Here is a 55,861-nt window from a genome sequence, read left to right as displayed (position 1 = left end):
CGCCCCGGTCCCGCACCTCCTCGCGCGCGGCGAGCGCGAACAGATACGGAACGCAGGCGAGCGTCGAGTCGTACACGTCTCCCTGGTGGTGCACGGCGCCGTACATCCCGTCGAGCGCGATCTCCCGCTCGGCCGGGTCCGCGGAGGCCAGCCCCCGCAGCAGTCCGGGCACGTCCTCCGCACTGCCGTACGCATGCCGCATCGAAGCCCAGTCGACCTCGTCGATCCCCGTGAACACGCTGCCCTCCCCAGGCGTAGTGCCAAGTGATCCCGAGTCTGCACCACGGCACTGACAACGCAGCGGAATCACGGGGTGACGGTCTGTCGGCCATGCCGACATCGGCCAAGGGCAGTGCCTCCTCAGCCGGTGCCCGGCAACGCCCGCCCCAGGATGGCCCCCACGTCCGCCGAATCCGGCAATGTCCCGAAGGCGTGCCCCCAGTCGCCGCCGAGCCGGGTCGCGCAGAACGCGTCGGCGATCGCGGGCGGGGCGTGCCGGACCAGGAGGGAGGCCTGGAGCGTGAGCGCCATGTGCTCGACCAGGCGCCGCGCCCCGGCCTCAGAGCCGTCGCGCAACAGGCCCTTCAGACGGTTCACCGCGGCGTCCAGCCGGGCGTCCGCCCCCTGCGCCAGGGCCAGTTCACCGAACAGTGCCTCGGCGGTCCCCGGCTCCCGCGTCAACGCCCGCAGCACGTCGAGGGCGTTGACGTTCCCCGAGCCCTCCCAGATCGACAGCAGGGGAGCCTCGCGGTAGTGGCGGGGCATGCCGGAGTCCTCGACGTAGCCGTTGCCGCCGAGGCACTCCAGGGCCTCCGCGGTGAAGGCCGGACCCCGCTTGGTGACCCAGTACTTGCCGGCCGCGGTGGCGATCCGCCGGAACGCCTGCTCACCGGCGTCCCCGCGCACCGCCCGGTCGGCCGCACCCGCCAGCCGCAGGGTCAGGGTCGTGGCCGCCTCCGACTCCAGGGCGAGATCGGCGAGCACGTTGCGCATCAGCGGCTGGTCGACCAGCCGGGCCCCGAACGCGCTGCGGTGCCGGGCGTGGTGCCCCGCCTCGACGAGCGTCTTGCGCATCAGCGTGGCCGACATCATCACGCAGTCGAGGCGGGTGCAGTTGACCATGTCGATGATGGTCTTCACCCCCCGCCCCGCGGGTCCGACCAGCCACGCCACGGTCCCGTCGAACTCCGGCTCGGAGGAGGCGTTCGACCGGTTGCCGAGCTTGTCCTTCAGCCGCTGGATGCGGAAGGTGTTGCGGCTGCCGTCGGGCAGGACGCGCGGCACCAGGAAACAGGACAGCCCGCCTTTGTCCCCGCTGGGCGCTGCCTGCGCCAGCACCAGGAACACGTCGCACATCGGCGCCGACGTGAACCACTTGTGCCCGCGCAGGGTGTACACGCCCGGCTCCGAGGTCGGCGCGGCCACCGTCGTGTTCGTCCGGACGTCGGAACCGCCCTGTTTCTCGGTCATCCCCATGCCCGCCAGCAGCCCGCGCTTCTCGGTGGGCACCCGCAGTCCCGGCTCGTACTCCCGGCCGGTCAGCAGTGGTTCGTAGGCCTTCGCGAGGTCCGGCTGGTGGCGCAGCGCGGGGACGGCGGCGTACGTCATCGAAGTCGGACAGCCGTGCCCGGCGTCGGTGTGCCCCCACGCCAATCCGCCCGCCGTGCGCGCCACATGGGCGCCGGACCGGTCGTCGGCCCAGGGGGCGCCGGCCAGTCCCTCGGCGACCGCGGTCCGCATCAGGTGGTGCCAGCTCGGATGGAACTCGACCTCGTCGACGCGATGCCCGTACCGGTCGTGCGTCCGCAGTTCCGGCTCGTGACGGTTGGCGAGATCGGCCCACTCCTGCGCCTCCGCGCTGCCCGCGACCCGGCCGATCCGCCGTACGTCCTCCTCGGCCCAGCCGGCGCCCTCCCGGCGCAGCCCCTCCAGCAGGGCCGCGTCCTCCGCCGCGTCGTACGGGGCCAGGGGAGGGGGCTGATTGGTGACGTCGTGCGTCGCGCTGCCCTCGTGCGCCAGTGAGAAGACCATGGGACGAGTGTTGCACTACCGCTACGGCTGTAGCAATGCTGTAATACGCAATACAGTACGTGACCATGCGGACGAACCAGGCTGAGCAGCCCGACCAGCTCGAACTGCGTCCCCTGTCCGCGCGCTCGGTGGTCCTGAGCCTGCTGCTGGGCGCGCATCCGCCCGAGCTGCCGGTGAAGGAGCTGGTCCGCCGGGTGGAGCCCTTCGGTGTCGGCGGCTCCACCGCGCGGGCCGCGCTCAGCCGCATGGTCGCGGCCGGCGACCTGCGCCGCACCGACACCGTCCACCGCCTGAGCGACCGGCTCCTGGAGCGTCAACGGCGCCAGGACGACGCCGTGCATCCCCGCACGCGCGCGTGGGACGGCGACTGGGAGATGTTCGTGATCACGGCGACGGGCCGTGGCCCCGCCGAACGGGCCGATCTGCGCACCAGGCTGGCCGCGCTGCGGCTGGCCGAGCTCCGGGAGGGCGTCTGGCTGCGCCCCGCCAATGTGAGCCGCCCGTGGCCGGACGACCTCGCCCAGGTGGGGGAGCGGTGCGCGGCCCGGCCCGACCGCCCCGCGGCCGAACTGGCGGCGGCCCTCTGGCCGTTGGACGCCTGGGCGGCGAAGGGCCGGGCCCTGCTCGCCCACACCGCGCGCGTGGACGGCCCCGCCGACCGCTTCACCGCCTTCGCGGCGGTCGTCCGCCATCTGCTCGCGGACCCGGTCCTGCCCGCCGAGCTCCTGCCCGCCGACTGGCCGGGAACCGCTCTGCGCACCGCGTACGCCGATTACCGGCGCGAACTCGGGACCCGGTGAGCCGCGCATGATGCGGCGGCCGTACGAAGCGCCGTGCGGGGACGCTTCGGACGGCCGCCTTCACCGTGGGGGCACGGGCTGACGTGACTACTTGTACGTGATGTCCGAGGACGCGTACTTGCAGTAAGTCCCGTCAGGACCCGAACCGTTGGTGGTCGGCTCCTTGCCCGTGTTGTTGCCGATGTACTTCTGGCAGGGGATGATCTTCTTGCTGGAGTCCCCGACGATGGTGATGCCCCGCAGGGTCGCGCTGTCGCCGTAGTTGGTGTTGATGCCGACGAGCTTGCTGCCCTTGTAGGTCGCCTCGACGGTGTTGAGGTTGATCGTCCGCTTGTACTGCGTCGAGCAGTTGCCGCACGAGCGGACGAACGTACCGAAGTTCTTGACCGCGAAGTTGGAGACGTTGAGCGTCCCGGCGCCGTTGAACTGGAACACCTTGTCGCTGGCTTCCTTCGCGCCGCCACCGGAGATGGTGTAGACGTTCGACGACGAGGAGCCCTTGAACGTCGCCGCGTCCTCGCCGACGTCCTCCCACCAGACGTTCTGCAGCGTGCAGCTGCCCTCGCAGTGGATGCCGTCCGCCGCGGGCGCGCCGATGATGACGTTCTTGAGGACGGTGCCGGCGGCCAGCTTCAGGATCGGGCCCTGGTCCTCGTCCTGGTTGTCGCTGCCGAGGTCCCCGGTGCCGTAGAGGCGCTGCATCCCGTAGTCCTTGGTGCCGGACAGCGAGATGGTGGAGCCGACCGCCTTGCTGCTGGTGGGGGTGGGCCAGGTGGCGGCGCTCGCCGTCGGCGTGTTGATTGCCATGATCATGCCAACCGAAAGACCGAGTGCTGCCGCGGCGCCGGTCAGGGCGCGCCGGTGTGTGCGGGGAGGTGGCGAAGAAGTCATGTCCCGATTCCTTCTGTGCGGGGCGTTGGTCGTAGATCACGTACATGAATGATGTGTGTGATGGCGAACAAGGCGCGCGTATTCATGCGGCTCTCCCGAGGGGAGTCGCGCCCGTTCGGTCACCCTGCTGAACGGAACGTAGAGGGTAAGCGCTTTCTGGTCAACGCCTCGCGCGGAACGTTTCTGTGGCGTGGGAGCGCTTCCATCGCGGCCATGTGCATGCCACCATGCCTGGTGCTCCCCTCAGCGATGCCCCCACGAGCCGTCATCACGAAGGGACCCGACGTGTCCGCCACTGCCGGCACCATCGCGAGGAGACCGCTGCGCGCGGTCCTTGTCGCGCTCCACGGAATGCTGGTGGCGTTGCTCGCCGCCGCGCTCCTCACCGCACCCCCGGCCGCCGCCGGGGAGGCCGCCCCGACCGCGACCCTCACCGAGGTCACCAACTTCGGCACGAACCCCAGCAACCTTCAGATGTACCTGTACGTCCCCCAGACCGTCACCGCGCATCCGGCAATCCTGGTGGCCGTCCACTACTGCACCGGCTCGGGCCCGGCGATGTACTCCGGCACCGAGTACGCCTCGCTCGCCGACAAGTACGGCTTCATCGTCGTGTACCCGTCCGTCACCCGCTCCAGCAAGTGCTTCGACGTCTCCTCACCGCAGGCCCTCAGGCGCGGCGGCGGCAGCGACCCGGTCGGCATCAAGTCGATGGTCGACTGGACGGTCGGCCACTACGACGCCGACACCAGCCGCGTCTTCGCCACCGGCATCTCCTCCGGCGCGATGATGACCAACGTCCTGCTCGGCGACTACCCGGACGTCTTCGCCGCCGGCGCCGCCTTCGCCGGCGTGCCGTTCGGCTGCTTCGCCACCAGCGACGGCTCCGAGTGGAACAGCGCCTGCGCGCAGGGCACGATCACCCACACCGCGCAGCAGTGGGGCGACATCGCCCGCGCCGCCTACCCCGGCTACACGGGCCCTCGCCCGCGGATGCAGCTGTGGCACGGCACCGCGGACGACACGCTGCGCTATCCCAACTTCGGGGAGGAGATCAAGCAGTGGACGAACGTGCAGGGGGTGAGCCAGACCCCCGCCGCCACCGACTCGCCCCAGTCCGGCTGGACCCGCACCCGCTACGGCGGCACCGGTGACCGGGCCCAGGTGGAGGCGATCAGCCTTCAGGGCGTCGGCCACAACGTGTACGCCTCGGGGATGGGCGCCCGCGTGCTCACCTTCTTCGGCCTCGACAGCGGCGGCAGCACGCCTCCGCCCCCGGCCGGCGCCTGCAAGGTGACCGTGACCACCAACGCCTGGAGCAGCGGCCTGACCGCGTCCGTGACGATCACCAACACCGGCACGAGCACGGTCAACGGTTGGCAGCTCGCCTTCACGCTGCCCGGCGGGCAGACGATCACCAGCGGCTGGAACGCGACGTACGCGCCGAGTTCCGGCGCGGTGACCGCGACGAACGCCTCGTACAACGCGACGCTCGCCCCGGGCGCGAGCGTCGGCATCGGCTACCAGGCGACCCACACCGGGAACAGCGCGGCACCGGGCGCCTTCAGTCTCAACGGCAAGGCCTGCACGGTCGGTTGACGTACTCCGGCCGCAGGTGCCGTCAGTACGGCAGCAGTCGTCCCGACGGTGTCCTGCGGTCGATCGTCTCGTCCCGGCGGGGAACGGGCCTGCGGATGACACGGATACGGGTCTGGCCCTTCATGACGCCCTCCTCATGCCTGATACCAACAGCCTCGCTGTCGCGGGCGCCCGGCACATCGTGCCTGGGAAGGCATTACCCCTGACCTGGGGGGAGCAACCGCCGGGGCCGCCCTACTTCTTCGGGAGGACCGGGACGTACTCCCCAGGTCCCGGTCCTCCCGAAGCCGCGGGCCGCCGGCTCAGACCGACCGGTGGTACTGGTCCGGCACGTGCACTTCCCCGCCCAGCTCACGAGCGGCCTGCCGCGCCCAGGACGGGTTGCGCAGCAGCTCACGGCCCAGCAGCACGGCGTCCGCCTCGCCGTTGACCAGGATCTTCTCGGCCTGCTCGGGCTCGGTGATCAGGCCGACCGCGGCGACCGGCAGCGTGGTCTCGGCCTTGACGCGGGCCGCGAACGGCACCTGGTAGCCGGGGCCGATCGGCATCCGCACGCCGGAGGCGTTGCCGCCGGTGGAGACGTCGAGAAGGTCGATGCCGTGGGCCTTGAGATCGGCGGCGAACCGGACGGTGTCGTCCGGCGTCCACCCGCCCTCCTCCAGCCAGTCCGTCGCCGAGATCCGGAAGAACAGCGGCTTGTCCTGCGGCCACACCTCCCGTACGGCGTCGACGACTTCGAGCGCGAAGCGGGTGCGGTTCTCGTACGAGCCGCCGTAGGCGTCGGTGCGGTGGTTGGAGTGCGGGGAGAGGAAGTTGCCGATCAAGTAGCCGTGGGCGCCATGAATTTCGGCGATCTCGAAGCCGGCGGCGAGGGCGCGCCGGGCGGCATCCGCGAACTGGCCGACGATCTCCTGGATCTGAGCGGGCGTCAGCTCGGTCGGCACCGGGTGCTTGTCGTCGAACGCCACCGGGCTCGGCCCGAGCGGCTGCCAGCCGTGGCCCTCCGGACCGACCGGCGCGCCACCCTTCCAGGGCCGCTCGGTCGACGCCTTGCGGCCGGCGTGGGCGAGCTGGATGCCCGGGACCGTGCCCTGGCCCACCAGGAAGCGAGTGATCCGGCGGAAGGCCTCGACCTGGGTGTCGTTCCAGATCCCGAGGTCGTACGGCGAGATCCGGCCCTCGGGGCTCACGGCCGTGGCCTCGACGATGACCAGGCCCGTGCCGCCGGCCGCGCGCGCCCCGTAGTGGGCGAAGTGCCAGTCGTTGGGCGCCCCGATGTCCGGGCCCTCGGGTACCGCGGAGTACTGGCACATCGGCGGCATCCACACCCGGTTGGGGATCGTCAGGTCGCGCAGGGTGTAGGGCTCGAAGAGTGCGCTCACGGCGGGCTCCAATTCGTCACGGGACCAGCGGTCGACTCGTACGATAGGCATCGTAGTACGGTGGATGTCAAACTACGAAGGGTTTCGTACAATGGTCACGCCGAAGACTTCCTCAAGACTTCCCGAAGCCTTGCCGAAGGCTTCTCTGAGAGGTGGAGCCGCCGTGACCTCGCCCGCTGCCAGCAGCCGTGACCTGCCGCATCCGGCCCGCGACGAGATCCGGCTGGAGCCGATCCTGCACGCGCTCTCCGACCCGATGCGTCTCGCGATCGTGCGAGAGCTCGCCACCGTCTGTGGCGAGCTCACGTGTTCGCAGTTCGAGCTGCCCGTCACCAAGTCCACCACCACCCACCACTTCCGGGTGCTGCGCGAGGCGGGGGTGATCCGGCAGATCTACCGGGGCACGGCCAAGATGAACGGCCTGCGCAAGGACGACCTAGACGACCTCTTCCCGGGACTTCTGGACGCCCTGCTCGGCGCCGCCGACCGCCAGGCCGTCCGCCTCGGCTGAACCCGCCCTCGAGGGAAGGTGGTTGAAGAGCAGGTTCAGCACGATCGCCGTCAGACAGCCCGCGCTGATACCGCTGTTCATCACCGTCTGGAACCAGTCCGGGAACTTCTCGTAGACCGTGGGCACGCCGACCGGCAGCATGCCCATCGCCACCGAGACGGCCACCACCGTCAGGTTGTTGTTGCCCTTGAAATCGACGGTCGCGAGGGTCCTGAGGCCGCTGGCCGCCACCGTCCCGAACATCACCAGCCCCGCACCGCCGAGCACTGGCGCCGGTATCGCCGCGACCACGGCGCCCAGCTTGGGCAGCAGGCCGAGCAGCACGAGGATGCCGCCCGCCGCGGCGACCACCCAGCGGCTGCGGACGCGGGTCATGCCGACCAGGCCGACGTTCTGCGCGTAGGCCGTGTACGGGAAGGTGTTGAAGACGCCGCCGAGGACGGTCGACAGGCCGTCGGCGCGCAGACCGTCCGCCAGTGCGCGCGGCTCGACCCTGCGGTCCGTCATCTCGCCGACCGCGATCAGGTCACCGGTCGTCTCCGTCATCGTCACCAGCGCCACCACCAGCATCGACGCGATCGCCGAGGCCTCGAAGGTGGGCGCCCCGAAGTGGAACGGCGTGCTGATCCCGAGCCAGTCGGCGTCACCGACGCCGTCGAAGTCCGTGAACCCGAACGGCACGGCCACGGCGAGGCCCACCACGATGCCGATCAGCACCGCGATCCGGCTGAGGAAGGCGGGCGCGAACCGCTGCACACCCAGCACCACGAGGAGTACGAACAGGGCCAGACCCAGGTTCTTCGGCTCCCCGAAGTCCGCCGAACCGACCCCGCCCGCCGCCCAGTTGCCCGCGACCGGCAGCAGCGACAGGCCGATGATCAGGATCACGGTGCCGGTGACGAGCGGCGGGAAGAAGCGCAGGAGTCGGCCGAAGACCGGCGCGAGCAGCATGATCGCGAGACCCGCGACGATGACGGAACCGTAGATCGCGGGGAGGCCGCCGCCGGTCGTGCCGATGAGCACCATGGGGGAGACGGCGGCGAACGTGCAGCCCTGCATGATCGGCAGGCGTACGCCGAAGCGCCAGAAGCCGATGCACTGGATGAGGGTCGCGATACCGCACACCAGGAGGTCGGCGGTGATCAGATAGGCCAGATCCGCGGGCGACAGTTTCATCGCGCTGCCGACGATCAGGGGGACGGCGACGGCGCCCGCGTACATCGCGAGGACGTGTTGGAGGCCGAAGGCGAGGAGGTGGCGCGCCGGTGGGACTTCGTCGACAGGGTGCACGGGTGCGGTTTGCGTCATGGCCGAGAACCGTAGGCTCCTTGAACAGATTGTTGATTTCGGGGGTGTTGCGGATTCGTTGCTCAGTGCGGGTTGAGTGTGGTTGCTCGCGCCCACGCGGCGGAGCCGCATATTGATACAGCCCCACGCCCCTAAGAGCCTTGGCCGCGGGCGGCGGTCATGAGGGACTGCCAATCGGGGAGTTTCACAACCGTCCGGCCCAGCGACGCCCCCAACTCCGCCTCTGCCCGCTCGATCGACTGCCAGCCCGGCCACTCCACCGGCTCCGCCCCCTCGGCCCGCAACGCCTCCAGCGGATCCCCCCGCCTCTCCTCGCGTACGAGGATGTCGGCGTCCTCCAGCAGCGACGTCACCGTCTCCTTCGCGCACGGACGGTTCGTGCCGATGACTCCCGTGGGGCCCCGCTTGATCCAGCCGGCCACGTACTCACCCGGCGCCACCACGCCCTCGCGCAGGACGCGGCCGGCGAGATGGGGGACCGTGCCGTTCTGCTCGTCGAACGGCAGGCCCTCCAGGGGGACCCCGCGGTAGCCCACCGAGCGCAGCACCAACTGGGCCTCGATCTCCTCGTACTGGCCTGTTCCGGTGACGCCGCCGTGGCCGTCCGGTGCCGTTCGTTCGAAGCGCACCGCGGCCACCCGCCCCGCCTCGGCGAGGAGTTCGACGGGGCGAAGGAAGAACCGGAGGTGGATGCGGCGCGGAGTCTCGGTCGGCGGGGACTCGGCCCAGCCCCGCAGCACCTCCACGTTGCGGCGCTGGGCGGCGGGCAGGTCCGCTGGGTCCAGGTAGGCCGGGTCGAGGGCCAACTCATCGCGGCCGACCTCTACTTGCGTGTCCGGGAGTCCGGCCAGCTCGCGCAGCTCCTTGGTGGTGAAGCGGGCCTGGGAGGGGCCGCGGCGGCCGACCATGTGGACGTCCGTCACCCGGCTCGCCGTCAGTGCGGTGAGGGCCGGCTGGGGCATGTCCGTGGGGCTCAGTTCGGCGGCGCCGCGGGCCAGCATCCGGGTCACGTCGACGGCGACGTTCCCCACGCCGATCACGACCGCCGAGCGGGCCGCGCGGACGAAACCGTCGTCGACGGCGTCCGGATGGGCGCTGTACCAGGACACGAACTGGGTCGCCGAGAAGCTGCCCGGGAGGTCCTCGCCGGGGATGCCGAGGTGCCGGTCGGTCGCCGCGCCCACGCAGTACACGACGGCGTGGTACAGCTCCCGCAGCCGGGCGGTCGGCACTCCGGCGGTGCCGATCCTGACGCCGCCGAGGAAGCGGACCCGCTCGTGCTCCAGGACCGTGCGCAGGTTGTTCTGGAGGGACTTGATCTTCTCGTGGTCGGGGGCCACGCCGTAGCGGACGAGTCCGTACGGGCACGGCAGACGGTCCAGGACGTCCACGTACACGGCGGGGTCCAGCTGGACGAGGCTCTGGGCGGTGTAGCACCCGCTCGGCCCGGAGCCGACGACGGCGACACGAAGCACGGCGGTACTCCTTACCCGTGGGGATCAGAGCAGATCGCTGATGTCTCCAGCATCGCACCGCGGCTGCTGCGCTGACAGGGTGCTGTAGGCAGCCGAGGACGCGTGTCCGTTGGTATGGAAAGTGATCATGCGGTTACGTTGCGTGTGTGCTAGAAGCATCGTTTCTTAATCTTTCTGATCGTTGTCCGACGGACGGTGCCGTGTCCGTCTGGCCCGCGTGGGAAGTGCAGGAGGGTGAGGGCGCCACCTCGTGGTTCCATGTCCGGCTGGCGTTCACCGACGGCGCCCGGGTCGATCTGCTGGCCGTGGTGGCGGACGGCTGCGCCTCCCTGGAGGACGTGCGCGCCCAGCCGGCGCTCTCCCTCGACGACCTCGCGGTCCTCGCCGACTGGATCGAGGGCCCGCTCTTCGAGGCGTGCGGCCTCGGACCGGTGGCGGAGGAGGAGGGGGAGCCGGGCGTCGCGCGGCGGGCCCGGCCCGCGTGGCCGCGGGGTGTCGAGGGGCGGTGGCTCGTCGCGCAGGAGTACCGGGCGGCCCAGGAGGAGGGCGTCGACCCGGTGCTCGCGGTGATGTGCGCGACCGGGCACAGCCGCCGCAAGTCGCTCAGGATGATCGCGCAGGCGCGTGACGCGGGCTATCTGACGCCACGTCACGCGCGCCGCTGAGCAAGCCCGTCACAGCATGTCCCGCATCCGGGAGATCTCGCTCGTCTGCTGGGCGACCACGTCGTCGGCCATCTCCTCGATACGGATGTTGTTGCCCTGCCCCTTCACGTCCGTGGCCATGGTGAGCGCCCCTTCGTGATGCGTGATCATCAGGGTGAGGAAGAGCTGGTCGAAGGCCTTCCCCTTGGCCGCCTTCAGCTTCTTCAGCTGCGCCTCGGTGGCCATGCCCGGCATCGAGGCGTGGTCGTGCGCCCCGCCCTTCGGGTCCTTGCCGTACGACGTCAGCCAGCTCTCCATGGCCTCGATCTCCGGCCCCTGGGCCGCCGCGATGCGCTCGGCGAGCTTCTTTACCTTGGTGGATTCGGCGTGATCCGGGGCGAGTTCGGTCATCTCCAGGGCCTGGGTGTGGTGCACGATCATCATCCGCGCGTACGAGACGTCCGCCGAGTTGGGGGAGTCGTCCTCGGCGCGCTGGTCGGCGGCCTCCTCGGCGGACAGGGTGCGGTTCGCCTCGCCGGGCTCGCCGGGTGCGAGCACCGAAGGGCCGGTCGCCGCCGCCGACTTGGCATCCGAGTCGGAGTCGCAGGCCCCGAGGCCGAGCAGCACCAGAACGGTCACCGTGGCGAGGGACGCGCGGCGGATGAGCACAACGGCCTCCTGTGACAGGTGGGTTGGGTGGCACCTTGTGAGTGCCGTGACTGTCCTAGCACGCTTCCGCGGATTATCGAGCAGAAAACTTCATTGCGATTCTGTTGCCCCCTGTTGGTGTGTGCATGGTCAAGACCATACTTCGGTGGTGTGTGAACCGTTCCGAGGCGAACGGCACCAGGGAGGAAGCAGTGATCCTGAAAGATCCCCGAACCCGACACAGACGCCTGGGAGTTGTCGCCGCCGCGACCGGACTCCTCGCGGCCCTGCTGACAGCCGTCCCGGCCGCGGCCACGCCCGATCCCGGGGACGGCACGGCGGCTTCCGGCAAGGAGGTGTCGCAGAGCACCGAGGCGCAGGTGCGGTCGGCGATAGCCGACGGCGAGATACCCGGCCAGGACGAGGTCGTCCACTCCGACAACATCGAGCACCTGACCAACATCCCCAAGGACGCGCTGGCCGGCACCAATTCGGACCTCGCCTTCCAGGGCAGGTACGCCTTCGCCGGCAACTACGACGGGTTCCGCATCTTCGACATCAGCAACCCGAAGGCACCCAAGACGGTCGCCCAGGTGCTGTGCCCCGGCTCGCAGAACGACATCTCCGTCTCCGGCAACCTGCTGTTCCTGTCGACCGACTCCTCGCGCAGCGACAGCAGTTGCAACAGCACCACGCAGCCGGTGACCGAGAAGTCCTCCTGGGAGGGCATGAAGGTCTTCGACATCAGCGACAAGACCAACCCCAAGTACGTCGCCGCCGTCGAGACCGCCTGCGGCTCGCACACCCACACGCTGGTGCCCGAGCGCAAGAACGTCTACATCTACGTCTCCTCGTACTCGCCGAACGCCGCCTACCCCGACTGCCAGCCCCCGCACGACGGCATCTCGGTCATCAAGGTGCCGCGCAACGCCCCCGAGAAGGCGGCGGTCGTGGGCTTCCCGGTGCTGTTCCCGGGTGAGGGCCCGGACGGCGGCGGCAACCCGGGCTCGCCCACCAACCCGGGTGTCTCCAAGACCACCGGCTGCCACGACATCACGGTGCTGCCCTCGAAGGACCTCGCCGCGGGGGCGTGCATGGGTGACGGCATCCTGTTCTCCATCGCCGACCCGGAGCACCCGAAGGTCATCGACCAGGTGCAGGACAACGTGAACTTCGCGTTCTGGCACTCGGCGACCTTCAACCAGAAGGCCAACAAGGTCGTCTTCACCGACGAGTTGGGCGGCGGCGGTGCCGCCACCTGCAACGCGACGGTCGGCCCGAACCGGGGTGCCGACGGTATCTACGACATCGTCGGCAAGGGCGACAAGCGCAAGCTCGTCTTCCGCAGCTACTTCAAGATCCCGCGCCACCAGGCCGACACCGAGAACTGTGTGGCCCACAACGGCTCGCTGATCCCGGTCAAGGGCAAGGACATCATGGTCCAGGCCTGGTACCAGGGCGGTGTCTCCGTCTGGGAGTTCACCGACTCCTCGAAGCCCAAGGAGATCGGCTACTTCGAGCGTGGCCCGCTGACCACCGACACGCTCAGGGTCGGCGGTTCCTGGTCGGCGTACTACTACAACGGCTACATCTACTCGAACGACATCGCCAAGGGCTTCGACGTCCTGAAGCTGAGCGACCGACGGACCGACCCCGCCAAGTGGGTCCGGCTGAAGGAGCTCAACACCCAGACGCAGCCCGACTACTTCGACTGACCCTCAGGGTCGCACTCCGGTGCGGCCCCGGTCGCGAAGAACCGCGACAGATCCGTGTCGCCCGTCCCGCCGGACGCCGCCTCGGTGTCCGGCGGGACTCCCAACTCCCAGTCCAGCCGGTAGCGTTTGAACAGTTCGGCGCGCAGTACCGGCAGCGGCATCGGCACGCCCGGCACCAGCGCGGCGTAGACCGAGCCCATCAACAGGGCCCGCAGCATGGGGTAGTCGGCGTCGGGATCCTGCGAGCCGTTGCGTGCGACGGTGTCCCGCAGCAGCTCGGCCAGGCGCCGCTGTTCCGGACACGGCAGGAACCCCTCGGCCTGGAGCAGCCCCGCCATGTGCTGACGCATCAGCACCGGACGGTCCCGGGCCAGGCCCAGGATCGCGTCGATGGCCCGTGCCAGCCGCTCTCGGCCGTCCTCGGTGCGCGGCTCCCGCTCCAGCGCCTCCTCCAGCGTGCGGTTCATCAGCCGGTGCACGGCGGACTGCACCAGCTGGCGCTTGCCGGGGAAGTAGTACGACACCAGTCCCCGCGCGGAGCCGGCCCGGTCCGCGATGTCGCCGAGTGTCGTCGCCTCGTACCCGTGCTCGCTGACCACCTCGACCGCCGCCTGCAGCAGCCGCTCGCGGGATCGCCGCCGCAATTCTTCATTGACCGACGCGCTGCGCGGGGACATGCTGTAACTCCTGCGTTGACTGGTTGCCAGCCAACTATACTCAACGCGTTCGGATCGGCCGCTGAAACGGCTGGTCAGGGCTGCCGTCCGTCTCGGGCGACGCGGGGGATCGTCCGAGACGGACGGTTCCTCACACCCCAGTGGTGGCCTGAGGCTACTTACTGGCTCGCCGTTCAGCCGGACGCCGAGGTCTTTCCGCCCTCGTCCACCAGGTCCAGCACCGGCAGCAGCCCGTCCGGCCGCTCGGTCACCGGCAGGTGATCCACGAAGTGCACCGCGCACCCCAGAGCGGCGGCCCCGCCGTCGGCCCGCCGGTCGTCGCCGACCATGAGCGTGCGGCGGGGCTCGGCGCCGAGGTGGGCGCAGGCGGCGGCGAACAGCCGGGTGTCGGGCTTCTGGACGCCGTGCTCGTAGGACAGCGCGTAGGCGTCGATGTACGGGTCGAGTCCGTGCTCCCGGAACACCGGCCGCAGATCCCAGCCGATGTTGCTGACGACCCCGATGGCGATGCCGCGCTCGCGCAGTGCCCGCAGCACCTTGCCGGCGTCGGGGTAGGGCTGCCAGGCGGCCGGGGACATGTGGCGGTCGTAGAGCAGGTCGTGCAGCGCCGGGTCCGGCAGCGCCACCTGGCGCGACAGCCCGGTGTACACGGCACGGTGCAGTTCGGCGCTCTCGTCGCGCGTCGCCCACGCCCCGGCCATCTCCTCGGGCACCCGTACGGGGTTCGTGCCACCCGGCAGCGCCCCCGCCACCGCCAGTGCCCGCGCGGTCTCGACGACCTCCGGCTCGGGCAGCACGATCCCGGCCTCGGCGAGCGCGCCCCGCAGCCAGGACTCGGCGGACTCGATACGGAAGAGGGTCCCGGAGAAGTCGAACAGCACAGCGATCATGCGGAAATCCTACGAGCCGCACGGTGCCGCGCTCAGCGCCGGAACACCTGTGGGTGCGTCCCGCTCACGCCTGCCTCACGGCTGTCGACGCCCGTGCAGCAGTACCGCCACCGCCACCACCAGGCCCCCGAGCAGCCAGCCGCCGAGGACGTCCGTGGTCCAGTGGACGCCCAGCCAGATGCGGGTGAGGCCGACGCCCAGGACGGAGACGACGGAGAGGGTGAGGGCGGTGCGCCACAGGGCGCCGCCCACGCCGTGGTGGTGCAGGAGCCACAGCAGGAGGCCCAGGACGACCGTGGCCGTCATGGCGTGGCCGGAGGGGTACGCCGCGAAGTGGGCCGTGTCGACCGGGTCCGGCCAGACCGGGCGGGGGCGGTCCACGGCCGCCTTGAGGGACTGCTGGATCAGCGTGCCGACCGCGCACGTGACCGCCAGCCAGCCCGCCGTCCACCACGCCGACCGTCTCCACACCAGCCACACCACGACCACCGCGCACAGCAGTCGCATCGTCCACGGGTCCCACACCCAGTCCGTCAGGATGCGGAACGCGTGGGTCAGCCCGGATTCCTCGACCGCCCACCGGTGCGTCGTGTCGGCGATGTCCCCGTCGAAGCTCATCAGGGGGCGCCAGCGGACCGCGACGAGCGTGAGGAGCAGTACGGAGCAGACGCCCAGGACCCCGGCCGCGCGGACTGCCGTGCGGTGGTCCGGCGGGCTGGGCGGGGCGTCGACGGGCGGGGAGTGCATACAACGATCCTCGCCGACCACGGGGGCCGGAGGCCAATTCCGCCGGTCGTCCCGCGGATCAGGAGGTGGCGAGCCCTCCGCAGCGCACGCCGCTCAGCCGCCCCAGCCCAGCGCGCGCAACCCGGGTACGAACGCCACAAGGAGCGGCACCATCGGCACCAGCGCCGCCGTCGCCGTCAGGCCGAGGCGGCGGGTGGCCGGCAGCCGGTCCGGGGGCGTGAGGAGGCGGTGGACCCGCTGGGGGACATGGGCGTGCGGGGTCGGGCCGGGCCCGAACACGCCCCGGTCCTCGTTGAGTTCCACCAGCGCCAGCGCCGTGGTCAACCGGCCGAAGCGGCGGGACGCCATGTCGTCCGCGGCGAGTTCGACCAGCCGGTGCATCTCGTCGCGGAACGCGGCGAACACCGGCACCTGCGGAAACCCGCCCGCCAACGCCGACGAGCAGTGCAGCAGCCAGTCGTGCCGAGCCTGCGCGTGCCCCTCCTCATGGGCCAGCAGGGCATCGAGCTGACGGCCCTTCAGGCGCCGCAACGCGGCCGTGGTGACGACCAGTTGAGGTGCCGGACCCGACAGCCACCAGGCGTCCGGGCGCTCACCCTCAAGGACCACGAGACGACTGGTGCCGCTCTCCTCGCCGGGCAACAGCGGGGCCCGCACCAGGAGTTCGGCCCGGCGCAGCCGACGCCGCGCCCGCGCCCGGGCGACCTCACGCACCAGCATCGCCGCGCTCCACACCCCACCGAGCGCCAGCGCCACGGCCGTTGTCGCCGCCCAGGTGCCGCCCGCCCCGAGCGCGTAGGCCTCCACCACCGCGCGCGGCGCCGGCGCGAAGACGTGACCGCGTACCGCCTGCCAGGCCGCCGCCGCGCTCAGTGTCATCGACAGGGCGCAGCACAGGAGGACGGCCGCCACCGCGCACTGCCACACCCACAGCGCGACCACCGGTTCGCGGTCCGGCCAGTCGGACCGGGCGAGCAGCCGAGGGGCGACTACGGCGGTCAGGGCGCCGAGCAGCAACAGTGCCGCGGGGACCATCATGGGAGCACCCTATGAGCGGCCCGCCGCCCACCGGTACGGCATCCCGCGGCAAAGTGACGCAGGACACGGCAGTGGCCGCAGGAGTCCCGAGTCGTCAGAGCGTCGCCAGCATCGCCACCATCGCGATCCCCATCGACAACCGGCACGCCCGCGCCACTTCGGGCCGGTCGCCCCACGCGACGGTTCCGCCCCCGGCCGTGACGGGCACCAGCCGCACACCGGAGAGCAGCACATAGCCCATGAAGTAGAGGAGCAGGGCCCCCGTCAGCGCGGGAATCCCGGAGCCGCCGCCGTGATGTCCGGGCGACGCCGCCATCACGACCGCCATGTAGACCATCGCCGACGCCCCCACCAGGTGATGCAGATGGTGGGCACTGGTCCGCGCCGCCCACAGGGCCCGTATGGCGGCCGCACCGAACACCGTCGCGTACGCCGCCCAGGCCCAGGACGGCGGGGTGAACACCGCGGCCGGGACGGCCATCGCGGCCATGCCGAAGCCCATGAGCGCCTCGCCGCCCGCCGCGCGGCGCTGCTCCTCGACGTCGCTGCGCATCCGCAGCAGGCAGTAGGCCCCGGTCGCCGCACACAGCGCGACCAGCAGCCAGCCGGGCGAAGCCGGTCCGTGCACACGCGCCTCCCCGCTAGACGGTCGGACGGGGAGGGGATGCCCCTCCCATGCGGCGCGCACGCGAGCGCAAGGGTGTACACGGGGAGCATTCGGCGGAGCACGGCAGGTCAGCGATATCGTTTACAGGTAAAACACCTGTTAAGGTTGTCGATATGAGCAGTGCCCAGCCCGCCCCCGCCCCGTCACGCCTCCGGCGCCTCCCGCTGGCCGGCGTCCTCCGTCTCGGCCGCCCCTCGGACATCTGGTTCAAGCCCGCCCTGAGCGTGGTCGCCGCGGTCGCCCCGCCGAACCTCACCCTGCTCGCCCTCGGCCGCCTCGACCTGGCGATGTACACCATGGCCGGTTCCCTGTGCGCGCTGTACGCCCACAACCGCCCCTACGCCGCCCGGGCCCGCGCCCTGGCCTGGGTCGTGCTCGGCATGGTCGGCGGCCTCGCCGTCTCGCTCACCGCCGCCTCGCTCACCACCGACGCCGCCGTCCTGGTCGCCGTCGGCGCCCTGCTGGCCGCCGTGCAGAAGGTGCTGTGCGACGCGACCCGGGTCGGCCCGCCCGGCAACGTGGTCCTCACCTTCATCACCTCGGCCTCCCTGTTCGCCCCGCAGACCCTCGCCCAGGTCCCCGGCCACCTCGCCCTCGCCCTCGCGGCGGGCGCCTGGGCCTGGATCATCGGCATGGCCCCCGGACTGGTCCGGCCGCACGGCCCGGAGCGACGGGCCACCGCCCACGCCCTGAACGCCACGGCCGGCTACGTCGAGCAGGACGGCCCCCGGACCAGGGCCGCCGCGGCCGCCGCGATCCAGGCCGCCTGGCAGTCCCTGCTGTCCGCCGGCGCCCGCACCCCGACCCGCCGTGCCCTGGACCGGCTGGTCGTCCGCGCCGAGGTCGCCCTGGCGGCCCCCGCCGACACCGACCCGCGACGCCTGCGCGCCTGGGCTCGCGACCTGCGCGGCAACGGACCGGTCCCAGCCGTCGCGGACCACGGCGAACTCCTCGGCGTCGACGCCGAACTCGCCGTCCCCGCAACCCCGTTGTGGCGCAGGCTCGGCCCGCTGACCCCGCTCGCCGTGCGCACCGCCGTCGGCTGCGCCCTCGCCGGATACGCCTCCCTCGCGCTCGGCGTCGGCCGCCCGTACTGGGCCCTGGTCACCGCCGCCTCGCTCTACCAGGCCAACCTCACCCTCACCTGGAGCCGCGGCGTCCAGCGCGTCGTCGGCAACCTCGCCGGCGTCCTCCTCTTCGCCGCCGTCGTCCCGCTCGCCCACCTCGGCCCGGCCGCCCTCGTCCTGGTCTGCATCGCCTTCAACTTCGGCGCCGAAGCCCTCATCGGCCGCAACTACTGGCTCGGCAGCGTCTGCGTCACCCCGATGGCGCTGCTCATCACCGAGTTCGCCGGCTTCCAGGAGCCCGGGCGGCTGATCACCGAGCGGGTCGTGGACACCTTCGTCGGGGCCCTCGTCGGCTTCGGCGCCGCGATCGTCGTCACCAACCGCCGCGCGGGCAGCCGCGTCGAGCGGACGCTGACCGCCGTGGAGCGCGCCCGCGAACACGTCGCCCGCCTCCTGGCCGAGCCGCACCCGGACCCCCGCGCCCTGGAGTCCGCCCGCCGCGCCCTCGCCGCCCACCTCGTGGAGTTGCGGGCCGCCGCCGACGCCGCGGCCGGCGAGTGGTGGCAGGGCGCGCTGCCCCAGGAGCGGGTCGTGCACGCCGAGCAGGCCGGACACCGTACGCTCGCCGCGACGGTACGGCACCAGGAGGTGCGCCGGAACGCGACGACGGAGGGCATACGGCCATGACGGCACCGAACGGACGGCAGGCGGACGCGACCGGGGGCGACACCGTCTCCGCGGTCGTCCGGCAGTGGCAGGCCGTCCACCCCGGTCTCGACACCGGCCCCATGGAGATCATCGGCCGCGTCAACCGCTGCGCCGCCCTCCTCCAGCAGGCCGAGGACGCCCCGCTGCGCCGGGCCGGACTCAGCCGCCCGGAGTTCGACCTGCTCGGCGCGCTGCGCCGCACCGGGCACGAGCTGACCCCGGGCGACCTGGCCCGCGAGACCTTCTCCTCCGGTGCCGCGGTCACCAAGCGCCTCAAGCAGCTGACCGAGCGCGGCCTGGTCGAACGCCGCGGGGACACCCGGGACCGCCGCGTCGCCCACCTCCGCCTCACGGACGCGGGCCGGGAGATCGTCGACGGCATCCTGCCCGAGCAACTCGCCTACGAGACGGCCGTACTGTCCGTTCTCGACCCGCACCGCCAGGGCGAACTCGCCGGGCTGCTCGGCGAGTTGCTCGGGCAGTTGGAGGGCCGGCTGGGGGCGCTGCGTGCCTGATCCCGCCCCTCGTGTGTCCTGGCGCTCCTAGAGGACGTCCGTCGCCGTCCGGCGGTAGCCCGAGCGGCGGTCGTCGATGCTCTCCCAGCGGTCGCCGTAGATGTTGCGGAGGATGGTCGGTTCCCGTACGAAGTCGTGCGGGAAACCGAGGGACACCGCGCTCACCTCGTCGAGACGGGTGACCGCGTCGGCGTCGAGGCGGACGTCGACAGCGCCGAGGTTGTCGGCGAGCTGGTGCTCCTTGGTGGCCGCGATGATCGGCACGACGTTCCCGGGGCGCCCCAGCAGCCAGGCCAGCGCCACCTGGGCCGGGCTCCAGCCACCCTGCTCGGCGATGTCCAGGACCGCGGTGACGACGTCCTCCTGCTGCGCGTTCGGCTGGTCGTCGCCCCAGGCGTCGAGCCGGCCCGTCTCACCGCGCCGGTACTTGCCGGTGAGCTTGCCGGCCGCCAGCGGCGCCCACGCGAACACCGCCTGGCCGAACGCCCGGGCCTGCGGCAGCAGTTCGCGCTCGGGCGTGCGCTCCAGCAGGTTGTAGCGCAACTGCGAACCGGCGAACGAGGTCCAACCCCGCAGCTCGGCAAGCGTGTTGGCCTGCGCGATCTCCCAGGCCGGCCAGTCCGAGACGCCGACGTACAGCACCTTGCCGGTCCGTACGAGGTCGTCCAGCGCCCGCATCACCTCGTCGACCGGCGTGAAGTTGTCCCGCGCGTGCACCCACAGGACGTCCAGCCGATCGGTGCGCAGCCGCCGCAGGCTCGCCTCCAGCGACTGCACCAGGTTCTTGCGGTGGTTGCCGGCCGCGTTGACGTCTCCCTCGCGGGTGCCGCACGTGTACTTGCTCGCCAGCACGAACTCCTCGCGCCGGCCCGCCAGGAGCTCGCCGAGGATGCGCTCGGAGTCGCCGCCGGCGTAGATGTCCGCGGTGTCGAGGAAGTTGCCGCCCGCGTCGGCATAGGCGTCCAGCAGCTTGGCGCTGGTCTCCTTGTCGGAGCCGTAGGCGGGGTCGTCGCCCATGACCATGGTGCCGAGCGCGAGTTCGCTCACGCGCAGGCCGGTCTTGCCGAACAGTGTGTAGCGCACGATCAGTTCCCCTTCAGGCAGGTCGTCGTGCGTACGACGCTATGAGGTGGAGCGCGCTCCAACGCAAGCCGTGCGGCTCAGCCCTCCGCGCCCGGCAGATACACCCCGAACACCGCCCCGCCGGGATCCCGCAGCACCGCGATCCGGGGCCCGTCCGGCACGGAGGTGGGCTCCATGAGGACGGTGCCGCTCGCCTCGGTCGCGGTGGCGGCGGTGGCGTCGACGTTCTCGACCGCGAAGTACGGCAGCCAGTGCGGCGGCACCTCGGGCGGGAACTTGTCGTCCATCGTGACCATGCCGCCGAAGTCGGCGCCGTCGAGGCCCCACTGCGTGTAGTGCTCCGAGGCGTCGACGCTCCAGCCGAACACCGCGGTGTAGAAGTCCACGGCCCGCTCCGGCGCCCGGCACAACAGCTCCACCCAGCCCAGCGAACCGGGGGCGTTGAGCAGCCCGGCCCCCTCGAATCCCCGCGCCTGCCACAGATGGAAGCCGGCGCCCTGGGTGTCGGTAGCGGACGCGAAGCGCCCCATGCCGGGCACGTCGGCCGGCGGTGCCACCACCGACCCGCCGGCCGCCGTGACCTTGGCCAGGGTGGCGTCGAGATCGCCGACGGCGAAGGTCACGAACCACGAGCACGGCCGCCCCTCCGCGCCGAGCGGCACCATCCCCGCGACCGGGAGATCACCGACGTACGCGATGGTGTACCCGCCCATGTCCTCCCGCGCGTCCGTCTCCGTCCGCCAGCCGAAGAGGACGCCGTAGAACCGCTTGCCCGCCTCCAGATCCGGCGTTCCCACCTCGGCCCAGCAGGGCCCACCGGCCACCGGCTTGTCGAGCCTCATGCCGCCACGCCCCTTCCACCGACGCGAGCACCCCTCTGGCACGCTAGCCCCGGCCGTGCACGGTTGCCATTCGGCCGTCGCCCGGGCGACAGAAGGAACGCGTCAGTCGCGGCCGCGGCCCTCAGATGCCCGGGCGGAAGCGGATCGGGTGGTCCGCGGGCACCTCGACGAGGACGATCCTGATGCCGTCCGGGTCGGTGAGCCACATCTCGATCAGGCCCCACGGCTCCTTCACCGGCGGCCGCGCGATCTCGACGCCTTTCGCCACCAGCTCCTCGTGCGCCGCGGTCACGTCCTGGACCTGCATCCACAGGCGGACGGCCGGGGAGGGCGGGGTCTCGGAGCGACCGGAGAGTTCCAGGAAGCCGCCGCCGAGGAAGTAGACGGTGCCGCGTTCCGGTCCTGTGCCGAACTCGCGGTAGACGGCGAGGCCGAGCTGTTCGCCGTAGAAGGCCCGGGAACGTTCGGGGTCGACGGGGTGGATCAGGGTCCGGCCGCTCAGTACGTGCACCATGCGGCGGAGCCTAGTGCGGGCGTTACGCTCATCGGTGCCCGTGTCGTGCCCGAGAGTGGAGAAACGCCCCATGACCGCTGGACTCACCTTCCGCGATGCCACCGACGCCGACGTGGACGCGCTGGTCGCGCTGATCGAGTCGGCGTACCGCGGGGACTCCAGCCGGGCCGGATGGACCACCGAGGCGGACATCCTGGAGGGGCAGCGGACCGACCCGGAGGGCGTGCTCCAGGTCATCAAGTCGCCCGACAGCCGGCTGCTCACCGTCGAGCGCGAGGGCGAGGTCGTCGCCTGCTGCCAGCTGGAGCACCGCGGCGACCACGCCTACTTCGGCATGTTCGCGGTCAGCCCCCGGCTCCAGGGCGGCGGCCTCGGCAAGGTGATCATCGCGGAGGCGGAACGGGCGGCGCGGGAGACCTGGGGCGTCACGGAGATGCACATGACGGTGATCTCCGTACGGAACGACCTCATCGCCTGGTACGAGCGCCGGGGCTACCGCCGTACGGGCCGGATGACCCCGTTCCCGTACGGCGACGAGCGCTTCGGCATCCCCCAGCGCGACGACCTTCAGTTCGAGCTGCTGGTCAAGCCGCTCGCATAATCGTTACGCCGTGAAGCGGGCGGTGCGTTTGATCTCCGAGTAGTCGGAGGTCGCGCCGTCCAGTTGCAGGGCGCGTACGAGACGCAGGTGGTCCTGCGTGTTCACCACCCAGCCGATGATCCTGAGGTCCGCCTTGCGGGCGTGCTCGACGATCTCCAGGGTGATCCGGCGGATGTTGAGGCAGACGGTCGCGGCGCCGGCCTCCTGGGCGCGCTCCACGATGTCGGTGCCGTACCGGCTGCCGATCAGCGCGGTCCGTACGCCCGGCACCAGGCGGGAGATCTCGGCGATCGCCTCGTCGTGGAACGAGGACACCTCCACCCGGCCCACCAGGTCCCGCTTGAGCATGACCTCGGCCAGCGCCCGCGCTGCCGCGATGTCCTTGATCTCGGCCTGGAGCGGTGACCGCACCGCCTCCAGGACCTCCTCGAAGACGGGGACCTTCTCGCCGAGGCCCGCGTCGAGGGTGCGCAGCTCGGCGAGTGTCTTCTCGGCGATCGGACCGGTCCCGTCGGTCGTGCGGTCCACGTCCGTGTCGTGCATGACGACGAGGGCCCCGTCCTTGCTGAGGTGCAGGTCGAGTTCGATGGCGTCGAAGCCGGCCTGCTCGGCGGCGACGAAGGAACGGAGGGTGTTCTCGGGTTCGAGACCCATGACCCCGCGATGACCGATGGTAAGGAAGTTCAAGGTTCAACTCGCTTCCGTCGACGGCGGCTCGGCTTCCGCAGCCTAATGGCCTCGGCCGGTGATGAACCCCTGCGTACGCGGGGGATCGGCGTGGCACGAGGGGCAGGACTGGCCGGTACCGCCTCGGGCGGTCACCCTGGGGTGGGCGAGTCCTGCGAGCATTGACCGCTCATGTGCCCAAGAGGATCACGCATACCCATCGGGAGCGCCGTCATGGCATCCGGCAGGAAAAAGTTTCGTGACCATGGGGGCGGGCAGGATAATTTACGGGGCCCCCTCTTGCTGACAGGAACCGCATATGCATACGGTGTCCTGACGCGAGGTTCTCCCGTGGAGGATGGGACATGACGGAAATTCTTGTGCAGGCGGCTACGGAGGAGCAGGTTCCTCCCGCGACCAGGGTGGTGGATCACCCTGCGTGGCCCGTGCTCAAGGGTGCCGTGGAGCGGATCAGGCCCTGGCAGTCCAAGGACGGGTCGATCGACTTCGCGGCCGAGGGTGCCCCGGACCGCGCCACCGCCGAGGCGGCCGTACGCGAGGTCGCCGCGGCCGTCGAGGAGCTGTCCCCGCTGCTCCCGCACGACCGCGCCTACCACGAGGCCCTGGTGAAGGACCTGACGCGCTGGGCCGAGGGCGGCTTCGAGGTGCCGGACTTCCTCGACTCGCTGCTGGCCTTCCAGCCCGCCCAGGGCCGCGCGGACGGCCTTCAGCACCTGGTCGTCTTCCCGATGTACACGCAGAACGGCAACCCCGACCGCAACCTCGAAGCGGTCGTGCTGCGCATGGTGTGGCCGGAGTGGCTGGCCGAGCTGGAGCGCACCCGCTACGACAACCCGCTGTTCTGCGGCATCAAGTTCGAGGACTTCACGGCCGGCTACGACACCAACTCCGCCGTGCTCTTCCCCGAGACGATCGCCGTGCGCGAGGCGCCGGAACGATTCTCCTGGGGTGGCATCTTCTGTGACCGCGAGGCCGCCCGCTTCCGCGCCGTCACCGACGCCGCCGTCGGCATCCTGAGCCTCGACCTGCCCGAGGACATCGCCGCCATGGTCCACGACCAGAAGCGCTGCGAGGAGGCCTTCGTCCTGTGGGACATGGTCCACGACCGCACCCACAGCCACGGCGACCTGCCCTTCGACCCCTTCATGATCAAGCAGCGCCAGCCGTTCTGGATGTACGGCCTGGAGGAGCTGCGCTGCGACCTCACCGCCTTCAAGGAGGCCGTGAAGCTGGAGGCCGACGGCGTCCCGCAGGCCCGTGACGTGCAGTACGCGGTCCTGTTCGACCGCATGTTCCGCTTCCCGGTCACCGGCGAGCGGGTGCGCAACTACGACGGCCTCGGCGGCCAGCTGCTCTTCGCCTACCTGCACAAGCACGACGTCGTCCGCTGGACCGACAACAAGCTGCACATCGACTGGCAGCGCGCCCCGCAGGTCACCAACCAGCTGTGCGCCGAGATCGAGGACCTCTACCGGGCGGGCATCGACCGCCCGAAGCTCGTCCACTGGTTCGCCGCCTACGACCTGGTCTCGCAGTACCTCGCCCCGCACCCGGGCTCCCGCTGGGCCAAGGGCCCGGACGCCCTGGACCTGACCCAGCCGCCGCGCAAGCTCGTCGATGACGTGCTTCCGGACGAGTTTCCGCTGAGCATGTTCTATGAGGCCCTCTCCAAGAAGCTGAAGAACGTGATCGCCGGCACCAAGGGCATCCGTGCGGAGAGCGCCGAGCGGGTCGCCGCGTGAACGACCGCGGTACCGAGAACACTGCACGGCAAGCTCAGGAGGCGAAGAACATGGCGGGGAACGGAGCTCTCAGCGGTGCGGTGATCGCGGTGGCCGGCGCGGGTGGACCCGCGGGCCGCGCGACACTGCTGCGGCTCGCGGAGGCCGGGGCGACCGTCGTCGGCGCGGACAACGACCCCGAGCGGCTCGCGGAGGCGGTGAGCGCGGCCCGCGACGGCGGCGGCGGCGCCACCGTCACCGGGGAGCCGGTCGACCTGCTCGACCTGGACTCCACGCGGGAGTGGGCCAACGGAATCGAGAAGGAGTTCGGCCGGGTCGACGGCGTCGTCCACCTCGTCGGCGGCTGGCGCGGCAGCGAGACCTTCATCAAGACCAGCCTCGACGACTGGGACTTCCTGGAGCTGCTGCTCATCCGCACCGTCCAGCACACCTCCCTCGCCTTCTCCGAGGCGCTCCAGCGCAGCGACCGCGGCCGCTACGTCCTGATCAGCGCGGCGGGCGCGAGCAAGCCCACCGCGGGGAACGCCGCGTACGCCGCCGCCAAGGCCGCCGCCGAGGCGTGGACGCTCGCCATGGCAGACTTCTTCCGCAAGGCCGGGGCCGGCGAGGAGCTCACCTCCGCCGCCACGATCCTGGTGGTCAAGGCCCTGGTGCACGACGCGATGCGCGCCGAGCGACCCAACGCCAAGTTCGCGGGCTTCACGGACGTCAAGGATCTGGCCGGAGCCATCGCCGAGGTCTGGGACAAGCCCGCCGGAGAAGTGAACGGAAACCGTCTGTGGCTCACCGAGAAGCCGTGAACCCGCCGAAGACCGACGCCCGGCGCCATCACGACCCGGAGACCCGGGGCTTCGCCAGCGACAACTACGCGGGCGCCCACCCGGAGGTGCTCGCCGCCCTGGCCCTGGCCAACGGCGGGCACCAGGTCGCCTACGGCGAGGACGACTACACCGAGAACCTCCAGGCGATCATCCGCAGCCACTTCGGCCCCACGGCGGAGGCGTTCCCGGTCTTCAACGGCACCGGCGCCAACGTCGTGGCGCTCCAGGCGGTCACCGACCGGTGGGGCGCGGTGATCTGCGCGGAGAGCGCCCACATCAACGTGGACGAGGGCGGTGCGCCGGAGCGGATGGGCGGCCTGAAGCTGCTGACCGTTCCCACTCCCGACGGCAAGCTCACGCCCGAGCTGATCGACCGGCAGGCGTGGGGCTGGGAGGACGAGCACCGCGCGATGCCGCAGGTCGTCTCGATCACCCAGAGCACGGAGCTCGGCACGCTCTACACGCCGGACGAGATCCGCGCGATCTGCGACCACGCCCACGCGCACGGCATGAAGGTCCATCTCGACGGCTCCCGCATAGCCAACGCGGCCGCGTCTCTCGACGTCCCCATGCGGACGTTCACCAACGCGGTCGGCGTCGACATCCTCTCCCTCGGCGGGACGAAGAACGGCGCGCTGTTCGGCGAGGCGGTCGTGGTGATCAACCAGGACGCGGTCTCCCACATGAAGCATCTGCGCAAGCTGTCCATGCAGCTCGCCTCCAAGATGCGTTTCGTGTCGGTGCAGTTGGAGGCGCTGCTCGCCAAGGACCTGTGGCTGCGCAACGCCCGGCACGCCAACGAGATGGCCCAGCGCCTGGCCGAGGGCGTCCGCGCCGTGCACGGCGTCGAGATCCTCTACCCGGTCCAGGCCAACGGCGTCTTCGCCAAGCTCCCGCACGACGTGAGCCTCCGCCTCCAGAAGCGCTTCCGCTTCTACTTCTGGGACGAGAACGCGGGCGTCGTCCGCTGGATGTGCGCCTTCGACACGACCGAGGACGACGTGGACGCGTTCGTGGCGGCGCTCAAGGAGGAGATGGCGCACTAGGGCCTTCATCGAGAGCGCCCTCGCGTCCTGCATAGATATGCGATCACCTGGAAAAGAATTGACCCCGGGTGATCGCATTCCTATGCTCTGCGGGCATGGAGCTGATCCAGAACACCCCTGACCTGTCCGCATATCTCGCCGCCGACGAGGTCATCGACCATGACCACCCGTACGTACGGGACACGGCCGCGCGTCTCGCCCGGCAGGCCGAGGACTCGTATGCCTATGCGCGGCTGGCCTTCGAGTTCGTGCGCGACACGATCCCTCACTCCGACGACAGCGGCGACCTGCGCGTCACCTGGCGGGCCTCCGACGTGCTGGAGCAGGGCACCGGCATCTGCTACGCCAAGTCCCATGCGCTGGCGGCCCTGTTGCGGGCCGAGGACATCCCGACGGCCCTGTGCTACCAGCGGCTGGCGCACGACGACGGCAGTGGGCATGCCGTGCACGGGCTGGTCGCCGTGCGGTTCAACGGGGCCTGGCATCGGCAGGATCCGCGTGGAAACAAGCCGGGCGTGGACGCGCGGTTCTCCCTCGACGGTGAGCGGCTGGCGTGGGTGCCCGATCCCGAGTCCAATGAGGTGGACTATCCGGTCCTGTATGCTGAACCGCACCCGGCCGTCCTGAGGGTCCTCAAAGCCGCCCCCGACCGGCCCTACCTGTGGAAGACGCTCCCGACCGAACTCTGAGGCAGGCGATGACCTTCTCCCTCACCGTGTCCGACGAGGTCCGCGCCCTCGCGCCCGGCTTCACGCACGTCGCGATCGAGGCCCACGGCCTCGTCAACGGGCCGAGCACCGACGCCAGTTCGGCGCTCCTCGACGACGCGGCCCGCCGTCTCGCCGTACGTCTGGACGGGCGCGCCCCGCACGAGGACCCGCACATGGCGGCCTGGCGCGAGGTGTACACGGCGTTCGGGTCGAAGCCGTCACGGACCCGCAACTCGGCGGAGGCGCTCGCCAAGAGGGCGTTGGCGGACGGCGGACTGCCCCGGATCAACCTGCTCGTCGACCTCTACAACGCCATCAGCGTCGCCCACCTGATCCCGGTCGGCGGCGAGGACATCGACCGCATCCAGGGTGGGATGCGGCTCGTGCGGGCCGGTGGGGACGAGGAGTTCGTGACCGTCGCCGGCGGCGAGGAGGTCGTCGAGCACCCCGACGCCGGTGAGGTGGTGTGGTGCGACGAGCTGGGGGTGACCTGCCGCCGCTGGAACTGGCGCCAGGGACCGCGCACCCGGCTCACCGAGGCGACCGTCTCCGGCATCTTCCTGTTGGAGAGCCTCGCCCCGATGCCGATCGCCGAGGTCGAGCGGGCGGGCGCCGAACTCGCCGAGCTGCTGGAGAAGTTCAGCCCCGGAGCGCGCATCGAGGTGCACGCCGCCGACCCGGTGCGCGGCTGATCGGAGGCGGTCGTTAATCTCCCCGGTATGCACGACGGGGGAGCAGAAGAGAACAGCACCGGCAGCGACGAGCCGTCCACGGGGGCCCTCGCCCGGCTGAGGAAGCACTGGCTGCTCACCTCGGCCGTGGCACTGGCCCTGCTGGCGACCGCCACGACCGTACCGATCGTCCTCGCGGACTCCGGTGAGGACGCTCCGTGCCAGGAGATCCCGGCCTCGACCCGGGCCCTCGCGAAGAACCCGGCCGCCGCCACCCGCGCGCTCGACCCCGGTGAGGACCTGTCCCGGTACGACGCCGTGCGCGAGCTGCTGATCCACGAGAACCCGTGCGGCGACGGCGGCAAGGCGCTCGGGCAGGTCGTCGACGCCGCCACCCGCGCCACGGGCAAGGGCAAGCCGCACACGCTCGCCCAGGCCCGTGCCGCGTACGCCGTGGTCGCCGCGTTCGACGACGACGCCGTGCCCAGGGGAGCGGCACCCGGTGTGGCCCGTGTCCTCGCCGAGTACGTGGTCGACGCCAACCGCTTCCTGAGCCCCGACCGCGACGCGTACACCCCGGCGGTGGACGCCGTGGGCGCCGCTCCTGACGACACCGGCTGGACGACGTACGGCCGCTTCCTGGCCCCGCACGAGGCCCACGCCGACTTCGAGTGCACCGAGCCCTACTCCGACGTACGCGCGGACCCGGAGAGCCTGGTCGGCGAACTCGCCAAGGACCCCGAGGCGTTCGCGATCCTCTACGACGCCGAACGCGCCTACTTCGCCTACTACCTCGAACGCCTCACCGGCGACGGCGCCGACCCCGACTACCGGCCGGGCAAGGAGAAGGACGGCAGCCCGAAGCCGACCACCACCTGGGCCGACATCGACCTGGAACACCTCACCGACCGCATCGGCAGCCTCATGAACCACCGGGCGCGGTACGCCCGGGACGGCACGATCCCCGACCTCGCGGCCTTCGACGAGGCCGTACGGCGCCACACGCGCGGCGCGTACCAGGCGGCCACGCGTCAGGTGAGCAGCAGGCCGGTCATGGGGGACATCGCCGAGCGGCCGGTCTCCGGTCCGCTGAGCGGTGACCTGACGGACGGCCGCCACCAGCTGTTCACGGTCCTGGACGCCTGGGCGAAGGAGCGCCAGGTGCCGACGGAACGCGCGGCGCAGCTACGGCAGTTGATCGACGACCGGTACGTCAGGGCGCTCTGGCTGACCTCGTACTGAACGTGGACGGGGTCAGTCGCCCAGGCGCAGTTCCGTGCAGTCCCGCTGCTCGACCTGCGCCTCGGCGAAAGCCGCGAAGAGCTTGCGCTTCCCGGCCTCGTCGACGCCGGGAACGTCCTTGTCGGCGCTGAGCGCGAAGTTGGCGGCCTCGCCGTCGCAACGGGCGGTCGCCGTACGGGAGTCGGGATCGTGCCGTCGCTCCTCGGCGAGCAGACGGTTGCTCCAGTCGCCGTACCAGGCGGCGAACCACAGCCGGGGTTCCCACTCGCCGGAGTCGGCGTCGCGCGCGTACAGGTCGCAGCGCCCCGCCGGACCCGCGTCGTTCATGAGCACCGCCACCCGCCACTGCGCGGCCTTGAGCCCGCCGGCCTTGAGCGTCCACCCGCACGCCGTGTCCCCCGCGTCGGCCAGCGGCACCGTCTTCGGGTCCTCCTGCGGATCCACCGGCACGGCGTCCCCGCCGGGCGCCTTGAGCGGCTCGGCGCCACAACCGAGGCGGTCGGAGGCGGAGTTGGTGAGCGCGACCGCCGTCTCGTAGGCGGCAGGAGTGGCCCGGAGGGTGTCCCGGCCGAGCCAGGTGCGGACCAGCAGCTTGCGTTGCCGTCCCTCGTCGTCCTTGCCCAACTCCGGGCAGGGGAGGAGGAACTGGAGGGCGCCGTACTTGTCGATGTAGCCGGGCAGTCCGTCCGCCATGGGCCCCACGCGATCGAACCCGGACTCGGACAGGACCGTCATGAACTCCCGGTCCACGTCGTCCCGCCGGGTGTACGCCTCGGTCTCCAGCAGCCGGTCGTCCCGCACGTCGTCGCCGTCGAAGCCGAGGGAGCAGCCGTAGTCGCCCAGTTCCTCGTGGGTCGCGGACTCCGCGTCCTTGAAGTGGTCGCCGTCGCGCCCGAGTTCACGGACCGCGTCGACCGGCAACGCGCCGTCGCAGGCCGTGCGCAGCAGCCACCAGTCCTGCGCGTACGGGGTGGCGATCCAGCCGCCCACCCCCAGCACGACCGCGGCCGACACCGACACCTTGACCCAGCGCCGCATTCCTTGCCCCCGTAGCAGTCCACCCGTTTACGGGCGGGACCCTATCGGTCGGGCGACGGAGCCGGCGGCGCGGGTCGGTGATCTTGGGTGGTCAGCGGGCCTCGGCGGCCTTGACCTCTTCCGGCGTGGGCGCCGTGCCACCGAGGTGGGCCGGCATCCACCAGGTGTCGTCGGCGTCCTTCGGGCGGTGCGGGTAGGCGCGCTGGGCGGCCTCCAGGAGCTCCTGGACGCGCTCGCGCAGCTGACGGGTGATCGCGCCCGCGTACTTGTCCTTGGGCGCCTCGACCGGCTCGCCGACCCGGATCGTGATCGGGGTGTGGCTGCGCTTGAAGTTGCGCGGGTGGCCCTTGGTCCACAGCCGCTGCGTGCCCCACAGCGCCATCGGGATCAGCGGCACGCCCGCCTCCTGAGCCAGGCGCGCGGCACCGGACTTGAAGGTCTTGAGCGTGAACGACTGCGAGATCGTGGCCTCGGGGAAGACCCCGACGATCTCACCGGAGCGCAGCGACCGCAGCGCGTGCTGGTAGGCCTCCTCGCCGCTCTTGCGGTCCACGGGGATGTGCTTCATCCCGCGCATCAGCGGACCGGAGATCTTGTGCCGGAACACGGACTCCTTGGCCATGAAGCGCACGAGACGCTTCTGGGGCAGGGCCGCCAGCCCGTCGAAGATGAAGTCCAGGTAGCTGATGTGATTGCTCACCAGCACGGCGCCGCCAGAGCGCGGGATGTTCTCCGAACCCTTGCAGTCGATCTTCAGGTCCCACACCTTGAACAGCGTGCGGGCGAGGCCGACGACAGGTCGGTAGACAAGCTCTGCCATGGACGGGGTGGACCCTTCCTTCTCTGCCTGGGAAAGGGGGTTCCCGGCGGGAAAGTTACGACACCGTAGGTTTACGGCATCTCGCAGATCGTGCCCCAAGAACGGGCGGGGGGCCAGTCTTCGTGCCCGCGAACGGCGAGATCCTTGTCACGTCGGCGCCTTGATCCACCTCGTGCTTTTACGTCGCCTTTACTGCGCGCGTACGGTCACGCGCCGTACGAGCAGGTACATCTCGCACCCCAGGCAGTACCCGAACGCGGAGTTCAGGAAAGCGGCGGCGAGCGCGGCCCCGGTCGCCGCGAGTCCCAGCCAGGCCGGTCCGACGCCGTAGCCGACCAGACCGACGACCGCGAAGGCCAGGCCCACCGCCTGCGCGAACCGCGGCGGTTCGGGCGCCTCGAACTCGGTCGGCGCACCGATGCGGGGCCGCACGACCTTCCGGAACAGCCAGCCGTACGGCGAACGCGCCACCCCGCCCGCGGCGCCCAGCGCGAACGCCAGGGTCTGCCAGGCCAGGAGCCACACACTGCCGGTGATCAGCACGACCGCCAGTACTAGGGTCGTCACGGCCGCCCCGAAGCGCGGTCCCCTCACGTCGATGTCCATGAATCAAGCATTCCGCAAGGAATGCCATGGGTGGAGTCGGGAATCTTTGCAGTCTCGTGAACGCTGGAGCTGGGTGATGGCCGGAGTCGTGGTGTGTGTCCTGGTGCTCGCTGCGGCGAGCGTCTACGGAGTGCTGCACAAGCAGCGGAGCGGGAGAGTACGGGTGCGCGGGCGCGACGACGACAAGCGGCTCGGCTCGGCCCAGCTGGGCGCGGAGTTGGGGGAGCGGGCCACCCTCGTCCAGTTCTCCAGCGCCTTCTGCGCGCCCTGCCGGGCCACCCGGAGAGTCCTCGGCGAGGTCGTCGACCTGGTCCCCGGGGTCGCCCACGTCGAGATCGACGCCGAGGCCCACCTGGACCTCGTACGCGAACTGGACATCCTCAAGACGCCGACCGTGCTGGTGCTCGACGCCCAGGGCCGGGTGGTGCGGCGCGCCACCGGGCAGCCGCGCAAGGCGGATGTCATCGCGGCCCTCGGCGAGGCCGTGTGACGGTGAGGCAGCTCCCATATGCCGGGACCTACTTGACTGGGCGTACCACCTATCGTCAGCCTGACTGTATGCCTTCGGAACTCCTTCTCTTCGGGCGGGTCCACGTCGACCTGGCCCGCACCGCGAGCGCGCGCTGTCCGGGTTGTTGAGCAGCCACGGACCAGCTCGCCCCACCTCGCAGAAGGACGACCCCATGACGGCCACGCCGGACCTCCGCACCCCTCAGCTCGCCTCCCCCGATCTGCTGCGCTCCGTCTTCCGGCGGCACGCGGCGGGCGTCGCCGTGATCACCGCCCGTGGTGAGGACGGCCCGGTCGGCTTCACCGCCACCTCGCTCACCTCGGTCTCCGCCGAGCCCCCGATGCTGTCCTTCGGCATCGGCACCGGAGCCTCCAGCTGGCCCGCGATGTCCAGGACCGAGCACGTCGGCGTCCACATACTCGGCGAGCACCAGCAAGAGCTGGCCGCCACCTTCGCCCGCAGCGGCGCCGACCGCTTCGGCGCGCCCACCGGCTGGCGCGAGGGGCCCAACGGGGTCCCCGTCCTCGACGACGTCCTGGCCTGGGTGGTGGGCCGCGTCGTCGCGCGCGTGCCCGCGGGCGACCACCGGATCGTCCTCGCCGAGGTGCTCCTCGGCGACCCCGCCGGCCCCGGCCGTCCGCTCCTGTACCACCAGGGCGGATTCAGCGGACTGCGCGACTGACGGCTCGTGCCGCATGTCGGCACCTCCCTCTGCGGGACCGTCGAGTTCCGATTACGCTGCGTTGCACAGGTCACAGTTCAAAGCGCTTGCTTAGCGGGAACGAACTGGGTGTACTGACGAGTAATATTTCGTTCGGAGCGCGGGCCGCCCCGATCGGGATCGGCCCCTTGGGGCGCCTATGCTGCCTGCAAGTAGGCAGCACAGAAATGTCGACGCAGCAGTAGGAGAGCCGGCGTGAGCTTGAGGATCGTTGTCACCGTGAAGTACGTGCCCGACGCCACTGGCGACCGGCACTTCGCCGATGACCTGACCGTCGACCGTGACGACGTGGACGGCCTGCTCTCCGAGCTGGACGAGTACGCGGTCGAGCAGGCGCTGCAGATCTCGGAGAACTCCGACGACGACGTGGAGATCACCGTCCTGACGGTGGGCCCCGAGGACGCCAAGGACGCGCTGCGCAAGGCGCTGTCCATGGGCGCCGACAAGGCCATCCACGTCGAGGACGACGACCTCCACGGCACCGACGCGATCGGCACCTCGCTGGTGCTCGCGAAGGCGATCGAGAAGGCCGGCTACGACCTGGTGATCTCCGGCATGGCCTCCACCGACGGCACCGCGGGCATCGTCCCGGCGCTGGTCGCCGAGCGCCTGGGCGTCCCGCAGGTCACCCTGCTCTCCGAGGTCTCCGTCGAGGACGGCACCGTCAAGGGCCGCCGGGACGGCGACGCCGCGAGCGAGCAGCTGGAGGCGTCCCTGCCGGCCGTCGTGTCCGTCACCGACCAGTCGGGCGAGGCGCGTTACCCCTCCTTCAAGGGCATCATGGCGGCCAAGAAGAAGCCGGTGGAGTCCTGGGACCTGGAGGACCTCGAGATCGACGCCGAGGAGGTCGGCCTCGAGGGTGCCTGGACCAAGGTCGAGACCGCGGCGGCCCGTCCGGCGCGCACCGCGGGCACGATCGTCAAGGACGAGGGCGAGGGCGGCAAGCAGCTCGCTGAGTTCCTCGCGGGCCAGAAGTTCATCTGAGCCCGAAATCGCCGACCGCCCCTCATCTGATCCAAGCAGGAGAGCATTCCCATGGCTGAAGTTCTCGTCTACGTCGACCACGTGGACGGTGCCGTCCGCAAGCCCACCCTGGAGCTGCTGACCCTGGCCCGCCGCATCGGCGAGCCGGTCGCCGTCGCGCTGGGCAACGGCGCCGGTGACACCGCCGCCGCCCTCGCCGAGCACGGCGCGGTCAAGGTCCTCACCCACGAGGCCGCCGAGTACGCCGACTACCTGGTCGTCCCCAAGGTCGACGCCCTCCAGGCGGCCGTCGAGGCCGTCTCCCCGGCCGCCGTCCTCGTCCCGTCCTCCGCGGAGGGCAAGGAGATCGCCGCCCGTCTGGCGCTGCGCATCGGCTCCGGCATCATCACCGACGCCGTCGACCTGGAGGCCGGCGACGAGGGCCCGGTGGCCACCCAGTCGGTGTTCGCCGCCTCCTTCACCACCAAGTCCCGTGTCTCCAAGGGCACCCCGGTCATCACGGTCAAGCCGAACTCGGCCGCCGTGGAGGCCGCCCCGGCCGCCGGCGCGGTCGAGGCGCTGTCCGTGACCTTCTCCGCCGCGGCGACCGGCACCAAGGTCACCGGGCGCACCCCGCGTGAGTCGACCGGCCGTCCGGAGCTGACCGAGGCCGCGATCGTCGTCTCCGGCGGCCGTGGCGTCAACGGCGCCGAGAACTTCGCGATCATCGAGGCGCTCGCCGACTCCCTCGGCGCGGCCGTGGGTGCCTCGCGTGCCGCCGTGGACGCCGGCTGGTACCCGCACACCAACCAGGTCGGCCAGACCGGCAAGTCGGTCTCGCCGCAGCTGTACATCGCCTCCGGCATCTCCGGCGCGATCCAGCACCGCGCGGGCATGCAGACCTCGAAGACGATCGTGGCGATCAACAAGGACGCCGAGGCCCCGATCTTCGACCTGGTCGACTACGGCGTGGTCGGCGACCTCTTCGACGTCGTCCCCGCCCTGACCGAGGAGGTCAAGGCCCGCAAGGGCTGATCCCCGCAGCGCCTGTCCTCCAGGTGTACGAGGCCCCCGCGACCGCTTCCCGGCGGTGGCGGGGGCCTCGGCTCATCCCAGGGTCAACGTCGCCTGGACCGGCAGATGGTCGCTCGGGAACTGCCCGTCGACGGCGAAGGTGTTGATCGAGGCCCGGTGGACCTTCACCCCCGGACTGGCCAGGATCCAGTCGATGCGCTCGCCGTCCGGCGTCAGCGGCTCGTAGCCGTGGAACGTGCCGTAGGCGTCGCCGCGTTCGGCGGCCGCGTCCCAGGTGTCGACGAGCCCGGACGCGACGAGGTTGTCGTAGGCCTGGTTGTCGTGGGCCGCCGCGTTGAAGTCGCCGGTGACGACGACCGGTAGGGAGCGGTCGAACGCGGCGATCCCCTCGGCGATGAGCAGGGTGGCGCGCTCGCGCGCGTACTGGCTCACATGGTCGAGATGGGTGTTGAGGACGTAGAACTCCCGCCCGTCGTCGGCGAGGTCGCGGAAGCGGACCCAGGTGGCGATCCGGGGGAGTGCGGCGCCCCAGGTGTTCGAGCCGATCGTCCGGGGGGTGTCGGAGAGCCAGTAGGTGTCGTGTTCGAGCGGGGCCAGGCGCCGGGTGTCGTAGAAGACCGCGGTCGACTCGTCGTGGCTGCCGCCCTCTCGGCCGGTGCCGATCCAGGCGTAGTGCGGGCCGAGGTCGGCGTGGATGTCCAGCAGCTGCTGGTAGAGGCCCTCCTGGGTGCCGATGAACGTGGGGGCCTCGCGGCGCATCAGGGCGCGCATCACCGGGCGGCGGACGGCCCAGCTGTTGGGTTCGACGGCACTGGCGAAGCGCAGGTTGAAGGTCATGGCATCGAGCCGGCGGCCGACCGAGCGGGCGGCGGAGGCGGGCATCGTGGCCATCAGGGGCAAGGTGAGCGCGGTGGCCACCATGGTTCTCAGTCCCATGCGACGCGTCATTCTGTCGGTGTCCGGCATGAAATCCCCTCCCGACGGATCAGGATGAAGGGGGGAACCGGTGTGCGAAAGAGGGCGTGGTGGGGCGGGGGGTGCCGGAAGGGGCGTGGCGGCTCATGCTGTGGACGGGGTGTTGACCTGCGGGAAGAACCACGGATAACTTCGCTCTGCGGATTGTTGATTCCGTAGTGCGGAAAACAGGAGGGTGTGGCATGGGTCAGCAGGAGCAGGTGGCGACGAGCCTCGCGGGCGCCGTCAGCGAGGAGATCAGCGCCTCCCTCGCGCCGGTCGACGCCGAACTGGAGCGCCGCTACCCCGGCGACCCGGGCACCCGCCAGCCCGTCCACACCGTCTACGTCCCCGGCAACGTCTTCGCCGCCGACACCCTGCGCTCCTGGGGCGACCAGGCCCTCGCGGCCCTCGACGAACACGCCCCGGACGCCGCGTCCTTCGCCGCCGTGCTCGGACTCTCCGACGACCTCGCCGAACCCGTCCACGCGCGCGTGCGCGCCAAGCTGGAGCGCGAGCCGATCGAAGACCTGCGCGTCGACTTCGAGGACGGCTACAAGGGCACCGACGAGGACCAGGACGCCGCCCGCGCGGCCCGTCTCGTTGCGGACGCGTACAAGAACGGCACCGCCGCCCCGTACATGGGCATCCGCATGAAGTGCATGGAGTCCCCGGTCCGCGACCGCGGCATCCGCACCCTCGACGTCTTCCTCACCGGCCTGATGGAGGCCGGCGGCCTGCCCGACGGACTGGTCCTCACCCTGCCCAAGGTGACCTACCCCGAGCAGGTCACCGCCATGGTCCGGCTCCTGGAGCAGTTCGAGAAGGCCCGCGGCCTGGGCCCCGGCCGGATCGGCTTCGAGATCCAGATCGAGACCAGCCAGTCCATCCTCGCCGCCGACGGCACCGCCACCGTCGCCCGCATGATCGACGCCGCCGAGGGCCGCGCCACCGGCCTGCACTACGGCACCTTCGACTACAGCGCCTGCCTCGGCGTCTCCGCCGCCTACCAGGCCAGCGACCACCCGGCCGCCGACCACGCCAAGGCGATCATGCAGGTCGCCGCCGCCGGCACCGGCGTACGCGTCTCGGACGGCTCCACCAACGTCCTGCCGGTCGGCACCACGGAGAAGGTCCACGAGGCCTGGAAGCTGCACTACGGCCTCACCCGCCGCGCCCTGGCCCGCGCCTACTACCAGGGCTGGGACATGCACCCCGGCCACCTCCCGACCCGCTACGCGGCCGTCTTCGCCTTCTACCGCGAAGGCTTCGAAGCGGCCGCCAAGCGCCTCGCCGCCTACGCCAACCACGTCGACGGCGACGTCATGGACGAGCCCGCCACCGCCAAGGCCCTCGCCGGGTACCTGCTGCGCGGCCTGGACTGCGGCGCCCTGGACACCGGCGAGGTCACCCGCCTCACCGGGCTGACCCTGGCGCGCCTCCAGTCGTACGCCGGACCGCGCCGCGCGGACCTGACGGCCTCGGCCAAGTAACACCTCGGCGACCTCGACGAGGACTGTCACCGCCGCCCCGTACTCTGTACGCGACCTTGCACATGCGTACGGAGGAACGGGGCGGCGGTGTCTTCGGGGGACAACGGACGGACGGACGGGGCCGGCCGGCTGCTGGCCGGGCGCTACCGCGTCCTGGCCCAGCTCGGGCGGGGCGGCATGGGCGTGGTCTGGCGGGCGGTGGACGAGGTCCTCGGCCGTGAGGTCGCCGTCAAGGAACTGCGCACCTACACCGACGCGGACGGGCCGGAACTGTCCGATCTGCGGCTGCGCATGCAGCGCGAGGCGCGCGCGGCGGCCCGGGTGCGCCATCCCGGCGTGATCGCCGTGCACGACGTGGGGGAGGTTGACGGCCGCCCGCTGATCGTCATGGAGCTGGTCGACGGACCGTCCCTGGACGACGTCCTGCGCGACCGCGGCACCCTCGACCCCCACGAGGCCGCCGGCATCGGCGCCAAGGTCATGGACGCGCTCGCCGCCGCCCACCGCGCCGGCGTCCTGCACCGGGACGTGAAGCCCGGCAACATCCTGCTCGACCGGTCGGGCCGCGTGGTCCTCACCGACTTCGGCATCGCCACGATGGACGACCCGGGTGACGGTTCCGCCACGCATCTGACCCGCAGCGGCGAACTCGTCGGCTCCCTGGACTACTTGGCACCCGAGCGCGCCCAGGGCGCCGACCCGGGACCCGCCTCGGACGTCTGGGCCCTGGGCGCCACCCTGTACGCGGCGGTCGAGGGCGCCTCGCCGTTCCGGCGTACGTCGACGTTCTCCACGCTCACCGCCATCGTCTCGGAGCCCCTGCCGCAGCCCACGCGCGCGGGCGCGCTCGCACCCGTGCTCCAGCGGCTCCTCGACAAACGCCCCGAGGGGCGCCCGGAGGCGGAGGAGGCCCGCGCACTGCTCCAGGCGGTCGCGGACTCCGGGGCGGCCGACTCCGCCACGACACGGCTGCGGGGTACGGCGGTGGCGCCGCCCGTGGTGACGGAGCACAGCGTGCCGGCGGTGCCGCCGGGGTTCGGTCCGCCGCCGGCACCGGGCGCGCCCTCGGCGCCGCAGGGCTTCGGTCCGCCGCCGGCCCAGGCCGCCCCGGACGTCACCGGCCCCATGGACACCGCTCGCCCCGCGCGGGGCAGGCGCCGGGTGCTGCTCGTCGCGGCGGCCGTCGCCGTCGTGCTCGCGTCGGCCGGAGCGACCGTGGCGTTCCTCGACGACTCGGGCGACAAGGACACCGACGCGCGCTCCACGTCCTCCGTCACCGACGCCAGGGCCACGTCGGCGGCGAGCGGCCGTGGCGACGCCGTACGCACGGACGAGCCCGAACCGACGGAGAAGGGCGCCAAGAAGACACCGACGGCGACTCCGTCGGCGAGTCCCACGGCCGACGGCAAGCCCACTGCGCGGGCCACCAGCCCGGCCCCGAGCAGGACTTCGGGCCATGCCCCCGCCCCCAGCGGCAGCGGCGCGGGCGAGACGCCCAAGCCCGCCGCGTCCTGCGTCTCCGCAGGCGGCGGCAAGTACAACTGCCAGGTCTGGCGGACCGCCGACTCCTACACCGCCTCCGGCGCCAAGGCGGGCGTCCTCAACGCGGGCACCAACTACTTCTACTGCCAGCAGAACCTGGGCCGCCGCGAGACATACGGCGAGTGGACCAACGTCTGGTGGGCGAAGACCGACGACGACAGCGGCAACACCGGCGTCTACGTCAGCGACGTCTACCTCAAGGGCGGCGACAACGACGAGCCGGTGCCCGGACTGCCCGTCTGCTGAGCCTCCGCGTACCGCTCCAGGCCGGAGGCCGTCACCATCTTCTCCCTCTTGAACAGCCGCGTCCCCTCCCGGCACAGCTCGTGGTCGGCGCGCGCCCGGGCGCAGAACTCCTCGGGCGTGACGCCGAACAGCTCCCTCAAACGGGCCGACCCGACGAGGAGTTCGGTGAGCAGCGGCCGCTGGCCGGGGTGAGTGCGCGGGGCGCCGGTGCCGTCGTGGAGGACGCCGTGCGTGTTGACGTACCCGTACGCCCCCGGCAGCGCGGTGCCGTCGGCGAGTTCGACCCGCACCTCGGGGGAGGGCAGCCACGCACGCCGGTAGTTCCCGGCCGGCAGATGCGCTCCCTCGCTCGCGTCGACGACGGCCAGCTGCTCGGCGTCGAGCCAGATGACGTACAACTCCCGTACGGCTCCCGGCGCTTCGACTGGAGAGGCGGACACATAGCCCAGTCGGCTGACATGGGCGGAGACGCCGACGCCGAGGCCCGTGACGCGGGTGCGCACCATCGGGATCGGGGAGACGATCCCGTACTCGGCCATCTTGTGGCGCAGTTGGGCCGGGCTGGCGTTGGAGCCGATGGCGAGGACGGGGACGCGGTCGTCGTGCACGAGGCGGTCGAGGGGCAACAGCCGGTCCCCGTCGAGGAGTCCGGAGTCCGGGGGCCACGCGCCCGGGTAGAGCAGCGGGTGGTCGCGCGGCGCCTCGGCCAGACCGAGCGCTTCCAGGGTGCGGTCGCTCAAGGGCACGGCCTCAGTCCGCGGGCGGCAGCTCGCCCGAACCGCGGGTGATCAGCCGGGTCGGCAGCTCGATCCGCTCCGGGGTGACCAGCGTGCCGTCCAGCTGCCGGAACAGCCGCTCGGCGGCGGTGCGGCCGAGAGCGGCGGCGTCCTGGGCGACGACGGTGACGCCCGGCTGGAGCAGGTCGGCGAGCTCGATGTCGTCGAAGCCGACCAGGGCGACCCGGCGCGCGTGCTCGGCGAGGACCCGGACCACGGTGACCGTCACCCGGTTGTTGCCCGCGAAGACCGCGGTCACCGGGTCGGGCCCGGACAGCATCTCCTCGGCCGCCCGGCGCACCCGCTCCGGATCGGTGACCCCGAGGGACATCCACTTCTCCGCGACCGGTATCCCCGCGTCCTCCATCGCGGCCCGGTAGCCGCGCAGCCGCTCGGCGGCGGTGTGGATGCGGGGCATGTCGCCGATGAAGCCGATCCGGCGGTGGCCGTGCGCGATGAGGTGGGCGACGCCGTCGCGGGCGCCGCCGAAGTTGTCGGACAGGACCACGTCGGCGTCGATCCGGCCGGCCGGACGGTCCACGAACACCGTGGCCACGCCCGCCTTCAACTCCGGCTCCAGATACCGGTGGTCGTCACCGGCCGGGATGACCACCAGGCCGTCCACGCGCCGGGCGCACAGCGCCAGCACCAACTCCTGCTCACGGTCCGGGTCCTCCGCGCTGGAGCCGTTGATCAGCAGGGCGCCGTTGGCGCGCGCCACCTCCTCGACCGCGCGGCTGAGCGGGCCGTAGAACGGGTCCGCGAGGTCTTCGAGGACCAGGCCGATGCTGGCGGTACGGCCCTTGCGCAGCACCCGCGCGCTGTCGTTGCGGCGGAAGCCGAGCGCGTCGATGGCCTCCTGCACCCGCCGCTCGGTCTCCGGGGTCACGCCCGGTTCGCCGTTGACCACGCGGGAGACCGTCTTGAGGCCCACTCCGGCGCGTGCGGCCACGTCCTTCATCGTCGGACGGTTGCCGTAACGCGTGGCGGCGATTCGCTCTGCACGGCGGGTGGTCTCGGGCACGATACGGCGTCCTGTCCTGTCGTCCACGGGTCATCCACGGGTTCATCCCCAAAGGAGGGGTGCGGCGTCCATGATTTTGTATGAGGATGTGGCGTCGAGCATAGAGCCTGGACAACGTTGTCAGATGCGGGGGACACTGTCCACCACAATTGCCGTGTCCGTGCCCCCACCTCGGAACGGCCCGCTTTTTCTGACGGTTGACGGGGAGATCTGACACTGATGCACACCGACCTCGTGGCAGCGCTCGACATCGGCGGCACCAAGATCGCCGGTGCGCTGGTCGACGACCGCGGCCACATCCTGGTCCGCGCGCAGCGCGCCACGCCCGCCCAGGAGGACGGCGAGACCGTCATGCGGGCCGTCGAGGAGGTGCTCGGCGAACTCACCGTGTCGCCGTTGTGGGAAAGCGCCTCGGCTCTCGGTATCGGCAGCGCGGGCCCGGTGGACGCCTCCGCGGGCACCGTGAGCCCGGTCAACGTGCCCGGCTGGCGCGACTATCCGCTGGTCCGGCGGGTCCGTGCGGCGACCGGCGGACTGCCGGTCGAGCTGATCGGCGACGGCGTGGCGATCACGGCCGCCGAGCACTGGCAGGGCGCCGCGCGCGGGCACGACAACGCGCTGTGCATGGTGGTGTCGACGGGCGTCGGCGGCGGCCTGGTGCTGGGCGGCCGGCTGCACCCGGGGCCGACCGGCAACGCGGGCCACATCGGTCACATCAGCGTGGACATGGACGGCGACCCGTGCGCGTGCGGCTCGCGCGGCTGTGTGGAGCGGATCGCCAGCGGTCCCAACATCGCCCGGCGGGCGTACGAGAACGGCTGGCGGCCCGGACCGGACGGGGACACCTCGGCCGCCGCGGTGGCCGCCGCGGCCCGGGCCGGCGATCCGATCGCGGTGGCCTCCTTCGAGCGGGCCGCGCAGGCGCTGGCCGCCGGGATCGCCGCCACCGCGACCCTCGTCGAGATCGACATCGCGGTGATCGGCGGGGGAGTGGGCAAGGCGGGCGAGGTGCTCCTCACGCCGCTCCGCAAGGCCCTGACCGACTACGCCACCCTGTCCTTCGTCCAGCGTCTCGCGGTCGTGCCGGCCCAGATGGGTACGGACGCGGGGCTGGTGGGGGCGGCCGCGGCGGCGCTCGCCAAGGGCGCGGACAAGGCGCCGGTCTGATCCCGCAGGAACGTTCAGGCCGGGGCTGGGGCTGGGGCTGTGGCCGGGGGCGGTCGGCGTGTTCGCGTCGGAGGCCGGACGGATCGGCCGGAACGTTCTTGCCGGTGGCCCGGTGGGCCCCTGCGTCGGTCGGCATGTTCGCGTCGGAGGCCGGGTAGGCCGGTCGGGGTGACCGGCCCGCCCGGTGGGATTCAGCAGGTCAACCGCGCGTTCGCCCAGTCCGCGTGGTCCGAGTCGAGGCCGTCGCCGCCGTCGGTGACGACGAGCCGGACCACTTGGGCGCCGGTGACGTCCGCGGTGAGCGGCTGGGCCGGCATCGCGTTGGTGAGGACCCCGGTCGAGGCGACCTTGGTGCCGTCCGCCCAGATCTCGAAGGCGACCGTCCCGGCGGCGCCCTTCTCGTCGTCGACGCCGACGTCCGCGGCGACCGTCTCGCACGTCCTGCCCGTGTAGTACTCGATGATGCTCTGGGCGTGCACACCAAGTCCCTTGGCGTACACCACGCCGCCGATGGTGATCGGGTGTCCGTCGCCCGCGGCGTTCTCCCCGTTGCTGGTGTCGCGCTCCACGGGCCCCCATCCGCTCAGGGCCGACAACCAGGGAAGGTCGCTGAGTTGGGAGGTCCCCGAGGGCGGCGGCACCACCACGGAGACCGTCACCGTCAGGGCCGTGGTGACGCGGACGCCGGCCGGTGAGCGGTAACGCGCCTTGAGGGTCAGGTCGTACGACCCGGTGGGCGTCCCGGCCGGGGCGGCCACCGTCCATCCGGTGCGCAGGGAACGGCCCGTCGGCAGGACGGCCGCCGTGGTCGCCGAGGTGGGGCGTACGGACCAGCCCGCGGGGCCGGTGAGGGCGACGGAGACCTTCCGGGCCGGGGTGCGGCCCAGGTCGGTGACCGTGCTCGTCAGCGTGGCCGGGGCGCCGGCCTCGATCAACTGGCTGCCTTCCAGGCCGAGTTCCATGGCGGGCGGGTGCTTGGCCCACGCGGAGTCGGCGGAGACCCGCACGAGGACCGTGCCGTGCGCCGGGACGGTCGCGGCGATGGTACCGGCGGTGTTGTAACTCCGGTGCTGCCACAGGTCGCGCAGGGTGTAGGCGTGGGCGGCGGGGAGGCCGACGGCCGCGGCGGTCGTGGCGATGCGCTGGGCGGTGCCGGACTCGTTGAACAGGGCCACCGCGCGGCTGCCGTCCCGCATCTGCTTGGCGACGACCCACCGGCCGCCCTCCGAGGAGACCACGGTGCCCTGCTTGCCGAGCGGGTCCTGGTCGACCGCGATGACCTCCTTGTTGCCGAGGATCTCGTAGGTCGCGTCGCTCGCGTGGCGCAGGTCGGAGCCGATGAGGAGCGGCGCGGCCATGATCGACCACAGGGAGAAGTGCGAGCGGTACTCGGTGTCGGTCATGCCGCCGTTGCCGACCTCCAGCATGTCCGGGTCGTTCCAGTGCCCGGGGCCGGCGTGCGCGGCGAGCGGGAGGTTCTGTCGCAGGATCGAGAGCATCGATCCCCAGTTGTCGCTGATGTCGCCGGTCGTGCGCCACAGGTGGCCCACGTCGGACGCCCACTCCCAGGGTTTGTTCTCGCCCCACTCGCAGATGCTGTAGACGATGGGTCTGCCGGTCGCCCGCAGGGCGTCGCGCATGGTCGTGTAGCGCGACTTGGCGTCCACGCCCTGGTTGTTGCAGTTGTCGTACTTGAGATAGTCCACGCCCCAGTCCGCGAACTGCTGGGCGTCGCTGTACTCGTGGCCCAGCGCGCCGGGAAATCCCGCGCTGTTGCACGTCTTGGTGCCCGCGCTCGTGTAGATGCCGAACTTCAGTCCCTTGGAGTGGACGTAGTCGGCGACCGCCTTGATCCCGTTCGGGAAGCGGACGGGGTCCGGTACGAGCTTGCCGTCCGCGTTCCGCTCGGGCAGGGCCCAGCAGTCGTCGAGGTTGACGTACTGGTATCCGGCGTCCTTGAGGCCCTTGTCCACGAAGATGTCCGCGATCGACTTGACCATCGCCTCGTTGAACTCGGCACGGCAGTGCGTGGAGTTCCAGTTGTTGAAGCCCATGGGCGGGGTGAGGGCGAGACCGTCGTCCAGGGCGGGTGCGGCGGCCCGCGCCGAGGGTGCGGCGAGTCCTGCGGCGGCGAGCAGTGCGGCGGTGAGTGCTCCGACCACTCGGCCACGGGTTGTGCGGGTGTGAAGGTTACGCATCGTTACGTTCCTCCGTACCAGCGAAAGATGGGATGACTACATGTACGCGTCGGAGCGGGATCCCGGTAGACCCCCTGCCGCGCGGGCTCCGGCGAAGAGTCAATTTTGAACACGTTCAACTTTGTGCGCTAGGCTCCCCTCACACGAAGGGGGAGCCTGATGAAGTTCGTGATCCCCGGGGGAACCGGGCAGGTGGGCACCGTCCTCGACCGTGCTCTGCGCGCGGCGGGCCATGACGTCGTCGTCCTGACCCGGCGGCCGACCCGGGACCATGAGGTGCAGTGGGACGGGAAGACGCTCGGGCCCTGGGCCGACGCGGTCGACGGCAGCGACGTGGTGATCAACCTGGCCGGGCGCAGCGTCAGCTGCCGCTACACCCCGGCCAACCTGAAGGCCATGATGGACTCGCGGGTCGACTCCGCCAGGGTCGTCGGAGAGGCGATCGCGGGCGCCGTACGGCCGCCACGTGTCTGGTTGCAGATGAGCACGGCCACCGTCTACGCCCATCGCTTCGACGCGCCCCACGACGAGGCCGGCGGAGTCATCGGCGGCACCGAGCCGGACGCCCCCGACTACTGGGCCTACAGCGTCGAGATCGCCCAGCGGTGGGAGCGGGCCCAGGACGAGGCCGGCACGCCGCGCACCAGGAAGGTCGCTCTCCGGTCCGCCATGGTCATGAGCCCGGACCGCGGCGGGGTCTTCGACGTGCTGCGGACCATGGTGCGGCTCGGGCTGGGCGGCCCCGTGGCGGGCGGGGCGCAGTACGTCTCCTGGATCCACGAGCACGACTTCGTCCGCGCGGTCGAGTTCCTGGTCGACCGCGACGACCTCGCCGGGCCGGTGAACCTCGCGGCCCCCGGCCCGCTGCCGCACCGCGCGTTCATGCGGGACCTCCGGGCCGCCCAGGGCATGCCCGTCGGGCTGCCCGCCACCCGGTGGATGGCCGAGATCGGGGCGTTCGTGCTGCGCTCGGACACCGAACTGCTGCTGAAGAGCCGCCGGGTGGTGCCGGGACGCCTGCTGGAGGCGGGATTCGCCTTCGCGTATCCGCAGTGGTCCGACGCCGCCCGCGACCTCGTACGACGCGCCCGTGCCGGAGCCGGCCGGGTGCCCGAGCGGACGGGCGCGTGACCCCTGTGCCGTTTCTCAGTTGAACGGGGCATGAAGAAGCGCACCATGGCTGCCATCGCCTCCCTGGCCACCGGTTTCGTCGTCGCCGCCATCACCCCGTCCCACGCGGTCGGCGACAACCTCACCGACCTCGACGTCGACAAGACCCTCAGCACCCTCGACCACACGATCGCCAGCGACAGCCTGGCCGTGGACAAGAACGCCCTCGGCCAGAACGACTGACGAGAGCGGGACCACGGTGCCGGCGCCCCTTGCCGCAGGGGGCGCCGGCATCGTCGTACGAGGGCCCTCAACTGGGGCTGGTTTCCGTGCCGGGGTGGAGCGGGCAAGCCTCAGGGGGCCAACAGAAGAGGGGGAACCGTGACCGTCGTTTGGATCAACGGCGCGTTCGGTGCGGGGAAGACCGCCACCGCACGGGAACTGATCGAACTGATCCCGAACAGCACGCTCTTCGACCCCGAGGTCGTCGGCGGAGCGCTCACGCACCTGCTCCCGCCCAAGCGCCTCGCCGAGGTCGGCGACTTCCAGGACCTGCCGATCTGGCGCCGGCTCGTGATCGACACGGCGGCCGCCCTGCTCACCGAGCTCGGCGGGACCCTCGTGGTCCCCATGACCCTGCTGCGCCAGGAGTACCGCGACGAGATCTTCGGCGGCCTCGCCGCCCGCCGCATCACCGTCCAGCACCTCCTCCTCGCCCCGGCGGAAACGATCCTGCGCGAGCGAATAGCGGGGCGGGAGATCCCGCCCGACCTCCCGGACGGCGAGATACGGGTACGGCAGTGGTCGTACGACCACATCGAGCCGTACCGCACCGCCCTCGCCTCCTGGCTCACCGCCGACGCCCATCTCGTCGACACCAGTGCCCTCACCCCGTACGAGACGGCCGTCCGGATCGCCGAGGCCGTCGGCTCCGGTGCCGTGCCGGTCTGCGACATCGTGCAGACCCCCGAGCCGACCGCCGAGACCGTCGCCGCCGGCGTCCTCCTCTTCGACGAGCAGGACCGCGTGCTGCTCGTCGACCCCACCTACAAGCCCGGCTGGGAGTTTCCCGGCGGGGTCGTCGAACCCGGCGAGGCTCCCGCGCGCGCGGGCATGCGCGAGGTCGCCGAGGAGACCGGGATCGCGCTGGACGACGTACCGCGCCTGCTGGTCGTCGACTGGGAACAGCCCGTGCCTCCCGGCTACGGCGGACTGCGCCTCCTCTTCGACGGCGGTCGGCTCGACGCCGCCGAGGCCGGTCAACTCCTGCTGCCCGGGCCCGAACTGCGCGCATGGCGCTTCGTCAGCGAGCAGGAGGCCGCCGAGCTGCTGCCCCCCGTCCGCTACGAGCGGCTGCGCTGGGCACTGCGGGCACGCGAACGCGGAGCCGCGCTGTACCTGGAGGCCGGAATTCCGGTGGCCTAGGGGGGTGGGCCGTCCGGACGGCCCACCTAGGCGCTCGCGAGTCTCAGTTCCTCCGTCGGATACGGCGTGGTCCTGCTCTCCTGCTGGAACCGGCGGTTGAAGTCGCCCAGCAAGGACGCCACGCGCGCGTGCCGGACGAGGATGCTCGCCGCGGCCCGGGGGATGCCCCTGGGCCGCATGCCCTCGGCGCAGGCCTCGATGAACGCCCGGCGGTCGTCCGGGCCGTAGCCGTGCAACGCGACGGTGAGCCAGTTCACGAGGTAGCTGGCCGTGTAGGCGCGGTCGTAGTGCCGGTGCTTGGTGAAGAAGTTCCGCTCGTGCGGGGCGAGTTGGAAGCGGGCCGAGAGGGACAGGCCGTAGTCGGTCAGATAGAGCTGCCGGCCGTCGGTGAGGATGTTCTTGAAGTGGGCGTCGAAATGCAGGAGTTCGCGCGCGTGCAGGAAGTCGGTGACCGCCCGCAGGCCGCGCTCCACCAGGGAGCAGGCGCGGTCGGCCTGGCTGGTGCGCAACTGGGCGTCGAACCAGTCGTGCAGGGTGTACGGCACGTGCTCCAGGAACAGCGTCAGGCTCGCGGACGCCGTCCGCAGCCCTTCGACGCGGTCGCGCACCCCCGGGCCCCAGTACGCCACCGTCCGCTCCACGTCGGCGAGTTCGGCCGGGAGCGGCTGGGGCGTGTCGGGCAGTACCCGCCAGTGATGCATCAGCGGGAAGCCGGTGTACTTGCCGGACAGCACCCAGTCCGTCGTCATCGTGTGCACGGCCAGTTCACGCCAGGCGCCGAACCCCGGACTGCCGAAACCGTAGTGGCAGTAGAGGGGCACGCCCAGGACGTTCGCCGTGGACCGTACGTGGTTCGGGTGCCGCTCCATGTCGGTGAGCGGCACCCGTTTCACGAACACCGGTCGGCCGGCCACCTCGACGAGCGTGGCCCGGCCGCCGATCCCGGCGCCCAGCGGCCGCCCCGACGCCACGAGACCGGTGAGGTCGTGGTCGTCGAGGCGGGCCAGGGCTATGCCGATGTCGGAGTGTGCCGTCAGGCGATTCACATCGCCGCGTAGTTGCGCAGGAACAGGGCCTCCGCCACCGACAGCCGCTCCAACTCCTCGGGGGAGACGCTCTCGTTGACCGCGTGGATCTGCGCCTCCGGCTCGCTGAGGCCGATCAGGAGGATCTCCGCGCTCGGGTACAGGGCGGCGAGGGTGTTGCAGAGCGGGATGGAGCCGCCCTGGCCCGCGTACTGCATCTCCTGGCCCGGGTAGGCCACCGACATCGCCTCGGCCATCGCCGTGTACGCCGGGCTGGTCGGGTCGGCGCTGAAGGGCTGGCCCTGGCCGACCTGCTCGGTGCGCACCCGGGCGCCCCACGGCGTGCGCGTCTCCAGGTGGGCCTGGAGCAGCTTCGTCGCCTCGGCGGCGTCCACGCCCGGCGGCACCCGCAGGCTCACCAGCGCGCGGGCGCCCGCCTGCACGGACGGGGTGGCGCCGACGACCGGCGGGCAGTCGATGCCGAGGACGGTGACGGCCGGGCGGGACCAGATGCGGTCGGCGACCGTGCCGGAACCGATCAGCTCCACACCGTCGAGGACCTTGGCGTCCTGCCGGAACTGCTCCTCGTCGTACCGCAGACCGTCCCACGCCGTCCCGGGGGCGAGCCCGTCCACGGTGGTCGAACCGTCCTCGGCGCGCAGCGAGTCCAGTACGCGGATCAGCGCGGCCAGCGCGTCGGGCGCCGCGCCGCCGAACTGCCCGGAGTGCAGGTTGCCCGCGAGGGTGTCGACCTGGACGCGGACCAGGGTCATGCCGCGCAGTGTCGTCGTCACCGTCGGCAGGCCCACGCGGAAGTTGCCCGCGTCGCCGATCACGATGGTGTCGGCCTCCAGCAGGTCCGGGTGGTCCTCGGCGTACCGCTCCAGACCGCCCGTGCCCATCTCCTCCGAGCCCTCGGCGATGACCTTGACGTGCACCGGCACGCCGCCGTTCGCCTTCAGCGCGCGCAGGGCCAGCAGGTGCATGATCACGCCGCCCTTGCAGTCGGCTGCACCGCGCCCGTACCAGCGGCCGTCGCGCTCGGTCAGCTCGAACGGCGGAGTCGTCCACGCCGACTCGTCCAGCGGCGGCTGCACGTCGTAGTGCGCGTACAGCAGGACCGTCTTCGCACCCTCGGGACCGGGCAGGTAGCCGTACACCGACTGGGTGCCGTCCGGGGTGTCGAGCAGTGCCACGTCCTGGAAGCCCTCGGCGGCCAGCGCGTCCGCGACCCAGCGGGCCGCGCCCTCGCTCTCGCTCCTCGGGAACTGGTCGAAGTCCGCCACCGACTTGAACGCCACCAGTTCGGTGAGTTCGGCCTTCGCCCGGGGCATCAGTGAGGCGACGGTCTCGGCGACCGGATTCGACGACATGGGCACGCTCCTTGTAGGTGCGACGTTGTACGTATGGGTACGGAGATCCTCCCACAGTGGCCTGCGGCGATGGCGGTCGTAGGATGCACAAGGCAGCAGCGGCAAGCGGCTTGATCGGAGCAGTAGACCATCGTGACCAGCGAGAACTCTTCGGCGGACGACGCGCGGCAGGTGTGGGACGTCGTCGTGGTGGGCGCGGGGCCCGCGGGGGCCTCGGCCGCCTACGCGGCCGCTGTCGCCGGGCGGCGTGTGCTGTTGCTGGAGAAGGCGGAGCTGCCCCGCTACAAGACGTGCGGCGGCGGCATCATCGGACCCTCCCGCGACTCCCTGCCCCCCGGCTTCGAGCTGCCCTTCCGGGACCGGGTGCACGCGGTGACGTTCTCGCACAACGGCCGCTTCACCCGTACCCGCCGCTCCAAGCAGATGCTGTTCGGGCTGATCAACCGGCCCGAGTTCGACCAGCAGCTCGTCGAGCACGCGCAGAAGGCGGGCGCCGAGCTGCGGACGGGCGTGACCGTCCAGCGGGTCGAGCAGCACGGCTCGGCGGTGCCCGACCGGCGCACGGTCGCGGTCGTCCTCCAGGGCGGCGAGACGGTGCTCGCGCATGCGGTGGTCGGCGCCGACGGCAGCGCCAGCCGCATAGGAGCACATGTCGGGGTGAAGCTCGACCAGGTCGACCTCGGGCTCGAGGCCGAGATCCCGGTGCCGGAGACGGTCGCCGAGGACTGGAAGGGGCGGGTGCTCATCGACTGGGGGCCGATGCCCGGCAGTTACGGCTGGGTGTTCCCCAAGGGCGACACGCTGACGGTCGGAGTCATCTCCGCGCGCGGTGAAGGCGCCGCCACCAAGCGGTACTTGGAGGACCTCATCGCCCGGCTCGGCCTCGCCGGCTTCGAACCGAGCATCTCCTCCGGGCACTTGACCCGCTGCCGTGCCGATGACTCCCCGCTGTCGCGGGGGCGGGTGCTGGTGTGCGGGGACGCGGCGGGGCTCCTTGAGCCGTGGACCCGCGAGGGCATCTCGTTCGCGCTGCGCTCGGGGCGGCTCGCGGGGGAGTGGGCGGTGCGGATCGCCGAGGCGCATGACGCGGTGGACACCCGGCGCCAGGCCCTGAACTACGCCTTCGCGATCAAGGCGGGCCTCGGCGTCGAGATGAGCGTCGGCAAGCGGCTGCTGCTGGCGTTCGAGCGCCGGCCGGGGCTGTTCCATGCCGCGCTGACCGGGTTCCGGCCGGCCTGGCGGGCGTTCATGGACATCACGCGTGGGTCGACGTCGCTGGGGGAGATCGTGCGGGGGCGTCCCATGGCGCAGCGGGTGCTGGCGGCGCTGGACCGGCGGGTCGGGCTTGCGGGGGCGGCCGACTCGGCTGACGGTGAGGCGGGGGCCTGACGCGAGGGTGCGCGTCAGGTGGGGGCTGACGTGAGGGTGCGGTGGAGGCGGGGCCTGGCCTGGCGCGAGGGTTCGGGGAAGGCGGGGCCTGCCTGACGAAGAGGGTGCGGGTGGTGACGCCTGGGTGCGGGTGGTGACGTTGAGGGGCCGCCGGTGAGGGGCAGCGGCCGCGAGGCGTGGCGTCAGCTCGTGATCGTGATCCGGAAGACCGGGTGGTCCGGGGCGATGCGGCGCAGGTCCGCGTCGGGGGAGTCGGGGCCGACACCGTTGAAGAAGACGCCGACCTCGGCCTTCCAGCGCTTGAGGTAGGCGCGCAGCAACGGGACCTTGTCGTCGTCGGCGACCTCCACCGCGGTGAACACGTCCACGTTCTTGCCCAGGTGCAGCTCGCCGCCGCCGGCCGCCCGCATGTTGTGCGTCCACTGGACGTGACCGCGCGGGGCGACGAGGTACTGCTGTCCGTCGAGGGTCAGCAGGTTCACCGGGGTGGTCCGCCACTCGCCGCTCTTGCGACCGCGCACGGCGAGGACCCTGGAGCCCCAGACGCTGAGACCGCGGCGGGTCATCCAGGCCACGATGCGGTTGAAGACGTTGACGGTGAACCAGCCGGGCTTCTTGACGTGCGTGGACGCGGACATGGGGTCCCCCAGAGGTTATTGTGGAGCCCTGCTCTCTTTTGTGAGCGGTGCTCTCGCTTGGTCTTCAGTCTGCACTGGACAGGTGCTCCAAAGCAAGAGCAGTGCTCTCTATTTTTATCGGCGCTCTCGTTTGTGTGCACCGCTCTCTTTTCATGGGACACTGGCCCGTATGAGCCCCGCAGACGACAACACTCCCCGCGGCGCCCGAGCGCGCGCCCGTATCGAGGTCACCGCGGCCATCAAGGACGAGGCGCGCAGACAGCTCGCGGTCGACGGCGCCGCCAAGCTCTCGCTGCGGGCCGTGGCGCGCGAGCTCGGCATGGTCTCCTCCGCGCTCTACCGCTACTTCCCGAGCCGCGACGACCTGCTCACCGCGCTCATCATCGACGCCTACAACTCCCTCGGCGAGAGCGCGGAGGCGGCGCATCAGAAGACGGCCGGTGCCGCGCCCGCCCAGCGCTGGGTGGCGGTCTGCGAGGCGGTGCGTGACTGGGCGCTGGGGAGTCCGCACGAGTACGCGCTGATCTACGGTTCCCCGGTCCCCGGTTACAGCGCGCCCCAGGCGACCGTCCCGGCCGCGTCCCGCGTCGGGCTGCTCCTCATCGGCATCACGCGCGAGGCGTACCAGGGCCGCGGCCTCGCCAAGCCCCGGCTGCCCGCCGAACTGCGCCCCGAGGCCGAGCGCATGACCGCCGACCTGGCCCCCGACCTCCCGCCGGAGACGGTCACCACGCTCGTGGCGGCCTGGGCCCAGCTGTACGGGCTGGTCGGGTTCGAGCTCTTCGGGCAGTTCAACCGCGTGGTGGAGGACCGGGCGACGTTCTTCCGGCATGCGGTGGGCCAACTCGCCCACGGGGTGGGCCTGGTGTACGGCGAGTAGCGTCACGCCACGGTGATCTCCAGGACGGTGATCGCCTTCAGGGCGGACGGTGCTCACCGGGCCGTCCTCAGGCCACCGGAACCGGCGGCGACGGCAGTAGTTCCGCGTCCTGGCGCAGGACCCGGGTGTGCAGGGAGCGCAGGGCCGGCCCCGGGTCCGCGCCCAGGGCCGTCGCCAGCCGCCGGCGGGCGGCCTCGTACGCGGTGAGGGCGTCGGTCGGGCGGCCGAGGCGGCACAGGGCGAGCATGAGGAGTTCGACGAGGCGCTCGCGGAGGGGGTGAGCGGCGACGAGGCGGACGAGTTCGTGGACGTGCTCGAAGGAGCGGCCGAGCGTGATCTCGCCTTCCAGGCGCGCTTCGAGAACCGTGAGCCGTTTCTCCGCCCAGCGCAGCCGCTCCGCCGCGAGGTAGGGCGCCCGCAGGCCCTCCGCGAAGTCGCCGCGCCACAACTCCTCCGCCTCCGCCGCCAGTTCGACGGCGCGGCGCACGTCACCGGCGTCCCGCGCCGCTAGCGCCGCGTCCACCAGTCGCCGACGCGCCGCCAGGTCGTCGACGGCGGCTCCGGTCAGGCGGTATCCGGCGCCCGTCCACGACAGCTCCACCCCGCCCCCGAGCGCGCGGCGCAGCCCGGAGACGTACTTCTGCACCAGGTTGCGGACATGAGCCGGCGGCGCGTCGCCCCACACCGCCTCGACCAGACCCTCGTAGGACAGCGTCCGCCCGTCCTGGAGGAGCAGCACGGCGAGGATCGCGCGCTGCTTCGGCGGACCGAGCGGGATGTCGGTGCCGTCGCGCAACGCGCGCAGCGGGCCCAGCAGTTCGAAGCGCAGCGTCCCGAGTTCCGTCCCCTCACCCATGCGTCGAGCCTAACCCCGGCAGGCCTCCCCGGGCCTTCCAGCGGATCTTCCAGTGGGTCTTCCAGCGGCCCGGTGGACGGTGGGCGGGCCAACGCCCCCTCCGGAAAGGCCCCTCCATGCTCACCCGGCTCGGCCGTCTGGCCGTGCGGCGCAGTGGCGCCGTACTGCTCGGCGCACTCCTCGTCCTGCTCGGCCTCGCCGCCTACGGTGCGGGCGCCCAGCAGGATCTCGACCTCTCCCGCTGGAGCGCGCCCGGCACGGAGTCGGTGCGGGCGGCCGACCGGCTGCGCGCCGACTTCCACACCGGCAACCCCAATCTCGCCGTCCTCGTGACGGCCCGCGACGGCGACGTGGACAGCCCGCGCACCGCACGGGCCGCTCGTGAACTCGTCGCCGGGATCGCGGAGTTGCCCGGCGTCGCGGACGTCAGCTCCTACTGGGACGCCCGCAGTCCCGCCCTGCGCGGGGAGGACGGCCGCCGCGCCCTGGTCCTCGCCCACCTGACGGGCAGCGCCACCGACACCCGCGAACAACTCGCAGACCTGTCACCCCGGTTGACCCGCACCACCGCTGAACTCGACGTCCGCGTCGGGGGACAGGAGGAGATCTCCCGGCAGGTCGGCGAACAGGCCCGCGCCGACTTCCTGCGCGCGGAGGCGTTCGCCCTGCCCGTCGTCCTGCTCCTGCTGATCCTGGTGTACCGGCGCACCGTGGCCGCCCTGCTCACCGTGGCCGTCGGTCTGCTCTCCGTCCTCGGCACACTCGCGGGTCTGCGCCTGCTGGCGCAGTTCACCTCCGTGTCGACGTTCGCCGCGAACCTGGCGCTGGTCCTCGGCCTCGGACTGGGCGTCGACTACAGCCTGTTCGTCATCAACCGCTACCGCGAGGAGCGTGCCGCGGGGCGTGCGCAGCGGGACGCCGTGCTCGCGACGACCGTCACGGCCGGGCGCACGGTCGTCTTCAGCGGGATCACCGTCGGCGTGTCGCTGTGCGCGCTGCTGGTGTTCCCGTTCTTCTTCCTCAGCTCGTTCGCGTACGCGGGCGTCCTCGTCGTCCTCACCGCGGTCGCCGGCGCCGTCCTGGTGCTGCCGGCCGCGCTCGCCCGCTGGGGTCACCGCGTGGAACGCCCCGCGGCGCCCGCCTCCGGCTTCTGGCACCGCGCCGCCCTCGCGGCCCTGCGCCGCCCGGTCCTCGCCGGCGCCGGAGTACTCGCTGTCCTCCTCGTCGCGGCCGCACCCGTGCTCGGCCTGCGCTTCGGCCTGCCCGACGAACGCACCCTGCCCGCCGGCACCTCCTCACGCACCACCTCCGAGATCGTCCACCGCGAGTTCGCCGCCGAACCCACGGACACCATCCAGGTGGTCCTCACCGAACGCACCGAGCCCGCCGCCACGCGCGCGTACGCGGCCCGGCTCTCCCGCGTCCCGGGCGTGTTCCAGGTCGACGCGCCCGAGGGCACCTACCGGGACGGCCGCCGCACCGGCGCCCCGGGCCAGGACCGGCTCACCGCCGTCGACGGACGCGCGCGCCTGGCCGTCGTACCGACCCAGCGGGCCATGTACGGGGACGTGCCCGCGTTCGTCGAACGGGTCCGGGGCACCGAGGCTCCGGCCCCCGCCCTGGTCGGCGGCTACCCGGGTGAGACCACCGACTTCCGGGCCACGCTCCTGGACCGGCTGCCGTACGCGGTGGGCATCGTGCTGGTGGCGACGTACGTGATCCTCTTCCTGATGACCGGCAGCGTGCTGCTGCCGCTGAAGGCGACCGTGCTGAACCTGCTGAGCCTGTCGGTGATGTTCGGCTGCCTGGTGTGGGTCTTCCAGGACGGGCATCTGTCCGGGCTCCTCGGGTTCACCCCGACCGGCTCGATCGAGCCGAGCATCCCGGTGCTGATGTTCTGTGTGGCGTACGGGCTGTCCATGGACTACGAGGTGTTCCTGCTGGCCCGCATCAAGGAGGAGCACGAACGGACCGGCGACACCGTGCGGGCCGTGGGCGAGGGCATCCGGCACAGCGCGCCGCTGATCACCGCCGCGGCCGGCATCCTCGCGCTGTCCTTCCTGTCGTACGCCACCGGGGGCGTCGTCTTCCTGAAGGAGCTCGGCGTCGGCACGGCCCTCACCGTCCTCGTCGACGCCACCCTCATCCGGGTGGTGCTGCTGCCGGTGACGATGCGGCTCGCCGGGCGCGCCAACTGGTGGGCGCCGAGGCGGCTGCGCGGGCTGCGGATCAGGGAGCGCGCGGCCGGGGACGGCGACGTACTTCACGGGGAGTACGTGTGATCACCTCGCCCGGCTGACGCCCCGCGCGCGTGGTGGCGTCTAGCGTGGCGGACATGGACGAGCAGCGCGTACGCGGAGGTCCGCCCTCGTGGTGGCGGCACGGGCCGCCGTGGTGGAACCGGTGGGGAGACGAGGACGCCGTCGCCCGGTGGCCCTGGCGGTCCACCGTGCTGATCACCGCCTTCGTGCTCGGCGGCTCCCGCTTCGCGGCCGAGCAGCAGGTACATGATCGGGCCCCGCTCGACACCTTCGCGCGCGTGCTGCTCGTCGTGGCGGCCGGACTGCTGCTGTGGCGGCACCGGTACCCGGTGGTCGTCGTGTTCGGCACGGCGGCCGCCACCATGCTGTATCTCGGCGCGGGCTATCCGTACGGACCCGTCTTCGTGGCCGTCGCCGTGGCCTGCTTCAGTGCGGTCGTCGCCGGACACCGTACGGCCGCCTGGACCGCCCTCGGCCTGCTCTGGGTCGGGCAGGCGCTGGTGGCCCACTGGCTCTACCAGTGGCTGCCGCCGTCCGG

The 55,861-nt window shown here is 71.6% G+C and carries 55 protein-coding genes (2 of these 55 cut by a window edge); 28 read left to right on the top strand and 27 right to left on the bottom strand.

What is annotated here, in order from left to right:
* Both EJC51_RS07865 and EJC51_RS07860 read right to left on the bottom strand, forming a co-directional pair.
* Window positions 1-238: the beginning of a HEAT repeat domain-containing protein gene (locus EJC51_RS07865; RefSeq protein ID WP_126270397.1), read on the bottom strand. It extends 1,772 nt beyond the left edge of the window; 238 of the gene's 2,010 nt are visible here — the first part of the coding sequence; the start codon lies at window positions 236-238; the stop codon falls past the left edge of the window.
* A 122-nt stretch (window positions 239-360) separates the two neighbouring features.
* Complete coding sequence (locus tag EJC51_RS07860; protein WP_126270396.1) at window positions 361-2,031, bottom strand: acyl-CoA dehydrogenase family protein; 1,671 nt, start codon at window positions 2,029-2,031, stop codon at window positions 361-363.
* A gap of 65 nt (window positions 2,032-2,096) precedes the next feature.
* Between EJC51_RS07860 and EJC51_RS07855 the strand changes: the two genes are divergently transcribed.
* A complete protein-coding gene (locus EJC51_RS07855; RefSeq protein WP_126270395.1) occupies window positions 2,097-2,831 on the top strand; it encodes a PaaX family transcriptional regulator C-terminal domain-containing protein in 735 nt (244 codons plus the stop codon).
* 87 nt (window positions 2,832-2,918) lie between these two features.
* Here EJC51_RS07855 and EJC51_RS07850 read toward each other — a convergent pair whose 3' ends face one another.
* On the bottom strand, window positions 2,919-3,722 hold the full coding sequence (locus EJC51_RS07850) for a pectate lyase (protein ID WP_126270394.1): 804 nt from the start codon (window positions 3,720-3,722) through the stop codon (window positions 2,919-2,921).
* Between the two features lie 249 nt (window positions 3,723-3,971).
* Here EJC51_RS07850 and EJC51_RS07845 point away from each other — a divergent pair, with 249 nt between their 5' ends.
* Window positions 3,972-5,321, top strand: coding sequence for an extracellular catalytic domain type 1 short-chain-length polyhydroxyalkanoate depolymerase (locus EJC51_RS07845; protein WP_126270393.1), 1,350 nt, complete (start codon window positions 3,972-3,974; stop codon window positions 5,319-5,321).
* A gap of 302 nt (window positions 5,322-5,623) precedes the next feature.
* Here EJC51_RS07845 and EJC51_RS07840 read toward each other — a convergent pair whose 3' ends face one another.
* Complete coding sequence (locus EJC51_RS07840) at window positions 5,624-6,703, bottom strand: NADH:flavin oxidoreductase/NADH oxidase (RefSeq protein WP_126276864.1); 1,080 nt, start codon at window positions 6,701-6,703, stop codon at window positions 5,624-5,626.
* A gap of 163 nt (window positions 6,704-6,866) precedes the next feature.
* On the opposite strand from EJC51_RS07840, the gene EJC51_RS07835 reads away from it, so the two are divergent.
* Window positions 6,867-7,214: an ArsR/SmtB family transcription factor gene (locus EJC51_RS07835; protein ID WP_126270392.1), complete on the top strand. Its 348-nt coding sequence runs from the start codon at window positions 6,867-6,869 to the stop codon at window positions 7,212-7,214.
* Here EJC51_RS07835 and EJC51_RS07830 read toward each other — a convergent pair.
* Both EJC51_RS07830 and EJC51_RS07825 read right to left on the bottom strand, forming a co-directional pair.
* The gene (locus EJC51_RS07830) at window positions 7,140-8,522 is read right to left on the bottom strand and encodes a nucleobase:cation symporter-2 family protein (RefSeq protein WP_126270391.1); all 1,383 of its coding nucleotides are present in this window, start codon (window positions 8,520-8,522) and stop codon (window positions 7,140-7,142) included. The two genes, EJC51_RS07835 and EJC51_RS07830, sit on opposite strands and share 75 nt — an antisense overlap.
* Window positions 8,523-8,653: 131 nt before the next feature.
* Window positions 8,654-9,997 carry an FAD-dependent oxidoreductase gene (locus EJC51_RS07825; protein WP_126270390.1) on the bottom strand — a complete coding sequence of 448 codons (1,344 nt, stop codon included), beginning with the start codon at window positions 9,995-9,997 and terminating at the stop codon, window positions 8,654-8,656.
* A gap of 200 nt (window positions 9,998-10,197) precedes the next feature.
* Between EJC51_RS07825 and EJC51_RS07820 the strand changes: the two genes are divergently transcribed.
* Entirely contained in the window at window positions 10,198-10,662 is a 465-nt protein-coding gene (locus EJC51_RS07820) for a DUF6214 family protein (protein WP_126270389.1), read from the top strand.
* Between the two features lie 9 nt (window positions 10,663-10,671).
* Here the strand turns inward: EJC51_RS07820 and EJC51_RS07815 are convergent, their stop codons facing one another.
* On the bottom strand, window positions 10,672-11,310 hold the full coding sequence (locus tag EJC51_RS07815; protein WP_126270388.1) for a DUF305 domain-containing protein: 639 nt from the start codon (window positions 11,308-11,310) through the stop codon (window positions 10,672-10,674).
* 191 nt (window positions 11,311-11,501) lie between these two features.
* On the opposite strand from EJC51_RS07815, the gene EJC51_RS07810 reads away from it, so the two are divergent.
* Entirely contained in the window at window positions 11,502-13,004 is a 1,503-nt protein-coding gene (locus EJC51_RS07810; RefSeq protein ID WP_126276863.1) for an LVIVD repeat-containing protein, read from the top strand.
* Here EJC51_RS07810 and EJC51_RS07805 read toward each other — a convergent pair.
* From EJC51_RS07805 to EJC51_RS07785, 5 genes are all read right to left on the bottom strand, one after another.
* On the bottom strand, window positions 12,992-13,681 hold the full coding sequence (locus EJC51_RS07805) for a TetR/AcrR family transcriptional regulator (RefSeq protein WP_126270387.1): 690 nt from the start codon (window positions 13,679-13,681) through the stop codon (window positions 12,992-12,994). The genes EJC51_RS07810 and EJC51_RS07805 overlap by 13 nt on opposite strands.
* Window positions 13,682-13,854: 173 nt before the next feature.
* A complete protein-coding gene (locus tag EJC51_RS07800; RefSeq protein WP_126270386.1) occupies window positions 13,855-14,571 on the bottom strand; it encodes an HAD family hydrolase in 717 nt (238 codons plus the stop codon).
* A 75-nt stretch (window positions 14,572-14,646) separates the two neighbouring features.
* Entirely contained in the window at window positions 14,647-15,318 is a 672-nt protein-coding gene (locus EJC51_RS07795; RefSeq protein WP_126270385.1) for a phosphatase PAP2 family protein, read from the bottom strand.
* Between the two features lie 93 nt (window positions 15,319-15,411).
* Window positions 15,412-16,356: a M56 family metallopeptidase gene (locus EJC51_RS07790; RefSeq protein ID WP_126270384.1), complete on the bottom strand. Its 945-nt coding sequence runs from the start codon at window positions 16,354-16,356 to the stop codon at window positions 15,412-15,414.
* 94 nt (window positions 16,357-16,450) lie between these two features.
* Complete coding sequence (locus tag EJC51_RS07785; protein ID WP_126270383.1) at window positions 16,451-16,984, bottom strand: DUF5134 domain-containing protein; 534 nt, start codon at window positions 16,982-16,984, stop codon at window positions 16,451-16,453.
* 152 nt (window positions 16,985-17,136) lie between these two features.
* Here EJC51_RS07785 and EJC51_RS07780 point away from each other — a divergent pair, with 152 nt between their 5' ends.
* Both EJC51_RS07780 and EJC51_RS07775 read left to right on the top strand, forming a co-directional pair.
* A complete protein-coding gene (locus tag EJC51_RS07780) occupies window positions 17,137-18,777 on the top strand; it encodes an FUSC family protein (RefSeq protein WP_126270382.1) in 1,641 nt (546 codons plus the stop codon).
* Window positions 18,774-19,313 (top strand): MarR family winged helix-turn-helix transcriptional regulator, encoded by a 540-nt coding sequence (locus tag EJC51_RS07775; RefSeq protein ID WP_126270381.1) that lies wholly within the window; start codon window positions 18,774-18,776, stop codon window positions 19,311-19,313. Before EJC51_RS07780 ends, EJC51_RS07775 begins: the two co-directional genes overlap by 4 nt.
* A 27-nt stretch (window positions 19,314-19,340) precedes the next feature.
* On the opposite strand, the gene EJC51_RS07770 is transcribed toward EJC51_RS07775, so the two are convergent.
* The 3 genes from EJC51_RS07770 to EJC51_RS07760 form a co-directional block, all read right to left on the bottom strand.
* The gene (locus EJC51_RS07770) at window positions 19,341-20,396 is read right to left on the bottom strand and encodes an aldo/keto reductase (protein WP_126270380.1); all 1,056 of its coding nucleotides are present in this window, start codon (window positions 20,394-20,396) and stop codon (window positions 19,341-19,343) included.
* 77 nt (window positions 20,397-20,473) lie between these two features.
* Window positions 20,474-21,238, bottom strand: coding sequence for a VOC family protein (locus EJC51_RS07765; protein ID WP_126270379.1), 765 nt, complete (start codon window positions 21,236-21,238; stop codon window positions 20,474-20,476).
* Window positions 21,239-21,359: 121 nt separating this feature from the next.
* Window positions 21,360-21,752, bottom strand: a complete 393-nt coding sequence (locus EJC51_RS07760; protein WP_126270378.1) for a VOC family protein — start codon at window positions 21,750-21,752, stop codon at window positions 21,360-21,362.
* Window positions 21,753-21,822: 70 nt separating this feature from the next.
* Here EJC51_RS07760 and EJC51_RS07755 point away from each other — a divergent pair, with 70 nt between their 5' ends.
* Complete coding sequence (locus tag EJC51_RS07755; RefSeq protein WP_126270377.1) at window positions 21,823-22,353, top strand: GNAT family N-acetyltransferase; 531 nt, start codon at window positions 21,823-21,825, stop codon at window positions 22,351-22,353.
* Between the two features lie 3 nt (window positions 22,354-22,356).
* Here EJC51_RS07755 and EJC51_RS07750 read toward each other — a convergent pair whose 3' ends face one another.
* Window positions 22,357-23,040: a glycerophosphodiester phosphodiesterase gene (locus EJC51_RS07750; protein ID WP_126270376.1), complete on the bottom strand. Its 684-nt coding sequence runs from the start codon at window positions 23,038-23,040 to the stop codon at window positions 22,357-22,359.
* 344 nt (window positions 23,041-23,384) lie between these two features.
* Here EJC51_RS07750 and EJC51_RS07745 point away from each other — a divergent pair, with 344 nt between their 5' ends.
* From EJC51_RS07745 to EJC51_RS07720, 6 genes are all read left to right on the top strand, one after another.
* A complete protein-coding gene (locus EJC51_RS07745) occupies window positions 23,385-24,782 on the top strand; it encodes a DUF6421 family protein (RefSeq protein ID WP_126270375.1) in 1,398 nt (465 codons plus the stop codon).
* Window positions 24,783-24,832: 50 nt separating this feature from the next.
* Complete coding sequence (locus tag EJC51_RS07740; protein ID WP_097260645.1) at window positions 24,833-25,582, top strand: SDR family oxidoreductase; 750 nt, start codon at window positions 24,833-24,835, stop codon at window positions 25,580-25,582.
* On the top strand, window positions 25,579-26,649 hold the full coding sequence (locus EJC51_RS07735; protein ID WP_126270374.1) for a threonine aldolase family protein: 1,071 nt from the start codon (window positions 25,579-25,581) through the stop codon (window positions 26,647-26,649). The genes EJC51_RS07740 and EJC51_RS07735 overlap by 4 nt, the downstream gene beginning before the upstream one ends.
* Window positions 26,650-26,744: 95 nt before the next feature.
* On the top strand, window positions 26,745-27,338 hold the full coding sequence (locus EJC51_RS07730) for a transglutaminase-like domain-containing protein (RefSeq protein WP_126270373.1): 594 nt from the start codon (window positions 26,745-26,747) through the stop codon (window positions 27,336-27,338).
* A gap of 8 nt (window positions 27,339-27,346) precedes the next feature.
* Window positions 27,347-28,051, top strand: coding sequence for a B3/B4 domain-containing protein (locus EJC51_RS07725; protein WP_126270372.1), 705 nt, complete (start codon window positions 27,347-27,349; stop codon window positions 28,049-28,051).
* Between the two features lie 27 nt (window positions 28,052-28,078).
* Window positions 28,079-29,272 carry a hypothetical protein gene (locus EJC51_RS07720; RefSeq protein WP_126270371.1) on the top strand — a complete coding sequence of 398 codons (1,194 nt, stop codon included), beginning with the start codon at window positions 28,079-28,081 and terminating at the stop codon, window positions 29,270-29,272.
* A 12-nt stretch (window positions 29,273-29,284) separates the two neighbouring features.
* On the opposite strand, the gene EJC51_RS07715 is transcribed toward EJC51_RS07720, so the two are convergent.
* The 3 genes from EJC51_RS07715 to EJC51_RS07705 form a co-directional block, all read right to left on the bottom strand.
* A complete protein-coding gene (locus EJC51_RS07715) occupies window positions 29,285-30,310 on the bottom strand; it encodes a hypothetical protein (protein WP_126270370.1) in 1,026 nt (341 codons plus the stop codon).
* A gap of 91 nt (window positions 30,311-30,401) precedes the next feature.
* On the bottom strand, window positions 30,402-31,130 hold the full coding sequence (locus tag EJC51_RS07710) for a lysophospholipid acyltransferase family protein (protein WP_126270369.1): 729 nt from the start codon (window positions 31,128-31,130) through the stop codon (window positions 30,402-30,404).
* 189 nt (window positions 31,131-31,319) lie between these two features.
* Window positions 31,320-31,736, bottom strand: coding sequence for a DUF4395 domain-containing protein (locus tag EJC51_RS07705; RefSeq protein ID WP_126270368.1), 417 nt, complete (start codon window positions 31,734-31,736; stop codon window positions 31,320-31,322).
* A 76-nt stretch (window positions 31,737-31,812) separates the two neighbouring features.
* Here EJC51_RS07705 and EJC51_RS07700 point away from each other — a divergent pair, with 76 nt between their 5' ends.
* From EJC51_RS07700 to EJC51_RS07685, 4 genes are all read left to right on the top strand, one after another.
* Window positions 31,813-32,226: a TlpA family protein disulfide reductase gene (locus EJC51_RS07700; RefSeq protein ID WP_126270367.1), complete on the top strand. Its 414-nt coding sequence runs from the start codon at window positions 31,813-31,815 to the stop codon at window positions 32,224-32,226.
* A gap of 193 nt (window positions 32,227-32,419) precedes the next feature.
* On the top strand, window positions 32,420-32,929 hold the full coding sequence (locus tag EJC51_RS07695) for a flavin reductase family protein (RefSeq protein ID WP_126270366.1): 510 nt from the start codon (window positions 32,420-32,422) through the stop codon (window positions 32,927-32,929).
* Between the two features lie 234 nt (window positions 32,930-33,163).
* Entirely contained in the window at window positions 33,164-33,952 is a 789-nt protein-coding gene (locus tag EJC51_RS07690; protein WP_126270365.1) for an electron transfer flavoprotein subunit beta/FixA family protein, read from the top strand.
* 51 nt (window positions 33,953-34,003) lie between these two features.
* Window positions 34,004-34,966: an electron transfer flavoprotein subunit alpha/FixB family protein gene (locus EJC51_RS07685; protein WP_126270364.1), complete on the top strand. Its 963-nt coding sequence runs from the start codon at window positions 34,004-34,006 to the stop codon at window positions 34,964-34,966.
* Between the two features lie 72 nt (window positions 34,967-35,038).
* Here the strand turns inward: EJC51_RS07685 and EJC51_RS07680 are convergent, their stop codons facing one another.
* Complete coding sequence (locus tag EJC51_RS07680) at window positions 35,039-35,902, bottom strand: endonuclease/exonuclease/phosphatase family protein (RefSeq protein ID WP_425276783.1); 864 nt, start codon at window positions 35,900-35,902, stop codon at window positions 35,039-35,041.
* Window positions 35,903-36,123: 221 nt separating this feature from the next.
* Between EJC51_RS07680 and EJC51_RS07675 the strand changes: the two genes are divergently transcribed.
* Window positions 36,124-37,413, top strand: a complete 1,290-nt coding sequence (locus EJC51_RS07675) for a DUF6986 family protein (RefSeq protein ID WP_126270362.1) — start codon at window positions 36,124-36,126, stop codon at window positions 37,411-37,413.
* An 87-nt stretch (window positions 37,414-37,500) separates the two neighbouring features.
* Window positions 37,501-39,201, top strand: coding sequence for a serine/threonine protein kinase (locus EJC51_RS07670; RefSeq protein ID WP_126270361.1), 1,701 nt, complete (start codon window positions 37,501-37,503; stop codon window positions 39,199-39,201).
* On the opposite strand, the gene EJC51_RS07665 is transcribed toward EJC51_RS07670, so the two are convergent.
* Together EJC51_RS07665 and EJC51_RS07660 are read right to left on the bottom strand one after the other, a co-directional pair.
* Entirely contained in the window at window positions 39,147-39,941 is a 795-nt protein-coding gene (locus EJC51_RS07665) for a hypothetical protein (RefSeq protein WP_166682842.1), read from the bottom strand. The genes EJC51_RS07670 and EJC51_RS07665 overlap by 55 nt on opposite strands.
* A 10-nt stretch (window positions 39,942-39,951) precedes the next feature.
* On the bottom strand, window positions 39,952-41,001 hold the full coding sequence (locus tag EJC51_RS07660) for a LacI family DNA-binding transcriptional regulator (RefSeq protein WP_126270359.1): 1,050 nt from the start codon (window positions 40,999-41,001) through the stop codon (window positions 39,952-39,954).
* A 219-nt stretch (window positions 41,002-41,220) separates the two neighbouring features.
* Between EJC51_RS07660 and EJC51_RS07655 the strand changes: the two genes are divergently transcribed.
* Window positions 41,221-42,168: an ROK family protein gene (locus EJC51_RS07655; RefSeq protein WP_126270358.1), complete on the top strand. Its 948-nt coding sequence runs from the start codon at window positions 41,221-41,223 to the stop codon at window positions 42,166-42,168.
* Window positions 42,169-42,359: 191 nt separating this feature from the next.
* Here the strand turns inward: EJC51_RS07655 and EJC51_RS07650 are convergent, their stop codons facing one another.
* Entirely contained in the window at window positions 42,360-44,366 is a 2,007-nt protein-coding gene (locus EJC51_RS07650; protein WP_208870695.1) for an NPCBM/NEW2 domain-containing protein, read from the bottom strand.
* 159 nt (window positions 44,367-44,525) lie between these two features.
* Here EJC51_RS07650 and EJC51_RS07645 point away from each other — a divergent pair, with 159 nt between their 5' ends.
* From EJC51_RS07645 to EJC51_RS07635, 3 genes are all read left to right on the top strand, one after another.
* Complete coding sequence (locus tag EJC51_RS07645; RefSeq protein ID WP_126270357.1) at window positions 44,526-45,497, top strand: TIGR01777 family oxidoreductase; 972 nt, start codon at window positions 44,526-44,528, stop codon at window positions 45,495-45,497.
* 30 nt (window positions 45,498-45,527) lie between these two features.
* Window positions 45,528-45,719 carry a hypothetical protein gene (locus EJC51_RS07640; RefSeq protein WP_126270356.1) on the top strand — a complete coding sequence of 64 codons (192 nt, stop codon included), beginning with the start codon at window positions 45,528-45,530 and terminating at the stop codon, window positions 45,717-45,719.
* A gap of 138 nt (window positions 45,720-45,857) precedes the next feature.
* Entirely contained in the window at window positions 45,858-46,901 is a 1,044-nt protein-coding gene (locus EJC51_RS07635; protein ID WP_126270355.1) for an NUDIX hydrolase, read from the top strand.
* 26 nt (window positions 46,902-46,927) lie between these two features.
* On the opposite strand, the gene EJC51_RS07630 is transcribed toward EJC51_RS07635, so the two are convergent.
* Window positions 46,928-47,947 (bottom strand): protein kinase family protein, encoded by a 1,020-nt coding sequence (locus EJC51_RS07630; RefSeq protein ID WP_126270354.1) that lies wholly within the window; start codon window positions 47,945-47,947, stop codon window positions 46,928-46,930.
* Entirely contained in the window at window positions 47,944-49,299 is a 1,356-nt protein-coding gene (locus tag EJC51_RS07625; protein ID WP_126270353.1) for a dipeptidase, read from the bottom strand. Before EJC51_RS07625 ends, EJC51_RS07630 begins: the two co-directional genes overlap by 4 nt.
* Before the next feature lie 132 nt (window positions 49,300-49,431).
* Between EJC51_RS07625 and EJC51_RS07620 the strand changes: the two genes are divergently transcribed.
* On the top strand, window positions 49,432-50,688 hold the full coding sequence (locus tag EJC51_RS07620) for a geranylgeranyl reductase family protein (protein ID WP_126270352.1): 1,257 nt from the start codon (window positions 49,432-49,434) through the stop codon (window positions 50,686-50,688).
* Window positions 50,689-50,870: 182 nt separating this feature from the next.
* Here the strand turns inward: EJC51_RS07620 and EJC51_RS07615 are convergent, their stop codons facing one another.
* Entirely contained in the window at window positions 50,871-51,326 is a 456-nt protein-coding gene (locus EJC51_RS07615) for a nitroreductase family deazaflavin-dependent oxidoreductase (protein WP_208870694.1), read from the bottom strand.
* Between the two features lie 169 nt (window positions 51,327-51,495).
* Here EJC51_RS07615 and EJC51_RS07610 point away from each other — a divergent pair, with 169 nt between their 5' ends.
* On the top strand, window positions 51,496-52,206 hold the full coding sequence (locus EJC51_RS07610; protein ID WP_126270350.1) for a TetR/AcrR family transcriptional regulator: 711 nt from the start codon (window positions 51,496-51,498) through the stop codon (window positions 52,204-52,206).
* 67 nt (window positions 52,207-52,273) lie between these two features.
* Here the strand turns inward: EJC51_RS07610 and EJC51_RS07605 are convergent, their stop codons facing one another.
* Entirely contained in the window at window positions 52,274-53,062 is a 789-nt protein-coding gene (locus EJC51_RS07605) for an AfsR/SARP family transcriptional regulator (protein WP_126270349.1), read from the bottom strand.
* Window positions 53,063-53,178: 116 nt separating this feature from the next.
* Between EJC51_RS07605 and EJC51_RS07600 the strand changes: the two genes are divergently transcribed.
* Window positions 53,179-55,344, top strand: coding sequence for an MMPL family transporter (locus tag EJC51_RS07600; RefSeq protein WP_126270348.1), 2,166 nt, complete (start codon window positions 53,179-53,181; stop codon window positions 55,342-55,344).
* A gap of 53 nt (window positions 55,345-55,397) precedes the next feature.
* Window positions 55,398-55,861, top strand: the 5' end (the start) of a protein-coding gene (locus EJC51_RS07595; protein ID WP_126270347.1) for a sensor histidine kinase. 772 nt of this gene lie beyond the right edge of the window; only the first 464 of its 1,236 coding nucleotides appear in the window; it begins with the start codon at window positions 55,398-55,400; the stop codon falls past the right edge of the window.

This window comes from Streptomyces aquilus (genome assembly GCF_003955715.1).
In the GTDB taxonomy this organism is placed as follows: domain Bacteria; phylum Actinomycetota; class Actinomycetes; order Streptomycetales; family Streptomycetaceae; genus Streptomyces; species Streptomyces aquilus.
Note: the sequence above shows the minus strand (reverse complement) of the source record. Positions and strands in the feature narration are given on the sequence as shown.

Excerpts from the sequence above, each read along its gene's own strand:
- EJC51_RS07710 (WP_126270369.1), bottom strand. The coding sequence starts at position 31,130 with ATGGCAGAGCTTGTCTACCGACCTGTCGTCGGCCTCGCCCGCACGCTG.
- EJC51_RS07685 (WP_126270364.1), top strand. The coding sequence starts at position 34,004 with ATGGCTGAAGTTCTCGTCTACGTCGACCACGTGGACGGTGCCGTCCGC.
- EJC51_RS07650 (WP_208870695.1), bottom strand. The coding sequence starts at position 44,366 with ATGCGTAACCTTCACACCCGCACAACCCGTGGCCGAGTGGTCGGAGCA.
- EJC51_RS07765 (WP_126270379.1), bottom strand. The coding sequence starts at position 21,238 with ATGAGGCTCGACAAGCCGGTGGCCGGTGGGCCCTGCTGGGCCGAGGTG.
- EJC51_RS07855 (WP_126270395.1), top strand. The coding sequence starts at position 2,097 with ATGCGGACGAACCAGGCTGAGCAGCCCGACCAGCTCGAACTGCGTCCC.
- EJC51_RS07760 (WP_126270378.1), bottom strand. The coding sequence starts at position 21,752 with ATGGTGCACGTACTGAGCGGCCGGACCCTGATCCACCCCGTCGACCCC.
- EJC51_RS07720 (WP_126270371.1), top strand. The coding sequence starts at position 28,079 with ATGCACGACGGGGGAGCAGAAGAGAACAGCACCGGCAGCGACGAGCCG.
- EJC51_RS07705 (WP_126270368.1), bottom strand. The coding sequence starts at position 31,736 with ATGGACATCGACGTGAGGGGACCGCGCTTCGGGGCGGCCGTGACGACC.
- EJC51_RS07805 (WP_126270387.1), bottom strand. The coding sequence starts at position 13,681 with ATGTCCCCGCGCAGCGCGTCGGTCAATGAAGAATTGCGGCGGCGATCC.
- EJC51_RS07700 (WP_126270367.1), top strand. The coding sequence starts at position 31,813 with ATGGCCGGAGTCGTGGTGTGTGTCCTGGTGCTCGCTGCGGCGAGCGTC.
- EJC51_RS07850 (WP_126270394.1), bottom strand. The coding sequence starts at position 3,722 with ATGACTTCTTCGCCACCTCCCCGCACACACCGGCGCGCCCTGACCGGC.
- EJC51_RS07680 (WP_425276783.1), bottom strand. The coding sequence starts at position 35,902 with ATGGGACTGAGAACCATGGTGGCCACCGCGCTCACCTTGCCCCTGATG.
- EJC51_RS07790 (WP_126270384.1), bottom strand. The coding sequence starts at position 16,356 with ATGATGGTCCCCGCGGCACTGTTGCTGCTCGGCGCCCTGACCGCCGTA.
- EJC51_RS07755 (WP_126270377.1), top strand. The coding sequence starts at position 21,823 with ATGACCGCTGGACTCACCTTCCGCGATGCCACCGACGCCGACGTGGAC.
- EJC51_RS07830 (WP_126270391.1), bottom strand. The coding sequence starts at position 8,522 with ATGACGCAAACCGCACCCGTGCACCCTGTCGACGAAGTCCCACCGGCG.
- EJC51_RS07775 (WP_126270381.1), top strand. The coding sequence starts at position 18,774 with ATGACGGCACCGAACGGACGGCAGGCGGACGCGACCGGGGGCGACACC.
- EJC51_RS07655 (WP_126270358.1), top strand. The coding sequence starts at position 41,221 with ATGCACACCGACCTCGTGGCAGCGCTCGACATCGGCGGCACCAAGATC.
- EJC51_RS07745 (WP_126270375.1), top strand. The coding sequence starts at position 23,385 with ATGACGGAAATTCTTGTGCAGGCGGCTACGGAGGAGCAGGTTCCTCCC.
- EJC51_RS07640 (WP_126270356.1), top strand. The coding sequence starts at position 45,528 with ATGAAGAAGCGCACCATGGCTGCCATCGCCTCCCTGGCCACCGGTTTC.
- EJC51_RS07600 (WP_126270348.1), top strand. The coding sequence starts at position 53,179 with ATGCTCACCCGGCTCGGCCGTCTGGCCGTGCGGCGCAGTGGCGCCGTA.
- EJC51_RS07625 (WP_126270353.1), bottom strand. The coding sequence starts at position 49,299 with ATGTCGTCGAATCCGGTCGCCGAGACCGTCGCCTCACTGATGCCCCGG.
- EJC51_RS07615 (WP_208870694.1), bottom strand. The coding sequence starts at position 51,326 with ATGTCCGCGTCCACGCACGTCAAGAAGCCCGGCTGGTTCACCGTCAAC.
- EJC51_RS07860 (WP_126270396.1), bottom strand. The coding sequence starts at position 2,031 with ATGGTCTTCTCACTGGCGCACGAGGGCAGCGCGACGCACGACGTCACC.
- EJC51_RS07605 (WP_126270349.1), bottom strand. The coding sequence starts at position 53,062 with ATGGGTGAGGGGACGGAACTCGGGACGCTGCGCTTCGAACTGCTGGGC.
- EJC51_RS07730 (WP_126270373.1), top strand. The coding sequence starts at position 26,745 with ATGGAGCTGATCCAGAACACCCCTGACCTGTCCGCATATCTCGCCGCC.
- EJC51_RS07725 (WP_126270372.1), top strand. The coding sequence starts at position 27,347 with ATGACCTTCTCCCTCACCGTGTCCGACGAGGTCCGCGCCCTCGCGCCC.
- EJC51_RS07740 (WP_097260645.1), top strand. The coding sequence starts at position 24,833 with ATGGCGGGGAACGGAGCTCTCAGCGGTGCGGTGATCGCGGTGGCCGGC.
- EJC51_RS07610 (WP_126270350.1), top strand. The coding sequence starts at position 51,496 with ATGAGCCCCGCAGACGACAACACTCCCCGCGGCGCCCGAGCGCGCGCC.
- EJC51_RS07695 (WP_126270366.1), top strand. The coding sequence starts at position 32,420 with ATGACGGCCACGCCGGACCTCCGCACCCCTCAGCTCGCCTCCCCCGAT.
- EJC51_RS07800 (WP_126270386.1), bottom strand. The coding sequence starts at position 14,571 with ATGATCGCTGTGCTGTTCGACTTCTCCGGGACCCTCTTCCGTATCGAG.
- EJC51_RS07845 (WP_126270393.1), top strand. The coding sequence starts at position 3,972 with ATGCCCCCACGAGCCGTCATCACGAAGGGACCCGACGTGTCCGCCACT.
- EJC51_RS07675 (WP_126270362.1), top strand. The coding sequence starts at position 36,124 with ATGGGTCAGCAGGAGCAGGTGGCGACGAGCCTCGCGGGCGCCGTCAGC.
- EJC51_RS07645 (WP_126270357.1), top strand. The coding sequence starts at position 44,526 with ATGAAGTTCGTGATCCCCGGGGGAACCGGGCAGGTGGGCACCGTCCTC.
- EJC51_RS07795 (WP_126270385.1), bottom strand. The coding sequence starts at position 15,318 with ATGCACTCCCCGCCCGTCGACGCCCCGCCCAGCCCGCCGGACCACCGC.
- EJC51_RS07715 (WP_126270370.1), bottom strand. The coding sequence starts at position 30,310 with ATGCGGCGCTGGGTCAAGGTGTCGGTGTCGGCCGCGGTCGTGCTGGGG.
- EJC51_RS07780 (WP_126270382.1), top strand. The coding sequence starts at position 17,137 with ATGAGCAGTGCCCAGCCCGCCCCCGCCCCGTCACGCCTCCGGCGCCTC.